At 63.2% G+C, this 56,780-nt stretch carries 52 protein-coding genes, 1 tRNA gene and 1 other RNA gene (1 of these 54 cut by a window edge); 24 read left to right on the forward strand and 30 right to left on the reverse strand.

Going from position 1 to position 56,780, the window contains the following annotated elements; translation table 11 throughout:
• The first annotated feature begins 15 nt into the window (after window positions 1-15).
• The 11 genes from pepB to AC3WR3_RS09535 all read left to right on the forward strand — a co-directional run bounded on the left by pepB (window position 16) and on the right by AC3WR3_RS09535 (window position 11,268).
• Window positions 16-1,308 carry an aminopeptidase PepB gene (pepB, locus tag AC3WR3_RS09485; RefSeq protein ID WP_492291734.1) on the forward strand — a complete coding sequence of 431 codons (1,293 nt, stop codon included), beginning with the start codon at window positions 16-18 and terminating at the stop codon, window positions 1,306-1,308.
• Between the two features lie 270 nt (window positions 1,309-1,578).
• On the forward strand, window positions 1,579-2,007 hold the full coding sequence (gene ndk / locus AC3WR3_RS09490) for a nucleoside-diphosphate kinase (protein WP_005324280.1): 429 nt from the start codon (window positions 1,579-1,581) through the stop codon (window positions 2,005-2,007).
• A 168-nt stretch (window positions 2,008-2,175) separates the two neighbouring features.
• Window positions 2,176-3,279: a dual-specificity RNA methyltransferase RlmN gene (rlmN, locus tag AC3WR3_RS09495; protein ID WP_492291735.1), complete on the forward strand. Its 1,104-nt coding sequence runs from the start codon at window positions 2,176-2,178 to the stop codon at window positions 3,277-3,279.
• Between the two features lie 12 nt (window positions 3,280-3,291).
• Window positions 3,292-4,083 (forward strand): PilW family type IVa pilus biogenesis/stability lipoprotein TapF, encoded by a 792-nt coding sequence (gene tapF / locus AC3WR3_RS09500; RefSeq protein ID WP_025327234.1) that lies wholly within the window; start codon window positions 3,292-3,294, stop codon window positions 4,081-4,083.
• Window positions 4,073-5,002 (forward strand): cytoskeleton protein RodZ, encoded by a 930-nt coding sequence (rodZ, locus tag AC3WR3_RS09505; protein WP_492291736.1) that lies wholly within the window; start codon window positions 4,073-4,075, stop codon window positions 5,000-5,002. Before tapF ends, rodZ begins: the two co-directional genes overlap by 11 nt.
• 10 nt (window positions 5,003-5,012) lie before the next feature.
• The gene (gene ispG / locus AC3WR3_RS09510) at window positions 5,013-6,128 is read left to right on the forward strand and encodes a flavodoxin-dependent (E)-4-hydroxy-3-methylbut-2-enyl-diphosphate synthase (RefSeq protein ID WP_492291737.1); all 1,116 of its coding nucleotides are present in this window, start codon (window positions 5,013-5,015) and stop codon (window positions 6,126-6,128) included.
• Between the two features lie 139 nt (window positions 6,129-6,267).
• Window positions 6,268-7,545 carry a histidine--tRNA ligase gene (gene hisS / locus AC3WR3_RS09515; RefSeq protein WP_492291738.1) on the forward strand — a complete coding sequence of 426 codons (1,278 nt, stop codon included), beginning with the start codon at window positions 6,268-6,270 and terminating at the stop codon, window positions 7,543-7,545.
• 3 nt (window positions 7,546-7,548) lie between these two features.
• Window positions 7,549-8,199 (forward strand): YfgM family protein, encoded by a 651-nt coding sequence (locus AC3WR3_RS09520; RefSeq protein ID WP_041205942.1) that lies wholly within the window; start codon window positions 7,549-7,551, stop codon window positions 8,197-8,199.
• Window positions 8,192-9,376 carry an outer membrane protein assembly factor BamB gene (bamB, locus tag AC3WR3_RS09525; protein WP_492291739.1) on the forward strand — a complete coding sequence of 395 codons (1,185 nt, stop codon included), beginning with the start codon at window positions 8,192-8,194 and terminating at the stop codon, window positions 9,374-9,376. The genes AC3WR3_RS09520 and bamB overlap by 8 nt, the downstream gene beginning before the upstream one ends.
• Window positions 9,377-9,450: 74 nt before the next feature.
• Window positions 9,451-10,950, forward strand: coding sequence for a ribosome biogenesis GTPase Der (gene der, locus AC3WR3_RS09530; RefSeq protein ID WP_106886585.1), 1,500 nt, complete (start codon window positions 9,451-9,453; stop codon window positions 10,948-10,950).
• Window positions 10,951-11,037: 87 nt separating this feature from the next.
• Window positions 11,038-11,268, forward strand: a complete 231-nt coding sequence (locus AC3WR3_RS09535; RefSeq protein ID WP_319912436.1) for a zinc ribbon domain-containing protein — start codon at window positions 11,038-11,040, stop codon at window positions 11,266-11,268.
• 344 nt (window positions 11,269-11,612) lie between these two features.
• On the opposite strand, the gene mltF is transcribed toward AC3WR3_RS09535, so the two are convergent.
• Entirely contained in the window at window positions 11,613-13,106 is a 1,494-nt protein-coding gene (gene mltF, locus AC3WR3_RS09540) for a membrane-bound lytic murein transglycosylase MltF (RefSeq protein ID WP_247626391.1), read from the reverse strand.
• Window positions 13,107-13,255: 149 nt separating this feature from the next.
• On the opposite strand from mltF, the gene purL reads away from it, so the two are divergent.
• Entirely contained in the window at window positions 13,256-17,149 is a 3,894-nt protein-coding gene (purL, locus tag AC3WR3_RS09545; RefSeq protein WP_492291740.1) for a phosphoribosylformylglycinamidine synthase, read from the forward strand.
• A gap of 296 nt (window positions 17,150-17,445) precedes the next feature.
• Here purL and nuoN read toward each other — a convergent pair whose 3' ends face one another.
• From nuoN to mepA, 22 genes are all read right to left on the reverse strand, one after another.
• On the reverse strand, window positions 17,446-18,909 hold the full coding sequence (gene nuoN / locus AC3WR3_RS09550) for an NADH-quinone oxidoreductase subunit NuoN (protein WP_025327224.1): 1,464 nt from the start codon (window positions 18,907-18,909) through the stop codon (window positions 17,446-17,448).
• Between the two features lie 49 nt (window positions 18,910-18,958).
• The gene (gene nuoM / locus AC3WR3_RS09555; protein WP_139434262.1) at window positions 18,959-20,476 is read right to left on the reverse strand and encodes an NADH-quinone oxidoreductase subunit M; all 1,518 of its coding nucleotides are present in this window, start codon (window positions 20,474-20,476) and stop codon (window positions 18,959-18,961) included.
• 68 nt (window positions 20,477-20,544) lie between these two features.
• Window positions 20,545-22,392 (reverse strand): NADH-quinone oxidoreductase subunit L, encoded by a 1,848-nt coding sequence (gene nuoL / locus AC3WR3_RS09560; RefSeq protein WP_319912432.1) that lies wholly within the window; start codon window positions 22,390-22,392, stop codon window positions 20,545-20,547.
• Window positions 22,389-22,697, reverse strand: a complete 309-nt coding sequence (nuoK, locus tag AC3WR3_RS09565; protein ID WP_005314891.1) for an NADH-quinone oxidoreductase subunit NuoK — start codon at window positions 22,695-22,697, stop codon at window positions 22,389-22,391. The genes nuoL and nuoK overlap by 4 nt, the downstream gene beginning before the upstream one ends.
• Window positions 22,694-23,245: an NADH-quinone oxidoreductase subunit J gene (nuoJ, locus tag AC3WR3_RS09570; protein ID WP_139434264.1), complete on the reverse strand. Its 552-nt coding sequence runs from the start codon at window positions 23,243-23,245 to the stop codon at window positions 22,694-22,696. The genes nuoK and nuoJ overlap by 4 nt, the downstream gene beginning before the upstream one ends.
• Before the next feature lie 9 nt (window positions 23,246-23,254).
• Window positions 23,255-23,797: an NADH-quinone oxidoreductase subunit NuoI gene (gene nuoI / locus AC3WR3_RS09575; protein ID WP_025327221.1), complete on the reverse strand. Its 543-nt coding sequence runs from the start codon at window positions 23,795-23,797 to the stop codon at window positions 23,255-23,257.
• Between the two features lie 7 nt (window positions 23,798-23,804).
• Window positions 23,805-24,773: an NADH-quinone oxidoreductase subunit NuoH gene (gene nuoH / locus AC3WR3_RS09580; RefSeq protein ID WP_025327220.1), complete on the reverse strand. Its 969-nt coding sequence runs from the start codon at window positions 24,771-24,773 to the stop codon at window positions 23,805-23,807.
• Window positions 24,770-27,499 (reverse strand): NADH-quinone oxidoreductase subunit NuoG, encoded by a 2,730-nt coding sequence (nuoG, locus tag AC3WR3_RS09585; protein WP_492291741.1) that lies wholly within the window; start codon window positions 27,497-27,499, stop codon window positions 24,770-24,772. Before nuoG ends, nuoH begins: the two co-directional genes overlap by 4 nt.
• A 58-nt stretch (window positions 27,500-27,557) precedes the next feature.
• Complete coding sequence (nuoF, locus tag AC3WR3_RS09590) at window positions 27,558-28,943, reverse strand: NADH-quinone oxidoreductase subunit NuoF (protein ID WP_319912430.1); 1,386 nt, start codon at window positions 28,941-28,943, stop codon at window positions 27,558-27,560.
• Window positions 28,940-29,479: an NADH-quinone oxidoreductase subunit NuoE gene (nuoE, locus tag AC3WR3_RS09595; protein WP_236661542.1), complete on the reverse strand. Its 540-nt coding sequence runs from the start codon at window positions 29,477-29,479 to the stop codon at window positions 28,940-28,942. The genes nuoF and nuoE overlap by 4 nt, the downstream gene beginning before the upstream one ends.
• A 72-nt stretch (window positions 29,480-29,551) precedes the next feature.
• Window positions 29,552-31,357, reverse strand: a complete 1,806-nt coding sequence (nuoC, locus tag AC3WR3_RS09600) for an NADH-quinone oxidoreductase subunit C/D (RefSeq protein WP_492291742.1) — start codon at window positions 31,355-31,357, stop codon at window positions 29,552-29,554.
• A gap of 2 nt (window positions 31,358-31,359) precedes the next feature.
• Window positions 31,360-32,034, reverse strand: coding sequence for a NuoB/complex I 20 kDa subunit family protein (locus AC3WR3_RS09605; RefSeq protein WP_025327215.1), 675 nt, complete (start codon window positions 32,032-32,034; stop codon window positions 31,360-31,362).
• Window positions 32,035-32,063: 29 nt separating this feature from the next.
• On the reverse strand, window positions 32,064-32,468 hold the full coding sequence (locus AC3WR3_RS09610; RefSeq protein WP_042652373.1) for an NADH-quinone oxidoreductase subunit A: 405 nt from the start codon (window positions 32,466-32,468) through the stop codon (window positions 32,064-32,066).
• Between the two features lie 258 nt (window positions 32,469-32,726).
• Complete coding sequence (locus AC3WR3_RS09615) at window positions 32,727-33,605, reverse strand: MotB family protein (RefSeq protein ID WP_041204280.1); 879 nt, start codon at window positions 33,603-33,605, stop codon at window positions 32,727-32,729.
• A complete protein-coding gene (locus AC3WR3_RS09620; RefSeq protein WP_025327212.1) occupies window positions 33,580-34,338 on the reverse strand; it encodes a flagellar motor protein in 759 nt (252 codons plus the stop codon). Before AC3WR3_RS09620 ends, AC3WR3_RS09615 begins: the two co-directional genes overlap by 26 nt.
• A 334-nt stretch (window positions 34,339-34,672) precedes the next feature.
• The gene (locus tag AC3WR3_RS09625) at window positions 34,673-35,365 is read right to left on the reverse strand and encodes an alpha/beta hydrolase (RefSeq protein ID WP_342058328.1); all 693 of its coding nucleotides are present in this window, start codon (window positions 35,363-35,365) and stop codon (window positions 34,673-34,675) included.
• Window positions 35,366-35,649: 284 nt separating this feature from the next.
• Window positions 35,650-35,778: non-coding RNA, RtT sRNA (locus AC3WR3_RS09630), on the reverse strand.
• Between the two features lie 57 nt (window positions 35,779-35,835).
• Window positions 35,836-35,923 (reverse strand) — tRNA-Ser (locus AC3WR3_RS09635).
• 177 nt (window positions 35,924-36,100) lie between these two features.
• Entirely contained in the window at window positions 36,101-36,718 is a 618-nt protein-coding gene (locus tag AC3WR3_RS09640; protein WP_041205604.1) for a TPM domain-containing protein, read from the reverse strand.
• Window positions 36,719-36,740: 22 nt separating this feature from the next.
• Window positions 36,741-37,475 carry a TPM domain-containing protein gene (locus tag AC3WR3_RS09645; protein WP_492291743.1) on the reverse strand — a complete coding sequence of 245 codons (735 nt, stop codon included), beginning with the start codon at window positions 37,473-37,475 and terminating at the stop codon, window positions 36,741-36,743.
• Entirely contained in the window at window positions 37,472-38,077 is a 606-nt protein-coding gene (locus AC3WR3_RS09650; RefSeq protein ID WP_492291744.1) for a LemA family protein, read from the reverse strand. The genes AC3WR3_RS09645 and AC3WR3_RS09650 overlap by 4 nt, the downstream gene beginning before the upstream one ends.
• Before the next feature lie 42 nt (window positions 38,078-38,119).
• The gene (gene mepA / locus AC3WR3_RS09655; protein ID WP_319912428.1) at window positions 38,120-38,863 is read right to left on the reverse strand and encodes a penicillin-insensitive murein endopeptidase; all 744 of its coding nucleotides are present in this window, start codon (window positions 38,861-38,863) and stop codon (window positions 38,120-38,122) included.
• Window positions 38,864-39,027: 164 nt separating this feature from the next.
• On the opposite strand from mepA, the gene AC3WR3_RS09660 reads away from it, so the two are divergent.
• Window positions 39,028-39,570, forward strand: coding sequence for a hypothetical protein (locus tag AC3WR3_RS09660; protein WP_319912427.1), 543 nt, complete (start codon window positions 39,028-39,030; stop codon window positions 39,568-39,570).
• A gap of 211 nt (window positions 39,571-39,781) precedes the next feature.
• Window positions 39,782-40,060 carry an RNA-binding regulator gene (gene rbp, locus AC3WR3_RS09665; protein WP_162519307.1) on the forward strand — a complete coding sequence of 93 codons (279 nt, stop codon included), beginning with the start codon at window positions 39,782-39,784 and terminating at the stop codon, window positions 40,058-40,060.
• A gap of 76 nt (window positions 40,061-40,136) precedes the next feature.
• Here the strand turns inward: rbp and AC3WR3_RS09670 are convergent, their stop codons facing one another.
• Window positions 40,137-41,036: an aldo/keto reductase gene (locus AC3WR3_RS09670; RefSeq protein ID WP_202045918.1), complete on the reverse strand. Its 900-nt coding sequence runs from the start codon at window positions 41,034-41,036 to the stop codon at window positions 40,137-40,139.
• A 178-nt stretch (window positions 41,037-41,214) separates the two neighbouring features.
• Between AC3WR3_RS09670 and AC3WR3_RS09675 the strand changes: the two genes are divergently transcribed.
• From AC3WR3_RS09675 to ltaE, 3 genes are all read left to right on the forward strand, one after another.
• Entirely contained in the window at window positions 41,215-41,622 is a 408-nt protein-coding gene (locus AC3WR3_RS09675; RefSeq protein WP_492291745.1) for an XRE family transcriptional regulator, read from the forward strand.
• Between the two features lie 71 nt (window positions 41,623-41,693).
• Window positions 41,694-42,401, forward strand: a complete 708-nt coding sequence (locus AC3WR3_RS09680; protein WP_139439329.1) for a Rossmann-fold NAD(P)-binding domain-containing protein — start codon at window positions 41,694-41,696, stop codon at window positions 42,399-42,401.
• Window positions 42,402-42,487: 86 nt separating this feature from the next.
• Complete coding sequence (gene ltaE, locus AC3WR3_RS09685; RefSeq protein ID WP_492291746.1) at window positions 42,488-43,504, forward strand: low-specificity L-threonine aldolase; 1,017 nt, start codon at window positions 42,488-42,490, stop codon at window positions 43,502-43,504.
• A 67-nt stretch (window positions 43,505-43,571) separates the two neighbouring features.
• Here ltaE and AC3WR3_RS09690 read toward each other — a convergent pair whose 3' ends face one another.
• From AC3WR3_RS09690 to AC3WR3_RS09705, 4 genes are all read right to left on the reverse strand, one after another.
• The gene (locus AC3WR3_RS09690; RefSeq protein ID WP_042650276.1) at window positions 43,572-44,003 is read right to left on the reverse strand and encodes a PAS domain-containing protein; all 432 of its coding nucleotides are present in this window, start codon (window positions 44,001-44,003) and stop codon (window positions 43,572-43,574) included.
• A 53-nt stretch (window positions 44,004-44,056) separates the two neighbouring features.
• Complete coding sequence (locus AC3WR3_RS09695) at window positions 44,057-45,079, reverse strand: response regulator (protein ID WP_492291747.1); 1,023 nt, start codon at window positions 45,077-45,079, stop codon at window positions 44,057-44,059.
• Between the two features lie 46 nt (window positions 45,080-45,125).
• Entirely contained in the window at window positions 45,126-46,070 is a 945-nt protein-coding gene (locus tag AC3WR3_RS09700) for a LysR family transcriptional regulator (protein ID WP_202045912.1), read from the reverse strand.
• Window positions 46,071-46,147: 77 nt separating this feature from the next.
• Window positions 46,148-46,849 carry a DUF2982 domain-containing protein gene (locus AC3WR3_RS09705; RefSeq protein ID WP_139439587.1) on the reverse strand — a complete coding sequence of 234 codons (702 nt, stop codon included), beginning with the start codon at window positions 46,847-46,849 and terminating at the stop codon, window positions 46,148-46,150.
• Window positions 46,850-47,018: 169 nt separating this feature from the next.
• Here AC3WR3_RS09705 and AC3WR3_RS09710 point away from each other — a divergent pair, with 169 nt between their 5' ends.
• The 5 genes from AC3WR3_RS09710 (at window position 47,019) to AC3WR3_RS09730 (ending at window position 52,941) form a co-directional block, all read left to right on the forward strand.
• On the forward strand, window positions 47,019-48,959 hold the full coding sequence (locus AC3WR3_RS09710) for a putative bifunctional diguanylate cyclase/phosphodiesterase (RefSeq protein ID WP_492291809.1): 1,941 nt from the start codon (window positions 47,019-47,021) through the stop codon (window positions 48,957-48,959).
• A gap of 154 nt (window positions 48,960-49,113) precedes the next feature.
• A complete protein-coding gene (locus AC3WR3_RS09715) occupies window positions 49,114-50,676 on the forward strand; it encodes an AbgT family transporter (RefSeq protein ID WP_492291748.1) in 1,563 nt (520 codons plus the stop codon).
• A 67-nt stretch (window positions 50,677-50,743) separates the two neighbouring features.
• Window positions 50,744-51,469, forward strand: coding sequence for an oxygen-insensitive NADPH nitroreductase (gene nfsA, locus AC3WR3_RS09720; protein WP_139745560.1), 726 nt, complete (start codon window positions 50,744-50,746; stop codon window positions 51,467-51,469).
• Between the two features lie 159 nt (window positions 51,470-51,628).
• Window positions 51,629-52,393, forward strand: coding sequence for a hypothetical protein (locus AC3WR3_RS09725; RefSeq protein ID WP_042650272.1), 765 nt, complete (start codon window positions 51,629-51,631; stop codon window positions 52,391-52,393).
• Entirely contained in the window at window positions 52,387-52,941 is a 555-nt protein-coding gene (locus AC3WR3_RS09730; RefSeq protein WP_492291749.1) for a VOC family protein, read from the forward strand. Before AC3WR3_RS09725 ends, AC3WR3_RS09730 begins: the two co-directional genes overlap by 7 nt.
• Window positions 52,942-52,954: 13 nt before the next feature.
• On the opposite strand, the gene AC3WR3_RS09735 is transcribed toward AC3WR3_RS09730, so the two are convergent.
• On the reverse strand, window positions 52,955-54,175 hold the full coding sequence (locus AC3WR3_RS09735; RefSeq protein WP_404836580.1) for an MFS transporter: 1,221 nt from the start codon (window positions 54,173-54,175) through the stop codon (window positions 52,955-52,957).
• 93 nt (window positions 54,176-54,268) lie between these two features.
• Here AC3WR3_RS09735 and AC3WR3_RS09740 point away from each other — a divergent pair, with 93 nt between their 5' ends.
• Window positions 54,269-55,195 carry a LysR family transcriptional regulator gene (locus AC3WR3_RS09740; RefSeq protein WP_492291750.1) on the forward strand — a complete coding sequence of 309 codons (927 nt, stop codon included), beginning with the start codon at window positions 54,269-54,271 and terminating at the stop codon, window positions 55,193-55,195.
• Between the two features lie 72 nt (window positions 55,196-55,267).
• Here the strand turns inward: AC3WR3_RS09740 and ribA are convergent, their stop codons facing one another.
• Complete coding sequence (gene ribA, locus AC3WR3_RS09745) at window positions 55,268-55,861, reverse strand: GTP cyclohydrolase II (protein ID WP_005327814.1); 594 nt, start codon at window positions 55,859-55,861, stop codon at window positions 55,268-55,270.
• Between the two features lie 261 nt (window positions 55,862-56,122).
• Between ribA and cmk the strand changes: the two genes are divergently transcribed.
• On the forward strand, window positions 56,123-56,780 hold the 5' portion of the coding sequence (cmk, locus tag AC3WR3_RS09750) for a (d)CMP kinase (protein ID WP_042649706.1). The gene runs 35 nt beyond the window's last position; 658 of the gene's 693 nt are visible here — the first part of the coding sequence; it begins with the start codon at window positions 56,123-56,125; its stop codon lies off the right edge, out of view.

Genomic DNA, 56,780 nt, shown 5'->3' on the forward strand with positions numbered 1-56,780 from the left:
GCAGGAGGTGACGGCATGAATATCTGGCTGAGCCGTGAATTTGCCGCCCCCGAGTGGGGCGAGGGGGCGCTGCTCTCCCACCGTGCCGATGGCATGGTGATCCACCTGGTGACGGCGTCCCCCTTGCTGGACATCCAGCAGGCGGCCCGCCGTCTCTGTGGTCAGGGGATCCAGAAGGTCGTCCTGTGCGGTCACTGGGAGCGCGAGCAGCAGTGGGCCTTCGCCCAGGGGCTGCAGACCCCCAAGGCCGAGGTGGAGCTGCAGTGGGCGACCTCGTCCGAAGAGGACAGGGAGGAGCTGGAGGCGCGCTGGCTGTGCGGGCGCTGGGTGCGCGAGATGACCAATGCGACCCCGGAGCAGCTGGGGCCGCTGGAGCTGGCGGTGGAGGCGGCGGCCTTCATCACCGAGCTGGCGCCGGACAGGATCAGCCATCGCATCCTCAAGGGTGAAGCCTTGCAGCAGGCGGGCTGGGTCGGTCTCTATCAGGTCGGCCGCGGCAGCGATCGCGAGCCCGTGATGCTGGAGCTGGACTACAACCCCACCGGGGATCGCAACGCCCCCGTGGCGGCGGCCCTGGTGGGCAAGGGCATCACCTTCGACTCCGGCGGCTACTCCATGAAAACCTCCCAGGGCATGCTCACCATGAAGCATGACATGGGAGGGGCGGCCATCGTCACCGGCGCCCTGGCGCTGGCCATACTGCGCGGCCTCGACAAGCGGGTGAAGCTCATTCTCTGCTGCGCCGAGAACCTGGTCTCCGGCCATGCCTACAAGCTGGGTGACATCCTCACCTACAAGAACGGCACCACGGTCGAGATCGTCAACACAGACGCCGAGGGGCGCCTGGTGCTGGCCGACGGCCTGCAGCTCGCCGGTGAATCCGGCGCGCCCCTCATCATAGACGCTGCCACCCTGACGGGCGCCGCCGTGATGGCCCTGGGGGGACGCTACAACGCCCTGTTCGGCCTCGACAAGGGGCTGGTGAGCCGCGCCATGGCCTATTCGGATGCGGAGCAGGAGCCGGCCTGGCCGCTGCCGCTCGAGCCCTGGCACCGCCAGCAGTGCCCGTCCCACTATGCCGATACGGCCAACAGCCGTCCGGTGCCGGGCGGTGGCCCGGGCGGCGCCTCCAACGCGGCGGGCTTCCTCTCCCGCTTCGTCGGCAATGAAGGGCGGGGCTGGCTGCACGTGGATCTGGCCGCCTGTTTCAGCGAGAACGGTGACAACCTCTGGGCCCCCGGGGCCAACACCCTGGGGATGCGCACCATAGCCCATGCCTTGCTGGCGGAGACGCGCCGAGGGGCATGACAAGGCGAAAGGGCACCTCGGGGTGCCCTTTTCAACGGTGCTGGGAATATGAGCAATAGATAGGGTTTTAGCGGGTTCGCGTGGCTATCGTGCACAAGCTCACGTTTTTTCTCAGTGCCATGGCACAAGATGAGTCACCATGTTGTTTCAAGGAATTTTTTGTTTAATAAAAAGTTGCTTTTTTGTGTGTTATTTCGTTTTTTGTTTACGTATAATCGCCGCCGAACATGGATTCCTACAATAAAACTCTGTAGTTAAGGAAAGAACTCAATGGCTATCGAACGTACCTTCTCTATCGTCAAGCCGGACGCGGTCAGCAAGAACCTGATCGGTGCCATCTACAGCCGCTTCGAGAGCGCCGGCCTGAAAGTGGTCGCCGCCAAGATGCTGCACCTGAGCAGCGAGCAGGCCGCCGGTTTCTACGCCGAACACCAGGGCAAGCCTTTCTATGATGGCCTGGTCGCTTTCATGACCTCGGGTCCCGTCATGGTACAGGTGCTGGAAGGGGAAGACGCCATTCGCCGTCATCGCGAAATCATGGGCGCCACCAACCCGAAAGAGGCCCTGGCCGGCACCCTGCGCTCCTGCTACGCCGAGAGCATCGATCGCAACGCGGTGCACGGCTCCGATGCCCCGGCCTCTGCCGCCCGTGAAATCGCCTACTTCTTCTCCGACGCCGAGATCTGCCCGCGCGGCTGATTTCTGTCGAAAGAACCCCAAGGGAGCCTCGGCTCCCTTTTGTTTTTTGGTCATTCGGTCAATATCCACTTATTCTCCAGGTGGAAAGGCAGACCCATTATTTGTACAATGCCGCCCCCTGACGTAGGTCAGCCGATAATTTATGAAGTGTGTGAGCTGAGGCCCTTGATGAGCGAAACAAAAACCAACCTGCTGGATCTCGATCGGGATGCCATGCGTGCCTTCTTCGTCGAGCTGGGCGAGAAGCCGTTCCGGGCAGATCAGATAATGAAGTGGATCTACCACTCCGGTTGTGATGACTTCGATCAGATGAGCAACGTCAACAAGGCGTTGCGTGAGCGTCTCAAGGCCATTGCCGAGATCCGGGCCCCCGAGATCAGCCGTGAACAACGCTCCGCGGATGGCACCATCAAGTGGGCCCTGCAGGTCGGGGATCAGGAAGTCGAGACCGTCTACATCCCGGAGGCGGATCGCGCGACCCTCTGCGTCTCCTCCCAGGTCGGCTGCGCCCTGGCGTGCACCTTCTGCTCCACCGCCCAGCAAGGTTTCAACCGCAACCTGAAGGTCTCCGAGATCATCGGCCAGGTCTGGCGTGCCGCCAAGGTAGTGGGTGGCAAGCGCCCCATCACCAACGTGGTGATGATGGGCATGGGCGAGCCGCTGCTGAACCTCGCCAACGTGGTACCTGCCATGAGCCTGATGATGGATGACTACGGTTTTGGCATCTCCAAGCGCCGTGTCACCCTCTCCACCTCTGGGGTGGTACCGGCACTGGACATGCTGGGGGACCAGATCGACGTGGCCCTGGCCATCTCCCTGCATGCGCCGAACGACAAGCTGCGCTCCGAGATCATGCCGATCAACGACAAGTACAACATCGAGGCCTTCCTCGCGGGGGTGCGCCGCTATCTGGCCAAATCCAACGCCAATGGCGGCCGGGTGACGGTGGAGTATGTGCTGCTCGATCATATCAATGACGACATGCAGCATGCCCACGAGCTGGCGCAGGTCCTCAAAGAGACCCCTTGCAAGATCAACCTGATCCCCTTCAACCCCTTCCCGGGCAATCCGTTCGGCAAGCCGAGCAACAGCCGCATCGACCGTTTCTCCAAGGTGCTGATGGAATACGGCCTGACCGTCATCGTGCGCAAGACCCGCGGGGATGACATAGACGCGGCCTGTGGCCAGCTGGTGGGGGAGGTGATCGACCGCACCAAGCGCACCATGAAAAATCGGATGCAACAGGATGGGATTTCCGTCAAAATGGTTTAACTCGCTAAGCCATTGTATAGACAGGAAATGGATATCCGTACATTGATCGTAGTGGCAGCGCTCTGCGCGCTGCCTGGCTGTGTCACCGAGACCACTTACGCTGGCCAGAATTCGACCCAGCGTGAAGTTGGTCCCGACTTCAAGGCGGCTGCCCAGACCCGTCTCGATCTGGGTATTCAATACCTGCGTCAGGGCAATGCCGAACAGGCCAAGTTCAACCTTGACCGAGCCCTCCAGTACGATCCCAGCAATCCTCAGGTCTACATCGGCTTCGCCTATTTCTACCAGCAGGTATCCGATTTCAAGGCGGCCGAGGAGAACTACAAGAAGGCGCTCTCCATGGATCCGACCAATGCTGACGCGATGAACAACTACGGTGCCTTCCTGTGCAACCGCGGGCGTTTCGAGGAGGCGGAGAAGGCATTCCTGCAGGCGGTCAGCCAGCCAGATTACGTCAAGATCGCCGATACCTACGAGAATGCGGCGCTCTGCTCGATGCAAAATAACAGAAATGACAAGGCCAACGAGTACTATCGTCTGGCCTTGGGGTATAATCCCCGCAATCCAAGGTTATTGCTGGACATGGCCGAGCTTTCCATGAAAGATGGCAAGCTGCCTGATGTGCAGTCTTATCTCGTGCGTTTTGCCGAAGTGGCAGACGAAAACGAGGAGAGCCTCTGGCTCCGGCTGCGGCTGGCCCAGGCCATGGACAAACCGGCATTACTTCACCAATTCGGGACTGAGCTGGTAAGGCAATATCCCACTTCGCAACAAGCCAAGCGTTACTTAGCCAATGACTACTGAACAGCCACACGATTTTCAAGACGACTCCCAGGCAGTGGGCCCAGGCCAGCTGCTGCGCAACGCCCGTGAACAGCTTGGCTGGACACGAGAGCAGGTTGCGTCCCGCATTCACCTTCGTCTGACCCTGATCGCCGCCATTGAGGCGGATACCTACGACAAGCATACGTCCCACACCTTCATTCGCGGCTATCTGCGCGCCTATGCCAAGCTGGTCGGCATTCCCGAGGAGACCATACTCGCGGCCTACGACAAGCTGGGGCTGACGCCGCCCGATAACATCGACATGCAGAGCTTCTCCCGCCGCTCCCGCCAGCAAGCCAACGACAGTCGGCTCAAGGTGGTGACCTGGCTGGTAATCCTGGTGCTGATCGCCCTCTCCATCGCCTGGTGGTGGCAGAGCACGGCACGTCGTTCCGCCGGGGATGAAGCCCTGGCGGCGAGCGAGATGGGCACGGCGCAGACAGTGTCGGTCGCCAATGTGACGTCCACGGTGGACGTGGCCGACCCCGTATTGCCCGTGGCCTCCGACGCCGTGGCGACTGAAGTCGTTGTGAGTGACGCCGCCGCCACCGCGCCGGACGTCGTTGCCGCGACCAGTGCCGCCCTGTCTACCGAGGCTTCATCTGCTGAGGCGACCCTGGCGCCGGCAGAGACGACCGCCACCGAACCTGGCAAGGCGCCCCAGCTCAAGATGAGCTTCACCGCCGACTGCTGGCTGGATGTCAAGGATGCCAACGGCAAGACCCTGTTCAGCGGTCTGAAGAAGGCGAACGACGAGCTTGTGCTGGAAGGACCCGAGCCACTCAAATTCATCATTGGCGCGCCCATGGCGGTCAATCTCGAATACCAGGGCAAGTCCTTCGACATGAGCCGTTACAACAACGGCCGGACTGCTCGCTTCTCACTGCCGCAGGAGTAATCTGTCCGCCATGTCCGCTCACGAATCCCCCATTATTCGTCGTCAATCCAGGCAGATCATGGTCGGCAATGTGCCGGTTGGGGGCAACGCCCCCATCACGGTGCAAACCATGACCAACACCAAGACCACGGATGTCGCCGCCACCGTCGAGCAGATCCAGCGGATCGAGCGGGTCGGTGCTGACATAGTCCGGGTCTCGGTGCCCACCATGGAAGCGGCGGAAGCCTTCCGGCTCATCAAGCAGCAGACCCGCATTCCCATCGTCGCCGACATCCACTTCGACTACCGCATCGCCCTGAAAGTGGCCGAGTACGGTGCCGACTGCCTGCGCATCAACCCGGGCAACATCGGCAACGAAGAGCGGGTGCGCGCCGTGGTCGACTGTGCCCGTCATTACAACATTCCGATCCGCATCGGCGTCAACGGTGGCTCCCTGGAGCGTGACATCCAGGAAAAGTATGGCGAGCCGACCCCGGAAGCCCTGCTCGAGTCGGCCATGCGCCACGTGGATTACCTGGATCGCCTCAACTTCGAGAACTTCAAGGTGAGCGTCAAGGCCTCCGACGTCTTCCTGGCGGTCGGCGCCTATCGCCTGCTGGCCAAGCAGATTGAACAGCCGCTGCATTTGGGCATCACCGAGGCGGGCGGTTTTCGCGCCGGCGCGGTGAAATCCGCCATCGGGCTCGGCATGCTGCTGGCCGATGGCATAGGCGACACCATCCGCATCTCCCTGGCCGCCGATCCGGTGGAAGAGGTGAAGGTGGGCTTCGACATTCTCAAGTCCCTGCGCATCCGCTCCCGCGGCATCAACTTCATCGCCTGTCCCTCCTGCTCCCGTCAGGAGTTCGACGTGATAGGGACGGTGAACGCCCTGGAAGAGCGGCTCGAGGACATCATCACCCCGATGGACGTCTCCATCATCGGCTGTGTGGTGAACGGCCCGGGCGAGGCCCTGGTCTCGGATCTCGGCCTTGCCGGTGCCGCCAACAAGAGCGCCTTCTACGAAGGGGGCCAGCGGGTCGACCGGCTCGACAACAAGGATCTCATCCCGACCCTGGAGCGCCGTATCCGCGCCCGGGCGGCCATGCTGGATCCGGCCAACCAGATCCAGGTGGACAAAGGTTGAACCATTGAGGGGCCACCTGGGGTGGCCCCGGCTTTAGGTTGTTGATTTTACATCCCGCATCCGGGCACCCTGATTTTACCTCGGGGCCGAAAATCCCTATAATGCGGCCAAATTTTACCTCTTTTTCTCGAGTATCAACGTGGCAAAACAGATCCAAGCTATTCGCGGTATGAATGATTGCCTGCCGGAGCAGAGCCCGGTATGGCAGAAAGTGGAACAGATCCTGCGCCAGGTCGTCGCCAGCTACGGCTACAGCGAAGTGCGCATGCCCATCGTCGAGCAGACCCATCTGTTCAAGCGCGCCATCGGTGAAGTGACCGACGTGGTCGAAAAAGAGATGTACACCTTCGAAGACCGCAACGGCGACAGCCTGAGCCTGCGCCCGGAAGGGACCGCCAGCTGCGTTCGTGCCGGCATCGAGCACGGCCTGCTCTACAACCAGGAACGCCGGATGTGGTACATGGGCCCCATGTTCCGTCACGAGCGTCCCCAGAAGGGCCGTTATCGCCAGTTCCACCAGTTCGGGGTCGAGCTGTTCGGCATCAACGGGCCTGACATCGACGCCGAGCTCATCATGCTGACCCACCGTCTGTGGCGTCTGTTCGGCATCCAGGATCACGTCACCCTGCAGCTCAATACCCTGGGTCAGAGCAGCGAACGCGCCGCCTATCGTGATGCCCTGGTGGCCTACCTGGAGCAGTACAAGAGCGAGCTGGACGAAGAGAGCCAGCGCCGCATGTACAGCAACCCGCTGCGGGTGCTCGACTCCAAGGACGCGAAGGTACAGGCCATTCTGGTGGGTGCCCCCCGTCTGTTCGATCACCTGGGTGAAGAGAGCCTGGCCCACTTCGAGGGGCTCAAGCGCCTGCTCGAGTCTGCCGGCATCCAATACGAGGTGAACGAGCGTCTGGTGCGCGGCCTCGACTACTACAACCTCACCGTGTTCGAGTGGGTGACGAGCAGCCTGGGGGCCCAGGGCACCGTCCTGGCCGGTGGCCGTTACGACGGCCTGGTGGAGCAGCTCGGTGGTCAGGCCACCCCGGCCGTGGGCTTTGCCATGGGCATGGAGCGTCTGGTGCTGATGCTCGAAACCCTCGAACTCAACGCCGATATCCGCCCGGCGGTGGATGTCTATCTCTGCATGGTGGGCGAGGGGACTGAGCAGGCTGGTTTCCAGCTTGCCGAGCGGCTGCGCGACGCCCTGCCGGACCTGCGTCTGATGAGCCACTGCGGTGGCGGCAACTTCAAGAAACAACTCAAGCGTGCCGACAAGAGCGGCGCGGCCATTGCCCTGATCCTCGGCGAGACCGAGGTGCAAAGCGGGGAGATCACCATCAAATATCTGCGTGGCCAGGCCGAGCAACAGACCGTCTCGGTCGATGCCGCCATCGCCCTGCTGGCAGCTAAAGGAGAGTAAGCTGTGGAAGTGTATACCACTGAAGAACAACAGGTTGAGGTCATCAAGAGCTGGTGGAAAGAGAACGGCACCTCGGTACTCGCCGGGACCGTGATCGGCCTGGTCGGCCTCTTTGGCTGGCGTTACTACAACGAGCTGCAGCAGACCAACCAGGAAGCCGCCTCTCAGGCTTACAACGCCATGACAGCCCAGCTCGCCAAGGGTGACGATGCCGCCCTTGAGCAGGCCAAGAGCTTCATCAGCGCCCATCAGGGCGACGCCTATGCCGAGCTGGCCGCCCTGCAACTGGCCGCGGCTGCGGTCAAGGCGGGCAAGCTGGATCTGGCTGCCGAGCAGCTGACCCAGGTGGCCGCGAACGGCGACGAGAGCATCAAGCCCATCGCCGCCCTGCGCCTGGCCCGGGTGCTCAAGGATCAGGGCAAGGCCGACGAAGCCCTGGCCCAGCTTGGCAAGATCAACAACGACGCCTTCAAGGCCCAGGTGGCGGAAGTGCGTGGTGATGTCCTGCTGGGGCAGGGCAAGCCCGAAGAGGCGCGCGATGCCTATCAGGTGGCGGCCGATGCCGGCGGCCTGCAGAGCAGCGCCGAACTCAAGCTGAAGATGGACGATCTGGCGCTGCCAGCGGTCACTGCGGGTGAGGCTCCGGATGCGTAATCTGTACAAGAAAATGGCGCTGGGGGTGGCAGTCTCCCTGGCCCTGCAGGGCTGCTCCCTGTTCAGCTCCGAGGAAGACCTGACCCCGATGGCGCCTCTGCCCGTGGTGGAGTCCGCCTTCAATGCCGATACCCAGTGGTCCTCCTCCGTCGGGGATGGCATAGGCGATTTTTACTCCCAGCTGCAACCCGTGGTGGAAGAGGATCACATCTATGCCGCCGCCCGTGATGGGGATGTGACCGCCTTCGATCGCAACAGTGGCGAGACCCTGTGGAGCGTGGATCTGGCAGACCTGCCGATCAACGCCGACAAGCGCAGTGCCCGTCTCTCCGGCGGTCTGGTCTCCCGCTACGGCAAGCTGTTCCTCGGCTCCGAGAACGGGGTGGTCTACGCCCTGAACGAAGCGAACGGGGAAGTGCTGTGGCAGACCACTGTACCCGGTGAAGTGGTGGCGAGCCCCGCCGTCGAGGATGGTCGTGTGGTGGTGCTGACCACCTCTGGCCGTCTGATGGCGCTCGACACCGATGAGGGCAAGCTGCAGTGGACTCTGTCCGAAGAGCAGCCGCCCCTGACCCTGCGCAGTGCCAGCACCCCTGTCATCACCAACGGCGCCGTGCTCTATGGCCGTGCCGATGGCAAGGTGGGCATAGCCCTCTTGAGCAACGGCCAGCCGGTGCGCCAGTCCAAGGTGGCCGATCCCCGCGGCGCCACCGAGCTGGATCGCATGGTCGACGTGGACGCCAGTCCGCTGATTGCCGGTGATGAGCTCTATGCCATCGCCTACAATGGTCAGCTGATGGCCCGCAAGCTGATGACGGGTGACGAGGTGTGGAAGCGCAAGTATTCCGGCTACCGCGACATGGCGGTCACCGGCAATGCCATCGTGCTGACCGACAGCCGCAGCCATCTGTTTGCGGTCGACAGGCGCAATGGTCTTGAGCTGTGGTCCAACACCCAGCTGGAAAACCGCACCGTGACCGCTCCCGTTGTCCTGGGTGACTACGTGGTGGTCGGCGATGTGGAAGGTTACCTGTATTGGCTGGATCGGACCGACGGGTCCATCAAGGCCATGCAGCAGCTCGACAGCAGTGGTCTCTATGCCGCGCCCCTGGTGGACGGTGACACCCTGTATGTGCAGAGCCGTGGCGGCAAGTTGTACGCTATCAAGCGTCCCTGATCGCCCGTCAATCTGAATATCCGGCTCCTGGTCTTCGGACCCGGAGCCTTTGTCGTCTTGAGAATGAGGCTTTTATGACTCCTGTAGTAGCCCTGGTGGGCCGCCCCAACGTGGGGAAATCCACCCTGTTTAACCGCCTGACCCGCACCCGGGATGCCCTGGTTGCCGATTTCCCCGGCCTGACCCGGGACCGTAAATACGGCCAGGCGAAGTTGGGCGAGCTGGAATTTATCGTGGTCGATACCGGCGGTATCGATGGCACCGAGGAGGGGATCGAGCTGAAGATGGCCGAGCAGTCCCTGCTGGCCATCGAGGAAGCCGATGTGGTGCTCTTCATGGTGGATGCCCGCGCCGGTTTGACCGCCGCGGATCAGGCCATCGCCGAGCACCTGCGCAAGACCCACAAGAAGGTGTTCCTGGTCGCCAACAAGACCGACGGCATCGACGGTGACTCCGCGGTCTCCGAGTTCTACGGTCTGGCGCTGGGGGAGGTCTACCAGATCGCCGCCGCCCACGGTCGTGGGGTGCTGAGCCTGCTGGAGCTGGCGCTGGCCCCCCACCTTGAGACCCTGGTCGAGGCCGCCGCCGAAGAAGAGGCGCAGGAAGAGGAGGACTTCGACGAAGAAGCCCTGCTGCGCATGGTGGCCGCCGGTGATCTCGACACCCGGGAAGACACCAAGGAGACCCCGTTCGCCGACTTGCCCATCAAGTTTGCCATCGTCGGTCGCCCCAACGTCGGCAAGTCCACCCTGACCAACCGCATGCTGGGGGAAGACCGGGTCATTGTCTATGACATGCCAGGCACCACCCGCGACTCCGTCTACATCCCCATGGAGCGTGACGAGCAGAAGTACGTGGTCATCGACACCGCAGGCGTGCGTCGCCGCGGCAAGGTGCACGAGACGGTGGAGAAGTTCTCCGTCATCAAGACCTTGAAAGCCATCGAGGACGCCAACGTCTGCCTGCTGGTGATTGATGCCCGCGAGACCATCACAGATCAGGACTTGAGCATCCTCGGCTTCGTGCTGAGCAGCGGCCGCTCCGTGGTGCTGGTGGTGAACAAGTGGGACGGTCTGGATCAGAAGGTGAAGGAAGACATCAAGAACGAGCTGGACCGTCGTCTGGGCTTCATCGATTTCGCCCGCGTCCACTTCATCTCCGCCCTGCACGGCAGCGGTGTCGGCCACCTGTTCGAGTCCATCAACGAGGCTTACCAGTCCGCCACCCGTCGTACCAGCACCGCCATGCTGACCCGCATCATGCAGATGGCGCAGGAAGATCACCAGCCGCCCATGGTCAACGGTCGCCGCGTCAAGCTGAAGTATGCCCACGCCGGTGGCTACAACCCGCCGCGCATCGTGATCCACGGCAACCAGCTGAACGATCTGCCGGACTCCTACAAGCGGTATCTCATCAACTACTTCCGCAAGTCCCTGAAGATCATGGGTACCCCGATCCGGGTCGAGTTCCAGGAGTCGGTCAACCCCTTCGAGGGCAAGAAGAACACCCTGACCCTGAGCCAGGAGCGGCAACGGGATCGCCTGCTCAAGGCCAAGAACAAGAGCAAGAAATAAGCCTGACGGCTGCCCTGGTGGCAGCCGTTTTTTTATCTGCAAGATGAGGGGCGAGCCCGGCGCGCCTGCCCTGGAGAGGAGATGACCATGAGTCTCTTGACATGCCCGGCCTGCCAGGCCGAGCTGGACAGCCGCAGCCCAGAGGCGAGCTGCGGCCAGTGCCATGCCCGCTATCGGATCCGGGCCCTGTGCCCGACCTGCCAGCATGAGCTTGAGCGGCTTCGGGCCTGCGGGGCGGTGGATTACTTCTGCAACCACTGCAACAGCCTGGTCTCCAAACGTAGTGTCCAGTTTGAGCTGACGCCGGTCGAGGCATAAAAAGGCATTAAAAAACCCGGCCTTGGCCGGGTTTATGCTGTGTGCTCCGCAATCAGCAAGGTATAGGAGCGGTTGCGGTGCCATATCTTGCGTTTCATGTCGGCCAGTTTCAGCTTGCGTCTGGGGCTCCAGGCGCATCTGGTTTTTCTGGTCAACGTGGCTCTTCTGCGTGTTCGCATCTGGTTTTCCTCCTTGATCATCCCGGCGACGTTGACGGCTCCCTGACATGGGCTGCCATCGGTATCGCAAGTTGATGAATGTATTGCAATAAGCCTCTCTCAGACAGGCTCTGGTCTGGGGGAATGGTAACAGAGAATTCACCCAGACGACACATCCCGCAGGGCTCAGGGGGTGATGATCTGGCTGACCACCTCGGCGATGATGGCGGGGCGCTGTGCCGGGGGGGCCTGCTCGCTGCCATCGTCCTCGTCCAGAGCCTCGCGGCGATGGGCCTTCTGCTGCTCGTTGTCGAGCCAGAGCAGGCTCTGGTAGTACTGGCGCACGTTGTTGACGTAGTTGCGCGCCTCGCCACCCCGGGCATAGCCATAGCGCACCTTGCGATGCCAGCGTGACTGCTGCAGCAGGGGCAACACCTCTTTCACATCGCTCCAGGCGTCCGGGTTCTTGCCAAGCTGCTTGGTCAGGCGGCGGGCATCCATCATGTGGCCATAGCCGATGTTGTAGGCGGTGAGGGCAAACCACACCTTCTCGTCCGCCGGCACCGAGTCTGGCACCTTCTCCATCATCTCCTGCAGGTAGCGGGCGCCCCCCTTGATGCTCTCTTCCGGGTGGGTTCTATCGTTCACCCCCATCGCCTTGGCGGTGGGCTCGGTCAGCATCATCATGCCGCGCACCCCGGTGTAGGAGCGGGCCTGGGGGTCCCAGTGGGACTCCTGATAGCTGATGGCGGCCAGCAGGCGCCAGTCGATCTCCTTGGCGTGGGTCTGGAACAGCGCCTGGTACTTGGGCAGCAGGCTCTTGGCCCGCTTGAGGAAGGTGCGGGTGTCGACGAAATCGAAGTTCTGCACGTGACCGAAGTACTTCTCGTCGAGCTTGGCGATGGAGCCATCCATGAAGCGCTGGCCGAAGAAGTCGATGATGCTGGCGTAGAGGCTGTCATCGGGCAGCTTGGTCATGGCCCAGGCCACGGTCTGCTTGCTGGCGAGGGTCAGCCCCTCGGTAAGCTCGGGATAGTAGCGCTGGGTGCGGGCCAGTACGGTGTCCTGCACCACCGTGTAGTCCACCTCGCCGTCGGCGACCTGCTTGAGCAGCTCCTCCACGTCGGCGTCCCGGTTGATGCGCCAGCTCAGATTGGGGTACTGGCTGGCCATCTCCTTCATCAGATCCTCGCCGGTGGAGCCGGCAGGCACCACTATGGTGCCCTTGATGTCGCCGAGATCCTTGGGCCTGGGGGAGCCGTTGCGATAGACCAGCTTGGGGGAGACCTGGTAGAAGCCGGGGCCGAAGCGAAACAGCTTGCGCCGCTCCGGGGTCACGACGATGGCGGCGGCGGCGAGATCCAGCTTGCCCTTTTGCAGCTGTTCGACCAGCTCGGCGGTGGAGTAGGCCGGGACTATGGTCAGCTTGACCCCCAGCCAATCGGCATAGTGCTGCGCCAGCTCGTAATCGAACCCCTGGGCGGTGTCGTCACGCTGGTAATAGGAAGTGGGACCATAGAGGGTGCCAACACGGATCTCGCCCCGTTGGCGGATCTGCTCCAGCTGGCTGGAGGGGGAATAGAAGTCACAGCCGGCCAGGGCCAGTGTCAGCAACATCCCGATAAACAGTCGAAAAATGCAGCGCAAGTAGGTGAGTACCCTTGTTGAAAAAATCGGCATTTGTCAAAAGAGAGGCACCTTTATACCAGAGAGTGTGGAGGGAGTCACATCGTGGGAGATGAGAAAAACGTTTGTTCGCGGTGAGCCTGATCCCTATAATACGCGCGTCTCAAATCCCCCCACACTCTAAAACTTGGTGAGAAAGGTATATGGAAATCTTGCGTGGTGCCCCAGCACTGTCTGAGTTTCGTGTCCACAAGCTGCTGCAGAGCTGCGCACAGAGAGGAGTAGAGATAGCAGACGTCTATGCCGAATACGTGCACTTTGCCGAGCTTTCGAGCCCGCTCTCGCCCCCGGAGCGAGCGACCTTGGGCCAGCTTCTGCGCTACGGCCCGACCATCCCTGAACACACCCCCAGCGGTCAGCTGTTTCTCGTTACCCCCCGCCCCGGCACTATCTCCCCCTGGTCTTCCAAAGCAACCGACATCGCCCACAACTGCGGCCTGAACCAGGTCAAGCGGCTGGAGCGCGGCATTGCCTATTACGTGCAGGCCAAAGGCGAGCTGACCGCAGCCCAGCGTGGCGAGGTCGCGGCCCTGCTGCACGATCGCATGATGGAGGTGGTGTTCGATGAGCCGAGCCAGGCAGCCGCGCTGTTTGCCCATCACGAACCGCGCCCCTTCACCCAGGTGGACGTGCTGGGCGGTGGCCGCAGCGCCCTGGCCTCGGCCAATATCGAGCTGGGCCTGGCGCTCGCCGATGACGAAATCGACTACCTGGTGGAGAACTTCACCCGGCTTGGTCGCAATCCCAACGACATCGAGCTCTACATGTTCGCCCAGGCGAACTCCGAGCACTGCCGTCACAAGATCTTCAATGCCGACTGGACCATAGACGGTGAGCAGCAGCCGAAGTCGCTGTTCAAGATGATCAAGAACACCTTCGAGCAGACGCCGGATCATGTCCTGTCTGCCTATAAAGACAACGCCGCCGTGATGGAAGGCAGCCAGGGTGGCCGCTTCTTCCCGAGCCCCGCCAGCGGCGAGTACCAGTATCACCAGGAGCGCGTCGACATCCTGATGAAGGTGGAGACTCACAACCACCCGACCGCCATCTCTCCCTTCCCGGGGGCCGCCACCGGCTCCGGCGGCGAAATTCGCGATGAGGGTGCGACCGGCCGTGGCGCCAAGCCCAAGGCGGGCCTGGTGGGCTTCTCCGTCTCCAACCTGCGCATCCCAGGTTTCGAGCAGCCCTGGGAGCAGGATTTCGGCAAGCCGAGCCGCATCGTCAGCGCCTTTGACATCATGCAGGAGGGGCCCCTCGGTGGCGCCGCCTTCAACAACGAATTCGGTCGTCCCGCCATCCTCGGCTATTTCCGTACCTTCGAAGAGCAGGTGCCGAGCCACAACGGCGTCGAGGTGCGCGGTTACCACAAGCCCATCATGCTGGCGGGCGGCATCGGCAACATCCGCAGCGAACACGTCCAGAAAGGGGAGATCCCGGTGGGGGCCGCCCTCATCGTGCTGGGCGGCCCGGCCATGAACATCGGCCTGGGGGGCGGCGCCGCCTCCTCCATGGCCTCCGGCCAGTCTGCCGAAGACCTCGATTTCGCCTCGGTGCAGCGGGACAACCCCGAGATGGAGCGCCGTTGCCAGGAGGTGATCGATCGCTGCTGGCAGCTCGGCGATGACAACCCCATCGTCTTCATCCACGACGTGGGGGCCGGTGGCCTCTCCAACGCCATGCCGGAGCTGGTGAACGACGGCGATAGGGGCGGTCGCTTCGACCTGCGCGCCATCGCCAGCGACGAGCCGGGCATGAGCCCGCTGGAGATCTGGTGCAACGAGTCCCAGGAGCGCTACGTGCTGGCGGTCGCCCAGGATAAGCTGCCCCTGTTCAAGGCCCTGTGCGAGCGCGAGCGTGCTCCTTATGCCGTGATCGGCACCGCCACCGAAGAGAAACACCTCACGCTGTCGGACAGCCACTTTGACAACCAGCCCATCGACCTGCCGCTGGACGTGCTGCTCGGCAAGGCGCCCAAGATGCACCGCGACGTGCAGACCCTGCCCGCCCAGGGCAAGGCGCTGCAACTGGACGGCATCACCCTCAGCGACGCCGCCGAGCGGGTGCTGCGTCTGCCGACCGTGGCGGAGAAGTCCTTCCTCATCACCATCGGCGATCGCACCGTGACGGGGCTGGTCAACCGCGACCAGATGGTCGGCCCCTGGCAGATCCCGGTGGCCGACTGCGCCGTCACCGCCGCCACCTACGACAGCTACCACGGCGAAGCCATGTCCATGGGGGAGCGTACCCCGGTGGCACTGCTGTCTCATGCTGCATCGGCCCGTATGGCGGTGGCCGAGGCCCTGACCAACCTGGCACCGGCTCATATCGGCTCCCTCAAGCGGGTCAAGCTCTCCGCCAACTGGATGTCCGCCGCCGGTCACCCGGGGGAAGATGCGGGCCTCTACGAAGCCGTGAAAGCGGTAGGCGAGGAGCTCTGCCCGGCCCTTGGCATCACCATCCCGGTGGGCAAGGACTCCATGTCCATGAAGACCCGCTGGCAGCAGGACGGCGAAGAGCGCAGCGTCACCTCGCCGCTCTCCCTGCTCATCTCCGCCTTTGCGCGGGTCGAGGACGTGCGCAATACCGTGACCCCGCAACTGCGGACCGATCTCGGTGAGACCGACCTTATCCTGATTGACCTTGGCAACGGCAAGCAGCGCCTCGGCGCCTCCGCCCTGGCCCAGGTCTATCGCCAGCTTGGACAAAGTGCCCCGGATCTGGACAACCCGATCCAGCTCAAGGGCTTCTTCAACGCCATCCAGGCGCTGGTGGCGGATCGCAAGCTGATTGCCTACCACGACCGCTCCGACGGCGGCCTCTTCGTCACCCTGACCGAGATGGCCTTCGCCGGTCACTGCGGCCTCGACATCCAGCTCGACCGCATCGGTGGCGACCTGCTGCCGGCCCTGTTCAACGAGGAGCTGGGGGCCGTCATCCAGGTGCGCCGCGACGACAAGGAAGCGGTGCTGACCCTGCTGGCCGGTCACGGTCTGGCGGCCTGCTCCCACGTGCTGGGCACGGTGCGTGAAGATGACCTCATCCTGTTCCAGCGCGCCGGCACCGAAGTGTACCGCGCCAGCCGCACTGCGCTTCGCACCCTCTGGGGCGAGACCAGCTGGCAGATGCAGCGCCTGCGGGACAACCCGGAGTGCGCGGATCAGGAGCATGCCACCCGTCAGGACGCCACCGATCCGGGTCTGCAGGCCAGGTTGACCTACAACCCGTCCGAGGACGTGGCTGCGCCCTATATCGCCCGTGGGGTCTCCCCCCGTCTGGCGGTGCTGCGCGAGCAGGGGGTCAACTCCCACGTGGAGATGGCGGCAGCGTTTGACCGCGCCGGTTTTGCGGCCGTCGACGTTCATATGAGTGACATCCTCTCCGGTCGCATCAAGCTGGAAGAGTTCCAGACCCTGGTGGCCTGCGGTGGCTTCTCCTACGGCGACGTGCTGGGGGCGGGGGAAGGCTGGGCCAAGTCCATCCTGTTCAACGACGGGGCCCGCGAGCAGTTCCAGCGCTTCTTCGAGCGCGGCGATACCTTGTCGCTGGGGGTGTGCAACGGTTGCCAGATGATGTCCAACCTGCGGGACCTCATCCCGGGGGCCGATCTCTGGCCGCGCTTCGTGCGCAACCGCTCCGAGCGCTTCGAGGCGCGCTTCAGCCTGGTGGAAGTGCAGGAGTCTCCCTCCGCCTTCTTCGCCGGCATGGCGGGCTCGGTGATGCCGATTGCCGTCTCCCACGGGGAAGGGCGGGTGGAAGTGCGCGACGCCGCTCACCTGGCTGCGCTGCAACAGAGCGGCCTGGTGGGACTGCGCTTCGTGGACAACCGCGGCAAGGTCACCGAGCAGTACCCGGCCAACCCGAACGGCGCTCCGGCGGGCATCACTGCGGTCACCACCACGGACGGCCGTGCCACCATCATGATGCCGCACCCGGAGCGGGTGTTCCGCACAGTGGCGAACTCCTGGCACCCGGACAACTGGGGCGAGGATGGCGCCTGGATGCGGATGTTCCGCAACGCTCGCGTGCGTCTGGGTTAATCCCGCGCTGACGTGGTAGAGAATCAGAAACCGGCCCCCGTGGCCGGTTTTTTTATGGGCGTTGATCTGACGATGGGGAGGGCAGGCAGAGACGAGCGCGATGGGGGGGCGAGCGGGTCATCCCCGTGCTCGCAGCTCCGTCAGCCGTTTGCTGGAGGATGAGGTACTCCGGACCTGCATTGATTGAGGGACGCCGCTCTGGCGCCGTTTCTCAGACGGGCAAGCCGGTTTGGGGCTTGGCGGACATAAAAAACCGGCCACGGGGGCCGGTTTTGTTGTGTGGGCTGTACTTGAGGTTAGCGCAGCACCACGTGCTGGAAGCCCTGCACCAGGCTGATGACCGGCTGGGGATAGATGCCGAGCAGCACCACCAGGATGGCGGAGAGCAGCACCACAAGCCCGCCGGAGGAGAAGGCCCAGTCGGCCCTGGCATCGCGCAGCTGCATGCCGGGTTCGCGCAGGTAGAGGGTGACCATGACGCGCAGGTAGTAGTAGAGCCCCAGGGCACTGCCGAGCACGATGGCGCCGGAGAGCCACCACAGCTGCGCCTCGACGGTGACGCCGATGAGGTAGAACTTGCCGATGAAGCCGAGTGTCATGGGGATCCCCGCCAAGGAGAGCATCATCACCGTCATGACGGCGGTCAGGTAGGGGCGTTTCCAGAACAGACCGCGATAGCTGTGCAGGGAGTCCGCATCCTTGCCGCGATAGGGGCTGGACATCATGCTGATGACGCCGAAGGCCCCCAGGCTGGTGAACAGATACATCAGCAGGTAGACACCGGCCGCTTCCACCGGCATCTGGCCGAGGCGGCTCGCCACCACCACTGCCAGCAGATAGCCGAAGTGGGAGATGGAGGAGTAACCCATCATCCGCTTGATGTTGGTCTGGATCAGCGCCAGGAGGTTGCCGACCACGATGGAGATGACCGCCATGGCTGCCAGCAGCCAGTGGATCATGGGATCCGAGGTGGCCGGTACCGCCAGGTAGAAGCGCAGCAGCACGCAGAACACGGCTATCTTGCTCACGGTGGCGAGGAAGGTGGCCACAGGTGCAGGTGCCCCTTCGTAGACATCCGGGGTCCAGAGGTGGAAGGGGGCCAGGGAGAGCTTGAAGGCGAAGCCCACCAGCATCAGGCCGAAGCCCCCCATCAGCAGCGGGTGGTGAGCCGGGCTCTGGGCCAGGGTCAGGCCGAGATCGCTGAAGCTCAGGCTGCCCGCCTGAGCATAGAGCAGCGCCATGCCGAACAGCAGGAAGGCGGTGGCGGCGGCGGAGAGCACCATGTACTTGATGCTGGCCTCCAGGGAGTGGCGCTCGCGGTAGGCATACCCCACCAGGCCGAACATGGGCAGGGTCAGCATCTCGATCCCGATGAACAGCGACGCGAGGTGACGGGAACCCGCCAGCACCAGGCCGCCTGCGGTGGCGATGAGCAGCAGCAGGTAGAACTCCTCCCGGTTGTCCGGGTAGCCCTTGAGCCAGGAGCGACCGAAGGTACAGGTGGCCAGGGCCCCGATGAGCACCAGCCCCATGTAGAAGACCGCGTAGCTGTCCACTTGCAGCAGGGGAGTGACCCCCTGATCCCCCTGGGCCATGACGATGGGCAGGGAGAAGAGCGCCAGGTTGAGACCTGTGATGGTCACCACGAAGGCGGTGTCATCGCAGCGCTTCCAGGCGATGGCGAGCATCAGGGCGACCATGGCCCCGGTGGTCAGCAACAGGGGCAGCAGGGCCAATAGTTGGGCGGCGGTAAACGTCATGACAAGGCTCCCGGCGTGGACAAGGAAAGGGAGAGAGAAGGAGAGGGCATCATTGCAGTGCTCCTGTGGCTGGCAGCGCGTACCAGTGCAGCACGCTCAGCAGGCTGCTGCTGGCGGTGTCGAGCACGGGTTGCGGGTAGAGACCGAGCAGCACCAGCAGGCCGGCTATGGTCAGCATCATGGCCAGCTCCCGTCTGTCCAGGCCCTTGAGGACGCTCTCGTCCTTGGGGGTACCGAAGCAGGCGCGCTGCAGCATGATGAGGGAGTAGACCGAGGCCAGCACCAGGCCGAAGGTGGCGATGATGGTGATGATGGGGGCCACCTGGAAGCTGCCGATGAGGATCAGGAACTCGCCGACGAAGTTGCCTGTCCCCGGCATGCCAAGGGAGGCCACCGAGAAGAACAGCATCACGCCGGGCAGGTAGCGCAGCCGACCCCAGAGGCCGCCCATCAGGCGCAGATCCCGGGTGTGCAGCCGCTCGTAGAGCTGGCCGCACAGGATGAAGAGACCGGCGGCGGAGAGGCCGTGGGCGATCATCTGCACCACGGCACCCTGCAGGGCCAGCTCGCTGCCCGAATAGATGGCGATCATCACGAAGCCCATGTGGGAGATGCTGGTGTAGGCCACCAGGCGCTTGATGTCGGTCTGGGCGAAGGCCAGCAGGGCGCCGTAGACGATGCCGAACAGGCCAAGGAGCATGGCGTAAGGGGCGAACTCGGCGGAGGCCTCCGGAAAGAGCGGCAGGGTGAAGCGCAGCAGGCCGTAGGCGGCGGTTTTCAGCAGGATGCCCGCCAAGTCCACTGAGCCCGCGGTCGGCGCCTGGCTGTGGGCGTCCGGCAACCAGCCGTGCAGGGGCACCAGGGGCATCTTGACCGCGAAGGCGATGAAGAAGCCCAGCATCAGCAGCCACTGTACCGTGCTGCTCATGGGGGTGTTCAGCAGCTCCTGATAGTTGAAGGTGAAGACGCCTGTGCTGGCGTGGTGGGTCAGTACCAGGCCCAGGATGGCCACCAGCATGATGAGGCCGCTCGCCTGGGTGTAGATGAAGAACTTGGTGGCCGCGTTGATCCGGGATTTGCCGTCGGTGACCGAGTGGCCCCAGAGCGCGATCAGGAAGTACATGGGGACCAGCATCATCTCCCAGAAGAAGAAGAAGAGGAACAGGTCCACCGCCATGAAGACGCCGAGCACGCCCCCCAGGATCCACAGCAGGTTGAGGTGGAAGAAGCCGATGCGCTGCACGATCTCTTTCCAGGAACAGAGGATGGCCAGCACCCCGATGAAGCTGGTGAGCATCACCATCAGGAGTGACAGGCCGTCTACCGCCAGGTGCAATGAGATGCCGAAGCGGGGGATCCAGGGTTGCTGCCACTCGGCCGCCCAGACGGGGAGGCCGGGGCTCGCGAGGGAGAAGTCACCCCCCAGCCAGATGGCACCGGAGAGCACCAGACAGGCGCTCATGGAGAGCAGGGCCACCCAGCGAACGAATTGTCCGCCGAGTCGCTCCATCTGCCAGCAGAGCAAGCCGCCGATAAAAGGAATTAACAAGATCCAGAGTAAGGTCACGATATCAGCTCTCGTCTAGGTTCTAGTCGGGCAGGCCCCGGGCCTGCCACACATATTGGGCTCATGGATCAGCCGAGCAGCAGCAGGGCCAGGATCAGGGCGGCGCCCATCCCCATGGAGGCGGCGTACCAGCGCAGCTTGCCGGAGACTGTCCAGGCCAGCAGCTGGTGACCCCCCTGGGCCAGCACGGCGGGCAGGTTCATCATCCGATCCAGCGGGTCCTTGCCGAGCAAGCGGGTTGTCAGCAGGTAGGGCTTGACCCAGATCCAGTCATAGAGCCAGTCAAAGCCCCAGGCATTGAACCAGAGGGTGCTGAGCGCGCGGCCGGCGGCACTCTCGGCGATCCCCTTCGCCAGGCGACGTTCGCCGAGGAACAGGAAGGCGGCGAGCGCAATGCCTGCCACAGCGATGACGCCGGAGAGGATCTCGAGGCTGTGGCGTCCCTCTTCAATATGATCCCCCGGGCCTGCCGGCAGTACCCCGGCGAGCGGCGGCACTATCAGGGCACCCACACCGGTGGAGAGCACCAACAGCACCAGCAGCGGCAGCTGGTGGGCCAGGCCGTGGCCTGCGTGGGCCTGGGTCTGCTCCTTGCCGTGGAAGGCGATGAAGATGAGGCGGAAGGTGTAGAGGGAGGTCAGGAAGGCCCCACCCAGACCGGCCCACAGCAGGGCGCTCTGGCCACTGGCCTGCACCTGCCAGAGGATGGCGTCCTTGCTGTAGAAGCCGGCGGTGACCAGCGGCAGCGCGGCCAGGGCCGAGCCCCCCACCAGGAAGCAGGCATAGACCAGCGGCAGGCTCTTGCGCAGGCCCCCCATCTTGAAGATGTTCTGCTCGTGGTGGGTCGCGACTATCACGGCACCGGCGGAGAGGAACAGCAGCGCCTTGAAGAAGGCGTGGGTCATCAGGTGGAAGATGGCCCCTTCCCAGGCACCGACCCCCAAGGCCAGGAACATGTAGCCTATCTGGCTCATGGTGGAGTAAGCCAGGATCCGCTTGATGTCGGTCTGCACCAGGGCGGCAAAGCCTGCCAGCACCAGCGTGATGGCACCGACCAGGGCCACCAGATGGAGGATCTCCGGGGCCAGCAGGAAGAGGCCGTGGGTGCGGGCGATGAGGTAGACACCGGCGGTCACCATGGTGGCCGCGTGGATCAGTGCCGAGACCGGGGTCGGGCCCGCCATGGCGTCTGCCAGCCAGGTCTGCAGCGGCAGCTGGGCGGACTTGCCGACCGCGCCGCCGAGCAGCATCAGGCAGGCGAACGACAGGGCAGGGGAGCCCTCGGCAAACATCGCGGGGGCACGCACCAGCAGCTCGTGGATGTTGAGGGTGCCGAGCTCGCGGTAGAGCACGAACAGCCCGATGGCGAGGAAGACGTCGCCGACCCGGGTCACCACGAAGGCCTTGAGGGCGGCGGCCCCGTTGGCCGGGTTGCGGTAGTAGAAGCCGATCAGCAGGTAGCTGCACAGCCCCACCCCTTCCCAGCCGAGGTAGACGAACAAGAGATCATCGGCCAGCACCAGGAACACCATGCTGGCGATGAAGAGGTTGGTGTAGGTGAAGAAGCGGGAGTAGCCCTCTTCCCCGCGCATGTACCAGGAGGCGAACAGGTGGATGAAGAAACCCACCCCGGTCACCACCCCGAGCATGGTGAGCGACAGTCCATCCAGCGCCAGACGGAAAGTGGGGGTGAAGCTGCCCACCGACATCCACTGCCACAGGGTCTGGGTATAGACGCCGCCCTCAGGGGTGTGATTGAGGAAGTCGAACCCGACCCAGAGGGTGGTCAGGGCCGACAGGCCTATGCTGCCGACACCGATGAGTGCCGCGCTGCGCTCGCCGAGACGGCCGATGGAGAAGGCCAGCAGCAGCCACCCCAGCAGGGGGAACAGGAAAGTCAGGTATAGGAGGCTCATCCGCGCATCTCGCTCACAGTGTCCACGTTCAGGGTGTGGTAACGACGATAGAGCAGCAGTAACAGGGCGAGGCCGATACTGGCCTCCGCTGCCGCCAGAGAAATCACCAGTATGTACATGATCTGGCCGTCGGCCTGGGCCCAGCGGCTACCCGCCACCACGAACGCCAGCGCGGACGCATTCATCATGATTTCGATACTCATGAGGATAAACAGCAGGTTGCGGCGGATCAGCAGACCGCACAAACCGATGCAGAACAGGATGGCGGCCAGCAGCAGACCGTGTTCCATTGGGATTCCATTCATGACTGACCTCCTTCCTGGGATGGGCGAGCTGTGGGTTTGGGGACGGAGAGCACTTCCCCGCTCTTGTCTTCACGGCCAAGGTGATAGGCGGTGACCAGACCCGCCAGCAGCAGGATGGAGGCGAGCTCCACCGCCAGCACATAGGGGCCGAACAGGGCGATGCCGACCTCCTTGGCGCTGACATCGGTCAGTCCGAGTTCACCGCCGGTGACCCCGAGAATGCCATGGGCCAGGAAGCCGAGCAGGATGAGGGAGAGCAGGGCAGGCCCACCCCAGGTCATGGGGGTGAGCCAGTTGCGCTCCTGATCCTGGGCGGACCCCAGGTTCAGCATCATCACCACAAACACGAACAGCACCATGATGGCGCCGGCGTAGACGATCACCTGCAGGGCGCCTGCGAAGGAGGCCCCCAGGCAGAAGAAGATCATGGCCACGGCGATGAGGGAGATGATGAGATTGAGCAGCGCATGCATGGGGTTGCTGGTGCTGATGACCCGCAGCGTGCTGTAAACGGCGACCAGGGCCGCGGCATAAAATGCCAGTTCCATGATTGACTCCTAGGGCAGCAGGCTCTTGACATCGATGGGCTTGGCTTCGTTCTCGGCATCCCCTTTGGGCTTGCCGTCGATGGCCATCCCGCTCATGCGGTAGAAGTTGTAGTCCGGGTATTTGCCGGGGCCGCTGATCAGCAGATCTTCCTTCTCGTACACCAGATCCTGGCGGCGATACTCCCCCATCTCGAAATCCGGCGTCAGCTGGATGGCGGTGGTGGGGCAGGCCTCTTCACACAGGCCGCAGAAAATGCAGCGGGAGAAGTTGATGCGGAAGAACTCCGGGTACCAGCGACCGTCGTCCCGCTCCGCTTTTTGCAGCGAGATGCAGCCGACCGGGCAGGCCACGGCGCACAGGTTGCACGCCACGCAGCGCTCGTCACCGTCCGGATCCCGGGTCAGTACGATGCGGCCACGGAAACGGGGGGCGGCATAGACCTGCTGCTCCGGGTAGTTCAGGGTCTCGCGGGGGCGCCAGGCATGGGAGAAAACCATCCCCAGACTGCGCAGTTGGGTGCCAACACCCTTGATAATGCTCGTAATTTTCATTGGTGCCTCACTGCACGTTCATAAGCACGACGGCGCCGGTTACCAGCATGTTGAGCAAGGTAAGCGGTAAGCAGACTTTCCAGCCAAAGGACATCACCTGGTCAAAACGCGGGCGGGGCAGGGAGGCCCGCAGCAGGATGAAGAACACCATGAAACAGGCGGTCTTCAGGGCAAACCAGATGAAGGGCGGCAGCCAGGGGCCGTGCCAGCCACCGAAGAAGAGGGTCACGATGAGGGAGGAGATCAGCACTATGCCGATGTACTCGCCCACGAAGAACAGACCCCACTTCATGCCCGCGTACTCGATGTGATAGCCGTCGGCGAGCTCCTGCTCGGCCTCCGGCTGGTCAAACGGGTGGCGGTGGGTGACGGCAACCCCGGCAAACAGGAAGGTGATGAAGCCCAGGAACTGGGGGATCACGTTCCACAAACCGGCTTGCGCTTCCACTATATCCCGCAGGTTGAAGCTGCCGGTCTGGATGACGATGCCCATGAGCGACAGGCCGAGGAACACCTCGTAGGAGAGGGTCTGGGCCGAGGCGCGCAGGCTGCCGAGCAGGGAGTACTTGTTGTTGCTCGACCAGCCGGCGAACAGCACGGCGTAGACAGCAAGCCCTGCGATGGCCAGGATGTAGAGCAACCCCACGTTGAGATCCGCCACGCCCCAGGTGGGGGTGATGGGCACCACCGCAAACGCCAGGATGAAGGCGGTAAAGGCGATGATGGGGGCCAGCACGAAGATCCGGCGATCCGCGAACGGCGGGATCCAGTCCTCCTTGAAGAACATCTTGACCATGTCGGCCGCCAGTTGCAGCAGGCCGAAGGGGCCCACCCGGTTGGGGCCGTACCTGTCTTGCCAGAGCGCCAGCAGACGGCGCTCGATGAAGCTCATGAAGGCGCCAGCCCCCACTATCCCCACCAGCACGATCAAGGCTTTGCCTACCTCCAGCAACAGATCGATCAGCTCATTGCTCATGCGATGGCCTCCTGCAAGTCAGTCACATAGGCCTGGTGCAGCGCGGTTGGCAGACCATGGGCCCCCAGGGGCAGGCCGAGCAGGCCTGGTGCCAGCCGCTCGCTGATCCGCAGGCGCAGCCGCCAGTGGTGACCCCCCCAGGAGAAGGCCACCAGATGGCCGGCATGAAGGGCCAAACGGGCGGCGTCGGCCGGGTTCAGCACCAGCTCGGGGTCCCCCATGCGGGCCTGGATGACGGGGCTGCGCGCGGAGAGCTCGTCGCCACCGAACAGCTGGTCATAACTGACCACCTGCAGGGCTGTTTCTGCCCTGAAGGGGGCGGGAATGGTGTCGAACCAGCCGAGGGACTCGCTGCCTGGCTCCAGCAGGCGACGACCGGGATCGCCGGCCCGCAGGTTGCCACCCACCTCGTCCTGGAACTTGTTCCAGGCAGAGGGGGAGTTCCAGCCCGGTGCCCAGGCGAACGGCACCTGTTGCAGGGGCTGGCGGGCGCCGGCATAGCCTTCCATGGAGAAGGCGAACGGGGAGTCGGGATCTTGCGCCACACGGGGCTCGCTCACGTTCTGATCCGCCAGCATGGAGGTGCGGCCGCTGTAGCGGTGCGGCTCGCGAGCGAGCTTCATGCCGCGGATGCGCAGACCCGCGTTGGGGGCGGCTTCGCGCATGGTGACCAGCAGCGGGGCCGAGGCGGCGCAGGCTGCACTCACCTCGTCGAAGGTGCTCCAGCGCGGGGACTTGCCGTCCAGCATGCCTTGCAGCGCGGCCAGCCAGCGCCAGCCTTCGCGCACCTGAATGTCGGCGTCGTAGAAGGCGGGGGCATAGACCTGGAAGAAGCGCTGGGCGCGGCCTTCCATGTTCACCACAGTGCCATCGGCCTCCGCGAAGCTGGCGGCAGGCAGCACCAGGTGGGCCTGCCGGGCGGTGCCGGTGTCCTGATGATCCACCACCAGCAGATGCTGCAGGCGCTTGATGGCGGTATCGACCCGGTTGCGGGGGGCGCGGCGATAGAGATCGTTCTCCAGGGTGATCAAGGCAAGGGACTCGCTCCCTTCGATGCGCTCGAGGGCGGCTTCCAGCGGGGCGGCGTTGCCGGCCAGCATGGCCAGCCCCAGGCTGTTGGCCTCCTGGGCCACCAGTGCCAGCTCCACGGCCTGGCCGCGACCCTTGAGGGCGTGGGCTATGTTGCTGGCCGCCTCGATCAGCGCCTGGTTGCGGGCACCATTGCCTGCGATGATGAGGGGCTTCTTGGCATTGCCAAGCAGCTCGGCCCAGCGGCTGGCTTGGGCCAGCTGATCGGCGCCCAGATCCTGCGGGGCAGGGGCCAAGCCGTCGAGCAGGTGGGCGATGGCAAAGCCGAGGCGGGCCTGATCGGCGTGGGGGGCGTGCAGTGTATCGGCGGCCACGTCGTCGAGACGGGTCTGATCCAGGCTGGTGATGAGCAAGGGGTAGCGCTCATTCTGAGCGAGCGTCTGCACCGCGGCGACCTGCCAGAGATCCACCTTCAGCTTGCGGGCTATTTCGCGTCCCTTGCCCTTGACCGCCTGGCGCAGGGCCAGGGCGATGCGGGCGGCGGTCTGGGTGACATCTTCACCCAGCACCAGCACGGCGTCGGCCTCTTCCATGTCCCTAAGGCTGGGGGTACGTACCCCACCCTGATGCAGCACATGCAGCATCTTCTGCAGGCAGGCCCATTCGCTCTGCTCGACGCCTGCGTAGAAGTTGGCGGCGCCCACCAGCTCGCGCAGGGCGAAGTTGCTCTCGAGCGAGGCGCGGGGCGAGCCGATGCCGATGATGCCGCTTGCGGTGCGCAGGGCATCGGCGGCGCGGTTGAGGGCGCCATCCACCGTGATGGCCAGCTTGTCATTGCCATCCTGCAGCAGGGGTTGGCGCGGGCGGTCGGCCTGGTTGACATAGCCGTAACCGAAGCGGCCACGATCACAGAGGAAGTAGTGGTTCAGGGCGCCGTGGAAGCGGTTCTCGATGCGGCGCAGCTCGCCATAACGCTCCCCCGGGCTGATGTTGCAGCCGACGGAACACTGCTGGCAGATGCTGGGGGCGAACTGCATGTCCCACTTGCGGTTGTAGCGCTCGGAGTGGGTCTTGTCGGTGAAGACGCCGGTGGGGCAGACCTCCACCAGGTTGCCGGAGAACTCGCTCTCCAGGGTGCCATCCTCGACCCGGCCGAAGTAGACGTTGTCGTGGGCGCCGTAGACTCCCAGATCCTCGCCGCCGGCGTAATCCTTGTAGTAGCGCACGCAGCGATAGCAGGCGATGCAGCGGTTCATCTCATGGTTGATGAAGGGACCGAGATCCTGATTCTGGTGGGTGCGCTTGGTGAAGCGGTAGCGGCGGCTGTTGTGGCCCGTCATCACCGTCATGTCCTGCAGGTGGCAGGCGCCACCCTCTTCGCACACCGGACAGTCGTGGGGGTGGTTGGTCATCTGCCACTCCACCACCGTCTTGCGAAACTCCTTCGCCTCTTCGTCCTCGATGGAGATATAGGTGCCATTGGTGGAGGGGGTCATGCAGGACATGACCAGGCGGCCGCGCTTGTCGTCGGCATTCTGGTACTGTTTGACCGCGCACTGGCGGCAGGCGCCGACGCTGCCGAGCGCCGGGTGCCAGCAAAAATAGGGGACGTCCAGACCCAGCGACAGACAGGCTTGCAGCAGGTTGTCTGCCCCGTCTACCTCGAACTCTTTACCGTCTACATGAATGGTTGCCATACAACTTCCCTGAAACCTGTTTTGTGAAATCGGCTATTGCCCGATGCGTCCTGGCGTATTACCAGCGCTCGCCCAGCAGATTGGGCTGGATACCCTTGAACAGCTTGTGATTGTCATGGGGGGCCTTGACCCCGGCCTCGAACTCGGACCGGAAGTACTTCATGGCACTGCCAAGGGGTTCGACGGCGCCGGGGGCATGGGCACAGAAGGTCTTGCCTGGCCCCAGGAAGCTGACCAGCTGCTCCAGGGTGGCGAGATCCTCGGGTTGGCCTTCGCCACGCTCCAGGGCCCGCAGGATCTTGACGCTCCAGGGCAGGCCGTCGCGGCAGGGGGTGCACCAGCCGCAGGATTCGCGGGCGAAGAACTCCTCCATGTTGCGCAAGAGTCCGACCATGTTGATGCTGTCATCCACCGCCATGGCGAGGCCGGTGCCCATGCGGGTGCCGACCTTGCCGATGCCGCCTGCATACATCTGGGCATCCAGGTGCTCGGGCAGCAGGAAGCCGGTTCCGGCGCCGCCAGGTTGCCAGGCCTTGAGGCGATAGCCGGCCTTCATGCCGCCTGCGTACTCTTCGAATAGCTCGCGGGCGGTGATGCCAAACGGCAGCTCCCAGAGACCGGGGTTGTTCACCTTGCCGGAGAAGCCCATCAGCTTGGTGCCGTGATCTTCCGAGCCCGGCAGCGCCAGCCCCTGATACCAGGGGACGCCGTTGCCGATGATGGCGGGCACGTTGCACAGGGTCTCGACGTTGTTGACGCAGGTGGGCTTGCCCCAGACACCGGAGACGGCGGGGAAGGGGGGTTTGGCCCGCGGGTTGGCGCGCCGTCCTTCCAGGGAGTTGATGAGCGCCGTCTCTTCGCCACAGATGTAGCGGCCGGCGCCGGTGTGGACGAACAGCTCGAAGTCAAAACCCGAGCCCAGGATGTTCTTGCCGAGCAGCCCCGCGGCCTTGGCCTCTTCCACCGCGCGGCGCAGGTGGATGGCGGCATCCACGTACTCGCCGCGCAGGAAGATGTAGCCGCGATAGGCCTTGAGGGCCCGGGCACTGATGATCATCCCCTCGATCAGCAGGTGGGGCAGTTGCTCCATCAGCAGCCGATCCTTGTAGGTGTTCGGCTCCATCTCGTCGGCGTTGCAGAGCAGGTAACGGATGTTCATGCTCTCGTCCTTGGGCATCAGGCCCCACTTCACCCCGGTGGAGAAGCCGGCGCCGCCGCGCCCCTTGAGGCCGGCGTCCTTGACGGTGCTGACGATCTCATCCGGGCTCATCTGGCCCAGTGCCTTGCGGGCGGCCTCATAGCCTTGCTTGGCCTGATACTCCTCCAGCCACACCGGCTGGCCGTCATCCCGCAGCCGCCAGGTGAGGGGATGGGTCTCGGGGGCGCGGGGGACGCGGTTGGCGGTGCCGAGGGAGGCGAGTGTCTTGCCTGGCTGAATGCTCATGGGTAAGCCTCCAGGGTTTTCAGCAACGTCACCGGATCGAGTCCGCCATAGGTGTCGTCATCGATCATGATGGCCGGCCCCTTGTCGCAGTTGCCGAGGCAGCAGACCGGCAGCAGGGTGAAGCGGCCATCCGGGGAGGTCTGACCGGGGGCCAGATTGACGACCTCTTTCAGACCGGCCAGCAGCTGCTCGTGGCCGTTGATGTAGCAGACCATGCTGTCGCAGACGCGGATGATGTGGCGACCCACCGGCTGGCGGAAGATCTGGCTGTAGAAGGTGGCGACCCCCTCCACGTCGCTGGCGGGGATGCCGAGTTCGGCACCGATGGCGTGAATGGCGCCGTCGGGCACCCAGCCGCGGGCCTGCTGCACTATCTTGAGCGCTTCTATGCTGGCGGCACGGGGATCTTCGTAGTGGTGTTTCTCATGTTCGATGGCATCGCGCTCAGCCTGGCTCAGGACGAAATCGCCCTGTTTGCTGCTGCATGCCCCTTGCCCTTGGGGGGTCTGGTTATTGTGACACTGACATTGGCTCATGACTTGACCTTTTGTGGCTTTTCCCTTTACTGCGCGTCTTGCCCTTCGCCCCGTCTGCCGGGGCGAGAGGACTCAACGATCCACATCTGACATAACGAAATCGATACTGCCCAGGTAGACGATGAGGTCCGACACCATCTGGCCGCGGATCACCGAGGGGATCTGCTGCAGGTGGGCAAAGCTCGGGGTCCGGATCCGGGTCCGGTAGCTCATGGTGGAGCCGTCGCTGGTCAGGTAGTAGCTGTTGATGCCCTTGGTCGCCTCTATCATCTGGAAGGACTCGGCGGCCGGCATCACCGGGCCCCATGACACTTGCAGGAAGTGGGTGATCAGGGTCTCGATGTCCTGCAGGGTGCGCTCTTTGGGTGGCGGCGTGGTGAGCGGGTGATCCGCCTTGAAGGGCCCCTCCGGCATGTTCTTCATGCACTGCTCTATGATGCGCATGCTCTGGCGGATCTCCTCGATGCGCACGGTGGCGCGGTCGTAGGCATCCCCGTTGCTCCCCACCGGCACCTCGAACTCGAACTGATCGTAGCCGGAATAAGGGCGCCATTTGCGCACGTCGAAGTTGAGGCCGGTGGCCCGCAGACCGCCCCCCGTGGTGCCCCAGGCGAGCGCCTGCGCCGTGTTGTAGGCGGCGACGCCTATGGTGCGACCGCGCAGTATGCTGTTGCGCATGGCGGCCTTCTCATACTCCATCAAGCGCTTGGGCAGCCAGCTCAGCAGGTTGTCCTGGATGAGGCGGGCCCAGCCGGTGGGCAGATCGTGGGCCACGCCACCGATGCGGAACCAGGCCGGGTGCATGCGGGCGCCCGTGATGGCCTCAATGATGGTGTAGATCTTCTGCCGGTCGGTGAAGGTAAAGAAGACCGGCGTCATGGCCCCCACGTCCTGGATGTAGGTGCCAAGGAACAGCAGGTGGCTCTGGATGCGGAACAGCTCCGCCATCATCACCCGGATCATGTCGACCCGGTTGGGTACCTTGATCCCCGCCAGCTTCTCGACCGCCAGCACATAGGGCAGGTTGTTCATCACGCCGCCCAGATACTCGACCCGGTCGGTGTAGGGGATGTAGCTGTGCCAGGACTGGCGCTCGCCCATCTTCTCGGCACCGCGGTGGTGATAGCCGATGTCGGGCACGCAGTCGCGGATCTCCTCCCCGTCGAGCTGCAGCACCAGGCGGAAGGCGCCGTGGGCCGAGGGGTGGTTCGGGCCGAGGTTAAGGAACATGTAGTCCTCGTTCTCGTTGCCACGGGCCATGCCCCACTCTTCGGGCTTGAACAGCAGGTTGTCCTGCTCCTGATCCTGCTTGACCGCATCGAGCATGAAGGGATCGAACTCGGTGGCGCGGGCCGGGTAGTCCTTGCGCAGCGGGTGTCCCTGCCAGCTCTTGGGCATCATGATGCGGGTGAGATGGGGGTGACCGTCGAAGGTGATGCCCATCAGATCCCAGACTTCCCGCTCGTACCAGTTGGCGTTGGGGAAGTGGCGGCTGACGGTGGGCAGGTGCAGATCGCTCTCCATCAGCGGCACCTTCAGCATCACGTCAGCGTTACGGTCGATGGAGATGAGGTGATAGAAGACGGTGAAGTCGCTGCCCGGCAGGCCGTGACGGTGGCTGCGCATCCGCTCGTCGGTGGCGCTGAGATCAAACAGCATCACGAAGGGGGAGGGGAGCTTTTGCAAAAAGCCCATCACGTCCAGCAGCAGATCGCGGGAGAGCCAGATCACCGGCACCCCGGTGCGGGTGCTCTGCACCGTGAAGCGCTCGGCACCGAAGTGGGCGAACAGCTCGCCGACCACCTGGGCATCGGCGTGATCCGCCATCTGCCCCTGGGCCATGGTGTAGTTGCTTGGGAATTCTCGAGTCAGTTTCATGGTCAGATCTCATCCGGCGTGCGCAGGTTGGTGACTTGGATGCGCTCTTCCCGCTTGCGATCCTTCTCGGCCTGCATCTGGGGACGGTAGATCCCCTGATCACCCACCACCCAGGAGAGGGGACGGCGCTCCTTGCCGATGGAGTCCTGCAGCAGCATCAGGGCCTGCAGGAAGGCTTCGGGACGGGGCGGGCAGCCCGGGATGTAGACGTCGACCGGCAGGAACTTGTCCACCCCCTGCACCACGGAATAGATGTCATACATGCCGCCCGAGTTGGCACAGGCGCCCATGGAGATGACCCACTTGGGTTCGAGCAGCTGTTCATAGAGGCGCTGGATGACGGGGGCCATCTTGATGAAGGGGGTCCCGGCGATCACCATGAAATCCGCCTGACGGGGCGAAGCCCGGATGACTTCGGCGCCGAAGCGGGCCACGTCATGGGGGGAGGTGAAGGCGGTACACATCTCCACATAGCAGCAGGAGATGCCGAAGTTGTAGGGCCAGAGGGAGTTCTTGCGGCCCCAGTTGACGGTGTCTTGCAACACCTCTTCGAGGCGCCCGATCATGATGCCGCGGGTCGCCTGCTGCGCCAGCGGGTCATCGACGGTCTGGCGCTGTTCCTGGGGGTAGCGCTCAACGGGCGCATCCGGGTCAATCCGGGTCAGGGTGTACTTCATGGTGCAACCTCAAAGGGATAATCGGTAAATCAGTCTGGCTTCTTGTCAGTCAGGACGCGTTTCTTCGGGGCCCAGTCGAGGGCACCGATGCGCCACAGGTAGATGAGGCCTACCAGCAGCAGGGTGATGAAGATGGTGGCTTCGATGAAACCGACCCAGCCGCTCTCCCGAACGGAGACGGACCAGGCGAAGAGATAGAGCGCCTCGACGTCGAAGATGACGAAGAACATGGCGACCAGGTAGAACTTGGCGGAGAAACGCAGACGGGCATTGCCGACGGACTCGATGCCCGATTCGAAGGGCCTGTTCTTGGCACGGCCATAGGCTCGTCCCCCCAGCAAGGCCGCGACGCCTATCATGGTCAGGCAGATGCAGATGGCCCCAATGACGTAGACAGCAAAGGCCCAATGCTGGACAGCAATATCAGCAAACATAGGTGTTTTCCCTAACCGAATTAATCATGTGACTTAACAAGGATGCTACGTATTATGCCAGTTCCATACTGATTTACATGTCATTTCAAAGGATTAATTATTAATCAACGGGAGGAAAATCGCGTTTTGCTAGCGGGGTCAATTTTCTCATTTGAGAATCATTTTCAATTGCTTTTACCCGGCAGGGAAAACAGCCGATCTGCTTGAGAAATAAACTAATCGGCAAAACGAAAGACCCCGCATGGCGGGGTCTTTTCATCAAGGGGCGAGGAGGGGGAGGGCTTGTTCAGCCGCCTTGCCCTGGGAGAGCACTATCTCCACCCGGCGGTTGGCCTGGCGATGGGCCGGGGTGTCGTTGGCAAAGCGGGGCTGGGTGTCTGCCACGCCCTGGGCGATGACGCGCCGCGAGTCCAGCTTGGGGTTGGTGAGCAGGGTATGGACTATGGTGGCCGCCCGCAGCACCGACAGTTCCCAGTTGTTGCGATAGAGCTCCACCGGCGCCTGGGAGTTGTCGGTGTGGCCGGTGACCACCACCATGCCCGGAATATCGGCCAGCACGTCGGAGACCTTGTTGACCAGGGGAATGAACTGGGGCTGCAGGAAGGCCGAATCGGCCGGGAACAGGGTCTTCTCGCCGATGCGGATCACCAGCTGACTGCCGAGCTGCTCCACCTCGATCTCCTGGGATTCAATCTGGCTCTTGAGCTGCTGCTGCAGTTTTTGCTTGGTGACAGTGGCCCAATCCTGCTCCTTGGTCTTGTGCGGCCATGACTCGGTGGCGCTGGGCTTCTCCGAGGCGCCTATGGTCTCGTTGAAAGGGTCGGCCGCGGCGGCCGGGCTCTGGGTGTCCAGCAGCTCCTCCTTCTGGGAGGTACCCGGCGTGGTCTTGGATTCCGGCTCCAGGATGCCCGTCCCCCCCTGCATCACGGGAGAGCCAGCGGGCAGAGAGATGAGGCCTATCTTGCCAAGAGACTCGATAAAGCCCTGGATCAGCACCCGGGTCTCCGATTGCTTGGCCATGGCGAAGGAGTAGAGCACCACGAACAGGGCAAACAGCAGGGTCATGAAGTCGGCATAGGAGACCAGCCAGCGCTCATGGTTCTCCGGTGCTTCAGCCTTTTTCTTTTTCGCCACCATGGCCTCCGAGGTAGGGTTCAAGGGTCACTTGCAACCGCTGTTGTGACTCGCCGTCCACTATGCAGAGGATGCCGGTCAGGGTCATCTCCTTGTAATGGCGGATCTGGTGGGCGAAGCCCTTGTAGCGGTTGCCAAAGGGCAGGAAGATCAGGTTGGCGGCGCCGACCCCGTAGATGGTGGCGATGAAGGCCACCGCGATGGCGCCACCGAGCTTGTCCGGCGCATCCAGCAGCCCCATGGCGTGAATGAGGCCGAACACGGCCCCGACTATCCCCATGGTCGGGCAGTAGCCCCCCATGGCTTCGTAGAATTTGACGGTCTGCTCGAGATCTTCCTGCTCGAACTCGATCTCGTTTTCCAGCACCTCGTGGATCTTGGTCTTCTCGTAGCCATCCACCATCATCTGCACCCCTTTTTTCAGGAAGGGATCCTTGATGTCATCGATCATCCCCTCCAGTGCCAGCATGCCGCTGCGCCGGGCGTTGCCTGCCAGGGTTTCCAGCAACTGGGCCTGCTCCAGCATGTCGAGGCGCAGGGGAGAGATGAGCCACTTGAAACGCTTGAAGGTCTTGCCGACCACGGAGAAGGGGAATTGGGTCAGGGCGGCACCCACTGTGCCCCCGATCACGATGAGAAAGGCGGGGAGATCGAGCAGGGCGCTGGGGTGTCCCCCCTCGATGATGTTGCCACCCAGGATGGCAGCCAGGGCCAGCAGCAAACCAATAAGACTCATCTATCCATATCCCTATGCGTTGTGTGTGGCTAGTGTAGTCATTTAACTATCAGTTTTTCAAAATGAAATCCAATCGATGAGCAATATCGGACGGCTCGGAATCATGAACTTGTCCCTCCTGTTTCGGCCAGGATGGCGGGATCATGAGGACCTTGATGGGGCGAGCGGTAGTGTGCGTTTGATACCAGTCATTGAGGAAGAGGCCCTGATGGGAGAGCGGGCCAAGGGGGAGAGGTTGAAATCCGGCGAGCGACCCGGTCAGCCTGGGAAGCCTGTCCGTGCCAGTGGATCCCCGAGGCCCCTTACGGCGCCGCGGGGATGACGCAGATCTCCTTCAATCAGCCTGGCTGGCCGCCTCCGCGATGAGGGAGGCTATCTCGTCCGCTCGCGAGGCGAGGGAGGCGTGGCTGGCCGCCAGCGTCACCGTCTTGCGCGGTGCGATGCGTGACGCCATTTTCTGCTGATTGTCCGGGTGGATCATGCGGTCTTCGCTGGATATCTGATACCAGCTTGGTTTTTTCTTCCAGGCCGGCGCCGTGATGTTGTTGCCAAAGGTGCCCCCCAGCGGCGCCTTCTGGGTCACCGCCATCACCAGAGCCTCCTCCGGGGTCAAGTCCTGGCAGAAACTCTCGTGAAACTTGTCCGCCACTATCCAGAGATAGCCGTCGCTGTCGGGCGCTATGTTGGCCATGGCTGCGGGCGGCAGGCTCTGGGTGAGGGCGCCCGGACTTTCACCGGCATCCGGGGCGAAGGCGGCGACATAGACCAGGCCGATCACGTTGGGCAGGTTGCCCGCCTCGGTGATGACGGCTCCACCGTAGGAGTGGCCGACGAGCAGCACGGGGCCGCTCTGCTGGGCCACCATCTTGCGGGTTCGCTCGGCGTCGTCGGCCAGGGAGGTGAGGGGCAGCTCAACCGCCTTCAGTTTGGTGAAGCCCCGCCGTGATAACGCCACTATGACCTTGCCCCAGTGCGCCGCGCCGCCCCAGAAGCCGTGCACCAGGACTATGGTGGGTTGCTCGCTCATCGCTTTATCTCCTGTTGAATAAAGATGTGATTGCCAGGAGCCAGCCGGGCTGATGCCGAAGGCTTCCCTCCATGGGCGACCAATAGCATAGCTCCTGGACGAACCCCCATCGGCTTGCCTAAGGAGATCCACCACGGATGGCGTCTTGGGAAGGGGGTTGGCTAAGGCAGAGAGAAGCAGAGAGCGGGCAGGGAAGAGGAGGGGAATACGAGCCGGGGAAGGTGTCGATGTCAGCGAACAGCCGGAAAGCAAAAAACCGACCCTGAGGTCGGTTTCTTATAATTTGGCGGTGAGGGAGGGATGATTTGCCACTGCGTGGCTCACCCCTTCGGGGCGGCCTCTGGCCGTTCATCGCAGTAAGCTGCTCTGCTCGAGCCCGACGAGGCTTCTCACCCTCCCTCCATCGGCATCGGGTGTTGTTATGCCACCAGATGCAAAAAAACCGACCCTGAGGTCGGTTTCTTATAGTTTGGCGGTGAGGGAGGGATTCGAACCCTCGATACGTTGCCGTATACACACTTTCCAGGCGTGCTCCTTCAGCCACTCGGACACCTCACCAAATTTTCGACTGCTGTTTAACGTGTTCAATCACCACGTCGTTCGCTGCGCCGTTGCGCTGGAACGGGGCGTAATTTAGGGGAAAGCTGACTCGGGGTCAAACACTTTTCCCCTTATTTTTCAGAATCTTTATCGAATGCCTATCCCTTGCACAGAATGCCGGTTTTTTAAGCCGCTTCAGGGTTTGTCCAAAATGATCAGGCTGTCGGGCAACTCGTTTTGATCCCGGGTGGCCGGAAACGCATCGGTCAGGATGGCGCTGGTGCGATCCACGCACTCGAGGAAACCCTGTTCCACCTCCTTGTTGCGCACCCGCACCACGAAGTCGTCGATGATCTGCTGCCACTGCGCGTTGTCTATGTGCTGGGCGATGCCGTCATCCACCAGGATCTCCACATAGTGCTCCGCCACCGAGACGAAGATCAGCACCCCGAGCCGGTCGCGGGTGCGGTGCAGTCCCTGCTCGACAAACTGCAGGCGGGCCATCAGGGCCGCCCTGTGCTGACGAACTTTTTTCGGGATCAGCCGCATCTTGATGGGGGTCCAGTGGAACAGCAGGCTCAGCAGCAGCCAGACCGACCACTGCACCAGCAGGATTTCGTACCAGCCGAGCCAGAAGCCGAGCTGGAACACCAGCAGGGGAGTGAGCATGGCCAGCAGCGCGGCCCACAGGGTCGGGATGTAGCGGTAGCCATCGCTGGCGGGGGCCAGCACTGTGACCAGCTCGGCGTCCGTGGCCTGCTCGGCTTGTCGTACCCTGGCCTGCAAGGTGTGATAGAACTGTTTTGAAATCATCGTCTTGTCTCTTGCTCCCTGATTACCAACCACCGGAGGCACCACCGCCCCCAAAACTGCCACCACCGCCACTGAAACCGCCGCCGCCCCCAAAGCCACCGCCGGAGGGTCCGGCGCCGAAACCGCCGGCCATGTAAGCGGCGCGGCGCCGGCCGCGACCACCGCCGCCACCGCCTCCCCGCAGGTTGTGCAGCACTAGCATCACGACCACCACCAGGATGAACAGCCAGGGGCCGCCGAGCTTGTCTTCCTTGCTGGCGTTGTCCACCGGTTGGTATTCCCCTGCCAGGGCCTGCATGATGCCCTGGCTGCCGGCCACCACGCCGGCCACCATGTCGCCGCGCTTGAAGGCGGGCAGGATCCGGGTCTGGATGATGTTGGCGGCGATGGCATCGGGCAGGGCGCCCTCCAGGCCATAGCCCACCTCGATGCGCACCTTGCGCTCATCCTGGGCGATCAACAGCAGCACGCCGTTGTTCTTGCCCTTCTGGCCTATGCCCCAGTGGCGGCCGAGCTGGTAGCCGTACTCCTCTATGGTCTCCCCATCCAGGCTGTCGATGGAGACCACCACCAGCTGGATGCCGCTGCGCTTCTCGAAGGCGGCCAGTTGCTGGGTCAGCTGGTGGGCCTGCTTGCGTGACATCAGGGCCGCCTCATCCACCACACGTCCGCTCAACGGCGGAAAGGCGGGGGCGGCGTGCAGCGCCGCCGTCCAGAGCAGCAGCAAGGGGAGCAGCGCGCGCAGCATCATCGTCATTGGAAGCTGACCTTGGGCGCCTCATCGGCACCGGGCCTGGCGCTGAAGCTGGGTTTGGCCTCGAGATCCGAATAGAGCAGCTTGGACCAGATGACCCCCGGGAAGGTGCGGATCTCGGTATTGAACTGGCGTACCGCCTCTATGTAATCGCGCCGCGCCACCGCGATGCGGTTCTCGGTGCCTTCCAGCTGGGCCTGCAGGGTCAGGAACTGCTGATCCGCCTTCAGATCCGGGTAGCGTTCCACCACCACCATCAGGCGGGAGAGGGCGCTGGAGAGCTGATCCTGGGCCGCTTCAAAGGCCTTGAGCTGGGAGGGATCGCTCACCTGCACGCTGCCGACCCGGGCACGGGCATCGGTGACCGCCTTGAGGGTCTCCTGCTCGTGGCTGGCGTACCCCTTGACGGTGGCCACCAGGTTGGGAATGAGATCGGCCCGGCGCTGGTACTGGTTCTCGACCTGCCCCCAGCTCGCCTTGACCTGCTCATCCAGGGTGGGAATGTTGTTCATGCCGCACCCGGTCAATCCCAGCAGCAGGGTGAAAGTCAGCAGGCACTGGGTGGCCCTGTGCCGGAGTGAAGTGGCCATCTTGTTGTTCTCCATTGAAATTTCTGACGGATATCGGCTCACCATAGCAGCTTGTGGTCAGCCCTCACAACGCTTCGGCAAGACGGGAGCTCGGTAGCTCATGGAGACCTTGGGCAACTGGGGCTTGTCCTTGAGCCAGGAGGCCAGCTCGGCATCGCAGCCGTTGCCGGGGGGGATAGGGGCCTGGGGCTGGCAATCCGGGCTGTTTGCCGGGCAGCGCAACCTGACGTGAAAGTGGCTGAAGTGGCCGACCCAGGGGCGCAGCTTGGCGACCCAGGGTTCATCGGCCGCCCGTTTGCACACCTCGGCCTTGATGACGGGATTGACGAAGATGCGCGCCACCTCGGGCTTGTTGGCGGCGAGGCGCAGCAGATTGAGCTGCCGGGGGCCGAAGCGGCCGGGCAGCATACGGTAGCTGGGCTCGTCGATCAGCGCCCACTCCTTGGGGGCATCCTGCTCCCACTTGCTGATGGGCCTGTCGGCCATGCGAAACCAGATGTCGGCATCGAGGCCGGTCTGGTGGCTGCGATGGCCAGAGGTGAAGGGGCCGCCCCGCGCCATGGCGAGATCGGCGATATAGAGATCCGGCATGCCGGCCAGCCTGGTCTGGTTGGCCAGGCCCTGCAGGTAGTGAATGAGATCGGGGTGACCGTAATAGCGCAGCCGCTTGCTGCGGATCACCTGATAGCCGGGTCCTGTCAGCGGCAGGGCCACGGCATTGTTAAGGCAACCGGCCGCGTAGCCGCCGATGGCTTCTGCATAGAGGGCGCTGGTGGTGAGCAGCAGGGCAGTGGCGAACATGGGACTCCTGAAGATGGCGGGCTCAGACAGCCCCAAGCATACCAAGAGTGGCGGCTGGCCGTCATCCGTGCCGCCGCGCCGGTTGCAACCCATGGGCGGGCTCGCGCACAATGCGGGCCAACGCCGATGCGGCAGGGCCGTTTCCATCATGTGAGGAGGATGAAATGAGAGTCAGTGAACTGGCATCGCAGGGGGGAGTGAACTGGCTGATGCCCCCGGCGCGACGCTTCTACGGGGTCATGATCTGCCTGTTGCTGGCGAGCCTGGGGACTGTGGTGGCCGCGCTCTTGCTGGGTTATCCCGAGATGGGGCTGCTGCCCTGGGTCGGTCTGGTGTTTGGCGGCATAGTGCTGGTGATGATGGTGTTGCCACGCAACTGGCAGCGCTGGCGGTTGGCGGAGCTCGCCTGGGACGACCATCACCTCTATCTGCTCAACGGTGGCGAAGACAGGGCCCTGGCCCTGCCGAGGGCGGCACTGGTGGGCATAGAGCGGGATCGCAAGGTGGGACACGACGGTCAGTGGCTCGACTTCAGCCTGGATCTGGGGCTGGATGGGGAGGCCCTGGCCGACGCCACTGCCTTGCTGGGTCTGACCCGGGAAGGCACCCATGAGGTGGCCCCCGGGGTCTATCGCTTCGGTTTTAAACGGGCCTGGCACAGCCGCCGCGCCCTGAGCCGGTTGTTGGCCGCGCTGCAGCCAGCCTGACTATTTTCTCGACAATCTATCGCAAAGCTCAGATACTCCCTCTGATTCGAATTGATCTTTCCTGCTCCGATAGTCCAAGAGATCAACGACTTGGGCCTCGAGGCAGGGAGTGCCACGGCATGATGCCATGGCTGGTCCGGCAGGGGGGTTGTGCCCTTACTCCAGGTCGGTGGATGCATAGAGAAGGCACCTTGAATCGAGAGTGGATGGCATGAAGATTTACGTAGGTAATCTGTCGTACCGGATGACGGCCGACGAACTGACAACCGTGTTCAGCCAATTTGGGCAGGTAGACAAGGTCGATATCATCATCGATCGCGATACCGGTCAGTCCAAGGGGTTTGGCTTCATTGAAATGCCTGTCAACGGGGATGCCGAGAAGGCCATCGCCGAGTTGCATGGCACCGAAATAGGTGGCCGGACCATCACAGTCAACCAGGCCAAACCGAAGACAGATGCACCTCGTGGTCGCCCCCAGCGCCATCGTTGAATCGTCTCGATAACGAAAAACGGCATGGATCACTCCATGCCGTTTTTGTTTGCCTCCCGCTCAGTGGCAGGCGGGATCAGGGCACATCGTAACCCAGGGCGGCCTTGCGGATGCGGAACCACTGCTGGCGGTTGAGCACGATGGACTCGGCCGCCACGGCGGCGGCGATCCGCTCCCGCTTGCCCGAGCCGATGAGCGGCAGCGGCTGGCTCGGCAGCATCATCACCCAGGCGTAGACCACCTGCTCCAGGTGCTGGGCCCCCACCTCCTGGCGGATCTGCTCGAGCTCGGCTCGCAGCGGGGCATAGGCGGGATCGTTGAACAGCCGTCCGCCACCGAGGCAGGACCAGGCCATGGGCTTGATGCCCAGTTGCTGGCACTGATCCAGGGCGCCATCCAGCGTCCCTTCCTGGTGCAGCGGCGAGATCTCCAGCTGGTTGGTGACCAGGGGGAAGGGCAGGCGGGATTGCAGCAGATTGAACTGATGGGGAGTGAAGTTGGAGACGCCGGCGTGCTTGATCTTGCCCGCCTGCTTGAGGCTGATGAAGGCCTCGGCCACCTCGTCGGCATTCATCAGGGGGTCGGGGCGGTGGATCAGCAGCAGATCCAGGTGATCGGTGCCGAGCTTTTGCAAGGAGGCCTCGGCGCTGGCGACGATGTGGCCCTTGCTGGTGTTGTAGTGATTGAGGGCGTGTTCCGGCTTGGCGGTGAGGGCGATGCCGCACTTGCTGACAATCTCCATCCGGCTGCGCAGGGAGGGCTCCAGACGCAGGGCCTGGCCGAAGGCCTCCTCGCACTGGTAGCCGCCGTAGATGTCGGCGTGATCTATGGTGGTGACCCCGAGATCCAGGTGGTATTTCATCAGATCCAGCAGGGCGGCCGGGGAGAGTTGCCACTCCATCAGGCGCCAGTAGCCCATGATGAGGCGGGAGAAGGTGGGGCCTTGATGGTGCAGGGCAAGACGGGATACGGACATGGTGACTCCTCTACGGATAAAGAGACGGAAAAATAAAGGCAGAATCAATGCTGCCAGCATCTTGGTCTCTTCTGGCGGACAAGGCAATAATGCCCCCCTCGCGAATTCGAACTATGGTTCTGACCGATAACGGTGCCCGGGCGCAGAGTCGGGCCAGAAAGACGATGGAGAGGTGGTGATGGAAGGATTTGCCGCCAGGCTGCAGAGCCTGATCGGGGAGGGCAGCGTCAGCGCCTTCGCCCGCAAGGTGGGGTTGAGTGAGGCCCTGATCCGCAAGTATCTGAAAGGGGCCGAGCCCGGCCTTGGCAAGGCGAACCAGATCGCCATGGGGGCGAACTGCTCCCTGGAGTGGCTCGCCACCGGCTGCGGTTATCTCTACCGCCAGGCCGAGGTGGTGGACAGGGACGCGCTGGCGGCGGCGGGGGCGCTGGTGCAGGAGACGCTCCCCGGCCAGCCGCTGCCGGACGAGCAGCATCTGGTGATCCTGCTCGCCTACTACCAGTTTCTGCGCAGCCACAAGCAGGCGGACGGTTTTCTGGATCTGGCGCGGGCGCGGGAGTTTGGCCGTCATCTGGCAGAGGCCTGAGGCCGCAGGCCCCGGCAGGGCGCCATTCTTCTGATACCCTCTAAGCAAGGGACAAATCCAAGGACACACAGATGAGTTATCTGATCCTGGGCAGTGGCGGGTTGGGGGGGGCCCTGGCCCACGAACTCGCCAGCCGTGGCGAAGAGTGGTTGCTGGCGGGCAGGCAGTTGCCCAAAGGGCTGGATCCCGCCTGCTATTTCCCGTTGCAGGAGGTGGATCCGCTCTCCTTCGAGGCCCTGTTCACCCTCTATGACGCCACCACCCTGCCGACTGTGGTGATCAACACCATAGGCCTGCTGCACGATCTCAATCACATGCCGGAGCGGCGGGTGGAGGAGGTAAGCCCTCAGTGGCTGGGGGAAAGCCTGCAGGCCAATGCCTGGCCCCACCTGGCCCTGGGGGCCAGCCTGAGCCGGCTCATGACCCCCGAGAGCCGGCTGTGGCTCTGCTCTCTCTCGGATCTGGCGGGCAGCCTCGGGACCGGCAACCTGGAAGCCGTCGGGCGCTACAGCTACCGGATGAGCAAGGCAGCCCTCAACATGGGGGCCAGGATCCTGGCCGCCGAGTGGGCCGAGCGCTTCCCCGGCGCCGGCGTCATCACGGTTCACCCCGGGCTCATGGACACCCCCATGCAGCAACCCTTCCGGCAGGGGCTTGACCCCGCCCTGTTGCAGGATCCCGCCCTGGTGGCGCCGCAGTTGCTGGATCTCCTGGCCTCGCTGACCCTGGCGCACTCCGGCCGCTTCGTGGACCTGCGCGGCCAGCCGCTGCCCTGGTGAGCCGCCGGGCTCACATTCCCGCCCCCCATCCCTTGCCAGCATGGTGCCGGCTGGTTAATGTCATGCTCCTGCATCAGGAGGATGACATGCGCTATATCGATTTACGAAGTGATACCGTGACCCAACCCACGGAAGCCATGCGCCAGAGCATGCTGCACGCCGAGGTGGGCGATGATGTCTACGGGGAAGATCCCAGCATCAATGCGCTGGAGCGTCGGGGTGCCGAGCTGCTGGGCAAAGAGGCGGCCCTGTTCGTGCCATCCGGCACCATGTCCAACCTGCTGGCGATGATGAGCCACTGCCAGCGCGGGGAGGGGGCCGTGCTGGGCTCCGCCTCCCACATCTATCGCTACGAGGCGCAGGGCTCTGCCGTGCTGGGTTCGGTGGCTCTGCAGTCTGTTCCCATGCAGGCCGACGGTACCCTGGCGCTCAACGACGTGCGGGCCGCCATCGCCCCCGATGACGCCCACTTTGTCCAGACCCGGCTGGTGTGCCTTGAAAATACCCACAACGGCAAGGTGCTGCCGCTGTCCTACCTGCGCGAGATGCGCGATTTTGTGAATGAGCACGGCTTGCTGCTGCACTTGGACGGGGCCCGTCTCTTCAATGCGGTGGTGGCGAGCGGCGAGCCGGTTGCGGCCATCGCGGCCCCCTTCGACAGCATCTCCGTCTGTCTCTCCAAGGGGCTGGGGACGCCGGTCGGTTCACTGCTGGTGGGCTCCCATGGCTTCATCGCGCGGGCCAGACGGCTGCGCAAGATGCTGGGGGGCGGCATGCGTCAGGGGGGGATCCTGGCCCAGGCCGCGCTGTTTGCCCTGGATCAGCACGTCACCCGGCTGGCGGACGATCATCGCCGTGCCAGGCGCCTGGCTGAGGGGCTGGCCTCCTTGCCCGGCATCTCACTCAATATGGAAGAGGTGCAGACCAACATGGTGTTCCTGCGCCTGACCCAGGGAGATCCCGCCACCCTGCTCGGCTTCATGAAGGAGCGCGGCATCCTCTTCTCCGGCTACGGGGAGCTGAGGCTGGTGACCCATCTGCAGATCACCGATGACGACATCGACGAGGTGATAGACGCCTTCACCGAGTTCCTGAACGGCTGAGGGTGATCGGCAAGCATGAAAAGAAGGGCGCCTGATGGCGCCCTTCTTGTGTCTCTGTGCCGAGGGATCATCCCTGGCGCTGGCCCGTGATCAGCATGGCCTCGTCGGTGGCGTCGTAGATCATGATGGCCAGATGGGTGACCTCGCCGCCGAAATCGGCCAGGGGCACCAGGGTCAGGTTCTGGTACATGTGGGGGGCCGAGCCCGTGATGGGGCGATAGTTGGAGAAGCGCAGCAGATAGGGGCGCTGCTCCCAGGTGCTGAAGGCGCGGTTGTTGAGCTTGAACACCATGTTTGCCTTGCGCTCCAGCCAGGCGCGGTCCACGTCGGGGAAGAGGTCGAACAGCACCTGATCGCGCACCTCGCCGGCCAGCCGGCCGCTGTGGCTCTCCATGAAGCCGTTCCATACCTGTACCCGGTAGCCCTTGTCGAGCACGACCAGCCCCACGTCCAGGTTCTGGACTATGTTCATCAGCCAATGAAATTCCCGGATTTCCATGGTCACTCCTGGTGCCTGAGTCTGTGTTGTTGATGCTGGCGATGGGATCACCGCTAGAGCATATGCATGATCTTGTTGTTCATGGTGGCGATGGAGTCTTCGGTAAACAGCAGCAGCAGGTCGCACTGCACCGCATAGCCCTGCACCCGGTAGTTGATCTCGATGGCCAGGGTGCGGCGCCAGCGGCTCTGGTTGGTGCGAATGAGATCTCTAATGGGTCTGTGCTGACCGAGCACCACGGGGTGGCCCTGGCTGAAGGGGGTGTCGAGCTGGTTGGCGTAGCCGCGCAGGAAGGCCCCGATCAAGACGTTGGCGGTATCCATCAGCAGCTCCAGCTCGGCGTTGTGATCCAGCACCCCCTGATGGTTCATCAGGCGTGCCAGATCCTGGAAGCTGGCATCGTGAAACAGCAGCAGCGCCTCGCCGGCGATGCCGGCCCCGATGAAGCCCTGGCAGACGGCGGAGAGGGTGTCCGACTCGGCGGCGGCCGAGAGGGCCATGTGCAGCTCGGAGACCTCCAGCACGTTGACGTTGGGGATGGGCAGCACCACGAAGGCATCCAGCAGGCGAGCCAGCAGATCGGCCCCCTGGCCCATGGCGACGTTGGCGAGCTCCTGATAGACATCCCTGAGCTCGGGGGTGAACTGAATGGTGCTCTCGAGGGGGGCGTGACCGGCGGTGGCAAGGGCGGGTGCGGCGGCCGGGTGGGGCGCCGCTTGCCACAAGCCGTGGCGGACGAGCAGGGCGAGCAGGCTCTCGGGCGAGGCCGGCTTCTTGATGAAATCGAGGGCCCCGAGGGCCATGACGCGGGCGTGGGCTTCCGGCTGGATGTCGCCGGAGACTACGATCACCTTGCTGCGCAGCCCCTCGCGCTTGAGGGTCTCCAGCACGCCATAGCCGTCCATTTCCGGCATGGTCAGATCGAGAAAGATCAGATCGCCGTGGCCCATCAGGATCTGCTCGACCCCTTCCAGGCCGTCAGCGGCCTGGTGCAGGGTGACATTCCAGCCGGCAGGCAGGGCGCGCATCAACTGCTTGCGAGCGAACCCCGAGTCATCACATATCAATACATTCATAGTGTTAGCCGACCTGTGCAACGAGGATTGCGCTAAGTGTGGGCGATCAACCGTCAGATGCAACGGGCAGCGGCATGGCCGGCAAAAATTGATCGTCCCGCTGATGATGGCGATAGCGTGCGGAGTATTTCTCGACGAAATCGGCAAACATCTTAACACGCAACGGCGTGAACTGGGGCTGGCATTGGAGCATGTAGAAGGGGCGCTTGCCCGACTGCCAGTCCGGCAGCACGGCGACCAGCTGCTCGTCCTGCAGGAAGGGGTGCACATAGTGCAGGGGGGCATTGACGATGCCGAGGTGGCGCCGGGCCGCCCGTACCGCGGCCTGGGTCTGGTTGACGTTCAGGCGCGGTGTCCGCTTGATCTGCACCGTCTGCTGATCCCGACCGCTCAGCTGCCAGTGCTGGTGGGGCCAACAGTAGATGAGATCGTGCTCTTCCAGCTGGGCCGGGTGGGAGGGGATGCCCATCTTCTCCAGATAGAGGGGGGAGGCAAACAGGCCGTACTCGATGTGGCCGAGGCAGAGGGCATTGGGCAGGGTCTGGGAGAGCTCGCCGTTGAAAAACACCAGATCCCTGTCCTGATCGCAGAGGGGGGCGTGGTCATTGGTCTGGCTGATGTCGAACTGCACCCCGGGATAGCGCAGACCGAAGTCTGCCAGCATGTCGACCAGGATGGTATTGGAGAGGGCGATGGGTGCGGCGAGGCGGATGAGGCCGCTGATGTCCCTCTCCTGGCCCTGGATCTCGCCGGTCGCCTGCTCGATTTCGGCCAGCGGCGTGCACAGGCGCTCGTAATAGCGCAGCCCCTCGTCGGTGAGGCGCAGCTTGCGGGTGGAGCGGTGCAGCAAGGCGCACCCGAGCTGTTCTTCCAGTTGTGAGATGCGTCGACTGATGGTGCCGGTCGGCATGCCCAGCGCGGCGGCGGCGTGGGAGAAACCGCCCTCTTGCACCACCTTGACGAACAGATAGAACTCTTCGATGTACTTCATAAGCGGCTTAGGGGGTGTTTGTAACAAGCCAGTGACCTTATGAAGAGTCGCCAGGCTTGGCAAGCGCAATCCGGCGTTTAATTGATCTGGATTAGATTCGACTCGCGCTGGTACTGATTGAGCAGATGGACGAAGTCGGCGGGGGGGCGATCCAGGCTGTTGTCCGGCACCAGCAGATCATAACCCAGCAGATCCCGCAGTCTGGCCATGCGGTTGCCCAGCATGGCGATCACCCCATCGTACTGCTGGCCAGAGGGGGAGCGAAAGCGGCTCTCCTCCAGCAGCCCCTCGCCCAGCAGACCGCTGCCGCAGCCTCCGGTGAGGCAGTCGGGGCGCTCGCTGTTCATGGCCTGCAACAACACGGCGCGCTGCTCGGTCAGCAAGCGAACGGCCAGCCTGGGTGTGATCAGCGTCAAGAAATCGTCGTAATCCTTAATCTTCAAACCAATGTAGGGCAGGGGCACCAGATCCCACCCTAAATGGATACGTGGCTGGTCAATTCGCTGAATATTTCTCCATTTCAGGATCCAGCCACCGTACTTATGGTGATATTGCAGACAATCCTGACACAGAGAGAGACTAAAATGAGGCTCAGCCAGTTTCAGCGCCCCGACAAGAATTGTCATCAGACCCGTCAGCAGGAGGAAGATGACCGGCATTAGTAGTTGTTCAGGAAAGAAAAAAAGTATAAAAATCATAGTAATGGTTATGACCATGCCCAACAGTACCAGTGTGAGCCCATTTCTTCTGACCATGGGGATCACATGTAGCGTTTTCATATGATTTCGGCCCTTTTTCAGCTGCCTGTTTCCAGATTATGGGTCGGAACGGATTTTGTACCAGCACGGACGCGTTTGCCAAAGACGGATCCAGGCTGGTTCTGCCATGAGCTTTCAGCATGAATCATCACGCAACATGAATACGCTAGACGAACGCCTGCTTACCGCAATGGACGTGCTCCATACGCCCATCTGGGTCTATGACATCCAGCGTCACCACATTTACTGGGCCAATGGCTCCGCCCTGGGATTGTGGGAGGCGAGTTCCTTGGCCGAGCTGCAATCCCGCGACTTCTCGGCCGACATGGCCGCCGCCATCGATCTGCTGTTGCAGCGTTATCTCGGTGATTTTCAACAGGATCGCAGTTACAACGAGTGGTGGACCCTCTCCCCAAAGGGGGTCAAGAAGCAGGTCTATCTGCGCCTCTCCGGCATCCAGCTCGCCGGGCGGCAGATGATGATGACGGAGGCGGTCATCGATGCCGATACCCTCTATCAGGAGTCCTCCCTCGCCACCGGCGACACTTTGGCCTGCCTGTTCGACAACGAGGGGGGCCTCGAGAGCGGCAACCACCACTTCGACATGTGCTTTGGCACTGGCATCACCCGGCTGGCCCAGGTCTTCTCCGGTGACGACGAGGCCTTCTACACTCGGCTCTCCCGGGTAGGGGAGGTGGTGGCCGAGGGGGAGTGCCGGACCCGGAAGGGGATGCGCTGGTTCCAGTACCAGTTCCGCCACATCCAGCAGGGGGCCCGGATCCTGCTGACCATGCGGGACATCACGGATCGCAAGCTCGAGGAGCTGGAACACCGTCACCTGGCCTGGCACGACTCCCTCACCGGCCTGCTCAATCGCTACGGCCTGATGAAGTCCCTCGAGGCCTACTGCGGCCTGGGGGGGCGCTTTGCCCTGGTGTTCATGGATCTGGACAACTTCAAGCTGGTCAATGACAACTATGGCCACAAGGCGGGGGATCGCCTGCTGGAGCGGGTGGCCGGCCGGCTCAAGCAGATCTGCCCGCGGGATGTGGAGCTGGCGCGCCTCGGCGGGGACGAGTTCACCGCCCTGGTGCCTCTCAACCAGGCGAGCGAGCGGGCGCAGGAGGTGGCGGATCTCATGCTCTCCCAGATGAGCAAGCCGCTGCAACTGAGTGGAGTGCCCGAGGTCACCATAGGAGGCAGTATCGGTATCGCCATCTACCCTGACGATGCCGATGATGGCGACAACCTCATCACCCGCGCCGACATGGCCATGTACCAGGCCAAGCAGATGGGGCGCCTGCGCTGGCAGCGCTTCACCCCCAGCATGCAGCAGAGCCTGCACCGCAAGCTGACCCTGAAGCAGTTTCTGGCCAAGGCCGTCGGCCGGGGGGAGTTGAGCCTGCGCTATCAACCCCAGGTGGACGTGGCCCAGGGGAAGCTCATCGGTTTCGAGGCCCTGCTGCGCTGGTACAACCCCGTGCTCGGGCATGTCTCGCCGGCGGAGTTCATCCCGCTGGCCGAAGAGATGGGGCTTATTCGTGAAATAGGGAGCTGGGTGCTCGCCACCGCCTTGGCCCAGATGGGGGAATGGCAGCGACAATGGCAGGTGCGGGTACCTGTCTCGGTCAACCTGTCCGGCTTCCAGCTCTCCGCCTCCCTGCCGGGGCAGGTGGCGCAGCAGCTCAGGGAGTCCAATGTCGAGGCGGGCCTGCTGACGTTGGAGCTGACCGAAACTGTGCTGATGCTGGACATGAAGGGCTGCATCGAGATCCTCGACGCCCTGAGCGAGCAGGGGATCAAGATCGCCATCGACGACTTCGGCACCGGCTACTCGTCGCTCGCCTACCTCAACCGCCTGCCCATCGACACCATCAAGCTGGACCGCTCCTTCGTGGTCGGGCTGAACCTGCCGGTGATCCGTGCCACCGTGGCCATGGCCACCAGCCTGGGGCTCGGGATCCTGGCGGAAGGAGTGGAGGACGAGCACGAGCTGGCGGCCCTGCGGGCCCAGGGCTGCCACGTCTTCCAGGGGTTCCTGTTCAGCACGCCCATGACCCCGGAGGAGGTGGCGGCGGCAGGCTTCGGGATCCGCTGCAAGCTTGGCCACTATCCGCTGGCAAGTCGTTGAGATCCTTGTCGATAAGTGTGCGGCATGTCCCATTTCAGGAGCGTGGCATGCCAAATTAAACATAATTAATCGAATTTTTGTCTCATATCATGGGATTCATTAGACGTTATCGCTAGTATGCGCGCTCATTCCTTGGTAATGGAGTATCACCATAATGAGTCAAGCCGCAGTGAACGAGCGTCCGGCCAGCCCCAATGGCTGGTTGAACCGCTTCCTGAACGGGGTCGAGAAGGCGGGCAACAAGCTGCCGGATCCCGCCATGTTGTTCCTCTATGCCTTGCTGATCGTCTGGGTCGGCTCCTGGATAGGCTCCCAGTTCTCCTTCGATCTGGTCAACCCTCGCACCGGAGAGGCCGTGGTGGTCAACAATCTGTTGACCGGGGCAGGGCTGGCCGAGTTTCTTGCCAGCATGGTCACCACCTTCACCGGCTTTGCGCCGCTCGGCATAGTGCTGGTGGCCATGCTGGGGGTCGGGGTGGCCGAGCAGTCCGGCTTCATTAACACCGGCCTGAAGAAGCTGCTCAAGGTCACGCCGGCGCGCTTCCTGACCCCCATGCTGATCCTGGTGGCCATCGTCAGCCATACGGCAGCAGATGCGGGCTATGTGCTGGTGATCCCCATCGGCGGCATCATCTTCCATGCGGCGGGCCGTCACCCGCTGGCGGGCATAGCCGCGGCCTTTGCCGGGGTCTCCGGCGGCTTCGCCGCCAACTTCCTCCCCTCCGGCGGGGATGCCCTGCTACAGGGGTTCACCCAGTCGGCGGCCCAGCTGCTCGACCCCGACTACATGGTCAACACCCTGTGCAACATCATCTTCACCGGCGCCTCTTCCCTGCTGATCATCTGCGTGGGCTGGTTTGTCACCGAGAAGATAGTGGAGCCGCGCCTCAAGCTGGTGCCCCTCAACGAGGATCTGGAGAGTGCCGACGAGATGGGGCGCTACAGCGCGCAGGAGAGCCGGGCCTTCAACTGGGCCGGGTTTGCCATGCTGGCGGCCGTGGTGCTGCTGGGGCTGGCCCTGTCCCCGGACGACTCGCCGATGCGGGCATCGGATGGATCGCTCACCACCTTCGCTGCGCCCGTGATGAAGTCCATCGTGCCCCTCATCTTCCTGCTCTTCATCCTGCCCGGCATCGTCTACGGCTTCGTGGCAGGGAGCTTCAAGAGCGGCAAGGATGTGATCGATGCCATGTCGGCCACCATGAACAAGATGGGCTCCTACATGGTGATGGCCTTCTTCTGCGCCCTCTTCATCAAGGCGTTCGGTGACTCCAACCTGGGGACCCTGCTGGCCCTCTCCGGTGCCGAGGTGCTCCACGCCCTGGCGCTGCCGGGGGAGGTGACCATAGTCGGCATGATACTGCTCACCGCCAGCGTCAACCTGGTGGTGGGGTCGGCCTCGGCCAAGTGGGCGCTCATCAGCCCCATCCTGGTGCCCATGCTGATGGCGGTGGGGATCTCGCCGGAGCTGACCCAGGCCGCCTATCGGGTAGGGGATTCCGCCTCCAACATCATCACCCCGCTGATGGTCTTCTTCCCCCTGGTGGTGGTCTACTGCCAGCAGTATGTGAAGAGCACCGGCATCGGCACCCTGGTCTCCATGATGCTGCCCTACTCCCTGGCCTTCCTGGTGAGCTGGACCTGCTTCCTGCTGCTCTACTGGGCGCTGGGCTTCCCGCTCGGGCTGCAGGCCCCCTATGTCTATCCTGCCCCCTGAGGGTGACGAGGGGCCTTGGGCCCCTCGCTTTTTTTGGGTACAGTGTGACCTTCATTTTGGAGGCACCATGAACCCGACCATAGATCTCATCCTTTCCCATCGCTCCATTCGTCAGTTCACTCCGGAGCCCATCAGCGCCTCGCAACTCGATCAGATACTGAGCGCGGCCCAGAGCGCCTCCAGCTCCAGCTTCCTGCAGGCCAACAGCCTTATCCGGGTGACCGACAAGGGGCTGCGCGCCACCCTGGCCGAGCTGGCCGGGCACCAGGCCTACGTGGCCGAGGCGGCGGAGTTCCTGCTGTTTTGTGCCGACTATCAACGTCACAGCCAGATAGTGCCGGAGGCCCAGACCGGCTTCGTGGAGCAGCTCATGATAGGGGCCATCGACGGGGCCCTGATGGCCCAGAATGCCCTGCTGGCGGCCCAGTCCCTGGGCCTGGGGGGCGTCTACATCGGCGGCATTCGCAACAACCCGGCGGCGGTGAGCGAGCTGCTGGGGCTGCCCCATCAGGTGATCCCGCTGTTCGGTCTCTGTCTGGGTCATCCCGCCCAGCAGCCGGAGCAGAAGCCGCGGCTGCCGCGCGCGCTGGTGGTGCACGAGAACCGCTATCCAGAGACGCTCGATCGCGCCCTGCTGGCGCAATACGACAGCCAAATCCACGACTACTACCTGGCCCGCAGCAGCAACAACAAGGTGCAGACTTGGAGCGGACAGATCAAGGCCATCCTCGGCAAGGAGGCGCGTCCCTTCATGCTGGGATTCCTCCAGTCGAAGGGGTTTTGCCTCAAGTAATGGGGGCGGCGGGCGATATGGAGCATGAGGCCCCGGGCATCGCCCTTGCCGCGGCTCCCTTGCGTTGTTGTGAGGCAAGGTGCGATCTGGGCGCTACCCTATGCGGGTAAGCTGTTGTAGGATCACGCAATTGGATTGGGACAGGAGTGTGAATACCCTATGATTTTAACCTTGATATTGCTGTCGATTGGCGCACTCCTGTTTCTGGTCATCGCCTATAACGTGGTGCAGCAATACAAACAGAAGGCGGAAGCCGACAAGCGCCAGGCCATCGCCCGCCACAAGGCGGTGGCGGACGAGACCGAAGAGGTGCTGCTGAACGTCAACCTGGTGCCCTTCTCCAAGAACATGGTGCTGCTGCTGCAACACCGGATCCTGGATGCCTACCGCGCCATAGTGCAGGTGATGCCGAACCCCCAGGTCAAGCAGCGCATCATCGATGTCCAGACCCAGATCAAGAACGTGCAGGAGAACTACAGCAGCCAGGACGAGGGGCACTTCAAGACCCCGGAGTCCGACCGTCAGGCGATCCAGATGCTGCAACTGGCCAAGAAGATGCGGGCCGTGCTGCGGGTCGAGCACAACAAGGGCAAGATTGATCCTCAGGGGTTCGCCCAGGAGGATCGCCGCCTCGAGCTGATGCAGCTCAAGATCAACATCGCCAACCTGATCAAGCGGGCCATGGATGCCCAGATCCAGGGGCAGTACGGCACCTGCCGTCAGCTCTATACCAAGGGGCTCGGCGCCCTGGCCAATGTCTCCGACAAGGATCCCTACCTGCTGGCGCGGGAAGAGGACATGCGCCAGGGGATGCGCCAGCTGGAAGAGCATCTGCAGCAGCACAGCGAGAAGGAGCTGCAAAACATCAAGGACAAAGAAGCGGACGAGCTCGATGTCCTGTTCCAACCCAAGAAGAAATGGTGATCATGTCTCATCCACTGGATACCACGCTGGGGCCCATGGCCCCATTCGTTTGCCAACTGCTCACTGAAATGCACGCCCTCATGGGGGAGTGCGGGGCCCCCCAGGTGGATCATCTCTGCTACCGTGCCGCCACCCTGCCGGAATACCTCGCCCTGAAAGAGACGCTGGCGCGCCATGGGGTGCTGCTGGTGGAGGGGATGATAGGGGGCCGCCCCATCGCCACCTATCGTCTGCATCAACCCGTCTGCTGGCAGCAGGTCACTGTCCCCTGCATCGAGCTGGCCGCCCCCAAGGCGGGCCGCGCCCATCGGGCGGGGCTGGAGCACATAGAGCTGGTGGTGCCCTCGCTGCCAGCCTTGGTGGCCGCCCATCCCGGGCTTGCGTTCAAGACGGCCAACATGGACGACGGGCGCAACCCGGATGTGGGGCTGATGTTGCCGTCGGGGCAGATCAAGTTTCATCTGCGCCCCTTGAGCGAGGTGATCGACGAGGAGCTGCACACAGGCGCCGTGGTGCCGGTGCCGGCGGACTATTACGACGGCCTGTGAATTGCGGGCCCCGTCACTGGCGTGACGAGGCGTGACAGGAGAGGGGCGGCGCCGCGCGCCCCTTGAGATGACCGAGCCAGAGGCTCAAGGCGGCGGTGACGCACAAGACCAGCTCGATGCCGAGCACCAATCCCCAGAGCCCCCCCCGCTCCCAGAAGGGATGCAAGTAAAGCCCCCCCAGACTGGCCCCCAGATAATACCCCACCAGATAGAGCGACGAGGCGAGCGCCCTGTTGTGCTCCACATGCTGACCGACCCAGGCGCTGGCGCAGGCGTGGGCGAGGAAGAAGCCGAAGCTCGAGATCAGCAGACCCCCTATGATGGCGGCAAGGGTCCCCTGCAGCAGGGCGAGGCTGCCAAGCGCCATCAGGGTGATCCCCGCCAGCAGCAGGCGCTGGGCCCCAAAGCGATGGGCACAGCGGCCGCTCAGGGAGGAGGCGAGGGTGCCGGTGAGGTAGGTCAGAAACAGCATGCCGAGCCACTGGGTCGGCAGGGAGAAGGGGGCCTTGGCCAGCAGGAAGGTGAGGTAGCTGTACTGGTTCAGGAAGACCATGAAGTTGAGCCCGCCGATGAGATAGGCCCCCAGCAGCAAGGGATTGCCGAGGTGGCTCTGGATGGCGCGGCGCAGTTGCCCCGGGGCGGCCTCCACGGCCACGAAGCGGGTCTGGGCAGGCAGCAGCCAGATGACCAGCGGCAACAGGGCGAGACTGATGAGTCCGATGCCGAGGAAGGTATGCTGCCAGTCCCCGAACCAGCCAGCCAGCAGACCGCCGACTACGCGACCCGCTATCCCACCGAGGGAGTTGGCGGCGATATAGACCCCCACCGCCGAGAGCAGGGCGCGCTTGCTGAACTCTTCTCCCATGTAGGCGATGGCGGTGGCAGGCAGCCCGGCCAGGAGCGCCCCCTGCAGCACGCGCAGGCACACCAGCAGATCGAAGCGGGTCACCCAGGGAATGCACAGGGAGAGCAGGATGGCGCAGGTCAGGGTCCACAGCATGATCCGCCGTCGTCCGAACCTGTCCGCCAGGCGGGCGCAGATGAGCAGGGATCCCGCGAGCCCCGCGGTGCAGCCCGCCAGGGTCCATCCTGCAGACAGGGAGCTGACGGAGAACACCTCCGCCAGCAGGGGCAGCAGGGGGTGGGTCTGATAGAGATTGAGAAATACCAGGAAGGATCCCAGGCTGAGGGCCAGAGTGGCGCGTATCCATTCGCGACTGCCTACTTCGATCATTTGGAGTTGTCCCGACGACTTTTGTGCAGAGTAGTGGGTCGCCTTATATAAATATAATATATTTAAGTTATCAGTCTGATAAATGGAATTGATATGGATCTGAAACAGCTCGGTTACCTGCTGGCGGTGCGGGACGCGGGCTCCTTTACCAAGGCCGCCCAGGGCCTGCACGTGGCGCAACCGGCCGTCAGCATGGCCATCGCCAAGCTGGAGCAACAACTCGATCTGCGCCTGTTCGACAGGCAGGATCGCAGCGTGCGGCTCACCCCGGAGGGGGAGGTGCTCTGCCGTCATGCCGAGCGGCTGCTGCTGCAGATGCACCAGGCAGAGGCGGAGATGGCCGAGCTCAAGGGACTGGAGCGGGGGGAGGTGCGCATCGGCATCCCCTACATGATGGGCTCCTATTACTTCCCGCCGATCCTGATGGCGTTCAAGCATCGCTACCCCGGTTTGAAGATCCGGGTGGAGGAGGCGGGCACCCGGGAACTGCTCCGTCGCATGGTGGATGGCAGCCTGGATCTCGCCATCCTCATCACCAGCGACTTGCCGCCTGCGCTCGAGGGGGCCCAGCTGCTGCGGGAAGAGATGCTGATGGTGGTGGGGGAGGAGCATCCTCTGCGGGAGGCCGGCGCGGTCTCGCTGCCCCAGTTCTTCAACCAGGAGATCGCCATGTTCCGGCGGGGTTTCTACCACAGAGAGCACATGGAGGCGCTGGCACAAGGCCTGGGAATCGAGCCCAACATCGGCTTCGAGAGCAACCTCATCCCCCTGCTCAAGGCGGTGGTGAGACAAGGGTTCGCCGTGACCACCTTCCTGCGCATGGCGCTGGAGGAGGAGACGACTCTCAGCGGGATCCCCTTTGCTCCGCCCATCTTCCTCGATCTCTGCGTGGCCTGGCGGCGGGGGGATCCCCTCTCCATGGCCAACCGGGCGCTGCGGGATTTCCTGCTGGCACAGGCCAGTCCCGAGCCAACCCCGGACGGTGCCCTGAGGGACAACAACCTGGGGGACAACAGATAGGGCCGCAAGATCGCCAACAAAAACGCCTCCCGGATGGAGGCGTTTTTCATGCCGGTGCCAGGCTGCGAGCCATCACTTCTTGAACAGGTGATCCAGCTTGTTGGCCTTGGTGGAGAGATAGAACTCGTTGTGGGGATTGCGACCCTCCTGCAGGGGGACGCGCTCGGCTACCGGAATGCCAAAGGATTCCATCGCCTTCAGCTTGCGCGGGTTGTTGGTCATCAGGCGCAGGCTCTTGACCTCCAAGGCCTTCAGCATGTCGGCACAGATGGTGTAATCGCGCATGTCGGCGGCAAAGCCCAGTGCCACGTTGGCTTCGACGGTGTCGGCGCCCTGATCCTGCAGATGATAGGCGCGGATCTTGTTGAGCAGGCCGATGCCACGGCCTTCCTGACGGACATACAGCAAGACGCCGCGACCGGCCTTGGCGATCTTCTCCATGGCGGCCTGCAGTTGGAAGCCGCAGTCGCAGCGAAGGCTGAACAGGGCGTCCCCGGTCAGACACTCGGAATGAATTCGGCCCAGCACGGGCTCACCGTCCGCGATATCGCCCATCACCAGCGCGGCGTGATCCTTGCCTGTGCCGGTTTCCTGAAAGCCTACCAGCGTGAAGATACCCCAAGGGGTCGGCAACTTGGATTTGGCTACGAGAGTAATGCTGCTCATAGGGTTGCTCCTGACTACAGCTGCTTGAAAAAGGCGGCTAGTTTAACGTGCCTCACCCCTAACAACCATAAGAACAAAAGCTTGTATTCAGGAATGATCCACTCGATTGGTCATAATAGGCGCAATCGCGACGACTTTTGCGCAATTGTGCGCCTCGACAACTGCCAGCGCCGGTGCATTCGGGTATAATCGGCGCCCATTACCCCTCCCGGCAGGGATGCGGGCAACCAGTCAACATGCCGAGTGCGCAGGAGAAAAGTTATGCCTCAGATGGCCCCCGTGATGACAATTGATGGCCCGAGTGGAGCCGGTAAAGGCACCCTGTGCCAGCTGTTGGCAGAGAAACTGGGTTGGCACCTGCTCGACTCCGGTGCCATCTACCGGGTACTGGCGCTGGCGGCCTTGCACCACGATGTGGAGCTCGATGCCGAAGCCGCGCTGGTGCCCCTGGCCGCCAATCTGGACGTGCAGTTCCAGGTTGACGGCGGACAGGTCAAGGTGGTGCTGGAAGGGGAGGATGTTTCCCGTACCATCCGCTCCCAGGAAGTGAGCGATGCCGCCAGCAAGGTCGCTGTCTTCCCCCGCGTGCGCGAGGCGCTGCTGCGCCGCCAGCGAGCCTTCCGCCAGTTGCCGGGCCTCATTGCCGATGGCCGTGACATGGGCACAGTGGTTTTCCCCGAGGCCGAGGTGAAGATTTTCCTCGATGCCAGCGCGGAGGAGCGGGCGCAGCGCCGCTATAAGCAGTTGCAAGATAAGGGCTTTGATGTTAACTTTGAGCGTCTTTTAACCGAGATTCGGGAGCGTGACGACCGCGACAGAAATCGCGCCGTTGCCCCCCTGAAACCCGCGGAAGATGCTCTTGTGGTAGACTCAACGTCTATGACCATAGATGACGTACTGGCAACGGTGCTCGCCTATG

The sequence above is a fragment of the Aeromonas sp. EU05-FHT14A05 genome, assembly GCF_058791175.1.

Coding starts and splice junctions, on each gene's coding strand:
- AC3WR3_RS09620 (WP_025327212.1), bottom strand. CDS start 34,338: ATGAGTCTTATTGGTTTGCTGCTGGCCCTGGCTGCCATCCTGGGTGGC.
- rodZ (WP_492291736.1), top strand. CDS start 4,073: ATGACTACTGAACAGCCACACGATTTTCAAGACGACTCCCAGGCAGTG.
- ltaE (WP_492291746.1), top strand. CDS start 42,488: ATGCGCTATATCGATTTACGAAGTGATACCGTGACCCAACCCACGGAA.
- AC3WR3_RS09625 (WP_342058328.1), bottom strand. CDS start 35,365: ATGAGCGAGCAACCCACCATAGTCCTGGTGCACGGCTTCTGGGGCGGC.
- AC3WR3_RS09605 (WP_025327215.1), bottom strand. CDS start 32,034: ATGAAGTACACCCTGACCCGGATTGACCCGGATGCGCCCGTTGAGCGC.
- ndk (WP_005324280.1), top strand. CDS start 1,579: ATGGCTATCGAACGTACCTTCTCTATCGTCAAGCCGGACGCGGTCAGC.
- AC3WR3_RS09535 (WP_319912436.1), top strand. CDS start 11,038: ATGAGTCTCTTGACATGCCCGGCCTGCCAGGCCGAGCTGGACAGCCGC.
- AC3WR3_RS09680 (WP_139439329.1), top strand. CDS start 41,694: ATGAGTTATCTGATCCTGGGCAGTGGCGGGTTGGGGGGGGCCCTGGCC.
- nuoJ (WP_139434264.1), bottom strand. CDS start 23,245: ATGGAACTGGCATTTTATGCCGCGGCCCTGGTCGCCGTTTACAGCACG.
- mltF (WP_247626391.1), bottom strand. CDS start 13,106: ATGCCGATTTTTTCAACAAGGGTACTCACCTACTTGCGCTGCATTTTT.
- rlmN (WP_492291735.1), top strand. CDS start 2,176: ATGAGCGAAACAAAAACCAACCTGCTGGATCTCGATCGGGATGCCATG.
- AC3WR3_RS09670 (WP_202045918.1), bottom strand. CDS start 41,036: ATGTCCGTATCCCGTCTTGCCCTGCACCATCAAGGCCCCACCTTCTCC.
- AC3WR3_RS09650 (WP_492291744.1), bottom strand. CDS start 38,077: ATGGAGAACAACAAGATGGCCACTTCACTCCGGCACAGGGCCACCCAG.
- nuoK (WP_005314891.1), bottom strand. CDS start 22,697: ATGAATGGAATCCCAATGGAACACGGTCTGCTGCTGGCCGCCATCCTG.
- der (WP_106886585.1), top strand. CDS start 9,451: ATGACTCCTGTAGTAGCCCTGGTGGGCCGCCCCAACGTGGGGAAATCC.
- AC3WR3_RS09690 (WP_042650276.1), bottom strand. CDS start 44,003: ATGGAAATCCGGGAATTTCATTGGCTGATGAACATAGTCCAGAACCTG.
- rbp (WP_162519307.1), top strand. CDS start 39,782: ATGAAGATTTACGTAGGTAATCTGTCGTACCGGATGACGGCCGACGAA.
- bamB (WP_492291739.1), top strand. CDS start 8,192: ATGCGTAATCTGTACAAGAAAATGGCGCTGGGGGTGGCAGTCTCCCTG.
- purL (WP_492291740.1), top strand. CDS start 13,256: ATGGAAATCTTGCGTGGTGCCCCAGCACTGTCTGAGTTTCGTGTCCAC.
- AC3WR3_RS09615 (WP_041204280.1), bottom strand. CDS start 33,605: ATGGTGGCGAAAAAGAAAAAGGCTGAAGCACCGGAGAACCATGAGCGC.
- nuoL (WP_319912432.1), bottom strand. CDS start 22,392: ATGAGCCTCCTATACCTGACTTTCCTGTTCCCCCTGCTGGGGTGGCTG.
- AC3WR3_RS09735 (WP_404836580.1), bottom strand. CDS start 54,175: ATGATCGAAGTAGGCAGTCGCGAATGGATACGCGCCACTCTGGCCCTC.
- nuoI (WP_025327221.1), bottom strand. CDS start 23,797: ATGAAAATTACGAGCATTATCAAGGGTGTTGGCACCCAACTGCGCAGT.
- AC3WR3_RS09675 (WP_492291745.1), top strand. CDS start 41,215: ATGGAAGGATTTGCCGCCAGGCTGCAGAGCCTGATCGGGGAGGGCAGC.
- nfsA (WP_139745560.1), top strand. CDS start 50,744: ATGAACCCGACCATAGATCTCATCCTTTCCCATCGCTCCATTCGTCAG.
- nuoC (WP_492291742.1), bottom strand. CDS start 31,357: ATGAAACTGACTCGAGAATTCCCAAGCAACTACACCATGGCCCAGGGG.
- AC3WR3_RS09730 (WP_492291749.1), top strand. CDS start 52,387: ATGGTGATCATGTCTCATCCACTGGATACCACGCTGGGGCCCATGGCC.
- AC3WR3_RS09645 (WP_492291743.1), bottom strand. CDS start 37,475: ATGACGATGATGCTGCGCGCGCTGCTCCCCTTGCTGCTGCTCTGGACG.
- AC3WR3_RS09740 (WP_492291750.1), top strand. CDS start 54,269: ATGGATCTGAAACAGCTCGGTTACCTGCTGGCGGTGCGGGACGCGGGC.
- nuoE (WP_236661542.1), bottom strand. CDS start 29,479: ATGAGCCAATGTCAGTGTCACAATAACCAGACCCCCCAAGGGCAAGGG.
- pepB (WP_492291734.1), top strand. CDS start 16: ATGAATATCTGGCTGAGCCGTGAATTTGCCGCCCCCGAGTGGGGCGAG.
- AC3WR3_RS09660 (WP_319912427.1), top strand. CDS start 39,028: ATGAGAGTCAGTGAACTGGCATCGCAGGGGGGAGTGAACTGGCTGATG.
- mepA (WP_319912428.1), bottom strand. CDS start 38,863: ATGTTCGCCACTGCCCTGCTGCTCACCACCAGCGCCCTCTATGCAGAA.
- nuoF (WP_319912430.1), bottom strand. CDS start 28,943: ATGAGCATTCAGCCAGGCAAGACACTCGCCTCCCTCGGCACCGCCAAC.
- ribA (WP_005327814.1), bottom strand. CDS start 55,861: ATGAGCAGCATTACTCTCGTAGCCAAATCCAAGTTGCCGACCCCTTGG.
- nuoH (WP_025327220.1), bottom strand. CDS start 24,773: ATGAGCAATGAGCTGATCGATCTGTTGCTGGAGGTAGGCAAAGCCTTG.
- ispG (WP_492291737.1), top strand. CDS start 5,013: ATGTCCGCTCACGAATCCCCCATTATTCGTCGTCAATCCAGGCAGATC.
- AC3WR3_RS09710 (WP_492291809.1), top strand. CDS start 47,019: ATGGACGTGCTCCATACGCCCATCTGGGTCTATGACATCCAGCGTCAC.
- AC3WR3_RS09695 (WP_492291747.1), bottom strand. CDS start 45,079: ATGAATGTATTGATATGTGATGACTCGGGGTTCGCTCGCAAGCAGTTG.
- nuoN (WP_025327224.1), bottom strand. CDS start 18,909: ATGACGTTTACCGCCGCCCAACTATTGGCCCTGCTGCCCCTGTTGCTG.
- AC3WR3_RS09715 (WP_492291748.1), top strand. CDS start 49,114: ATGAGTCAAGCCGCAGTGAACGAGCGTCCGGCCAGCCCCAATGGCTGG.
- AC3WR3_RS09640 (WP_041205604.1), bottom strand. CDS start 36,718: ATGATTTCAAAACAGTTCTATCACACCTTGCAGGCCAGGGTACGACAA.
- nuoG (WP_492291741.1), bottom strand. CDS start 27,499: ATGGCAACCATTCATGTAGACGGTAAAGAGTTCGAGGTAGACGGGGCA.
- AC3WR3_RS09610 (WP_042652373.1), bottom strand. CDS start 32,468: ATGTTTGCTGATATTGCTGTCCAGCATTGGGCCTTTGCTGTCTACGTC.
- AC3WR3_RS09725 (WP_042650272.1), top strand. CDS start 51,629: ATGATTTTAACCTTGATATTGCTGTCGATTGGCGCACTCCTGTTTCTG.
- AC3WR3_RS09705 (WP_139439587.1), bottom strand. CDS start 46,849: ATGAAAACGCTACATGTGATCCCCATGGTCAGAAGAAATGGGCTCACA.
- AC3WR3_RS09700 (WP_202045912.1), bottom strand. CDS start 46,070: ATGAAGTACATCGAAGAGTTCTATCTGTTCGTCAAGGTGGTGCAAGAG.